Annotated in this window: 48 protein-coding genes, 1 tRNA gene and 1 pseudogene (1 of these 50 running past the window's edge); 24 read left to right on the plus strand and 26 right to left on the minus strand. The window is 73.3% G+C overall.

Going from position 1 to position 56,636, the window contains the following annotated elements; translation table 11 throughout:
• Nucleotides 1–147: 147 nt before the first annotated feature.
• The 8 genes from pyrE to AB0J08_RS19990 all read right to left on the minus strand — a co-directional run bounded on the left by pyrE (nt 148) and on the right by AB0J08_RS19990 (nt 10,694).
• Nucleotides 148–684, minus strand: coding sequence for an orotate phosphoribosyltransferase (gene pyrE, locus AB0J08_RS19955; protein ID WP_360635507.1), 537 nt, complete (start codon nt 682–684; stop codon nt 148–150).
• 115 nt (nt 685–799) lie between these two features.
• Nucleotides 800–1,924: an SRPBCC domain-containing protein gene (locus tag AB0J08_RS19960; protein WP_360635510.1), complete on the minus strand. Its 1,125-nt coding sequence runs from the start codon at nt 1,922–1,924 to the stop codon at nt 800–802.
• A gap of 217 nt (nt 1,925–2,141) precedes the next feature.
• Nucleotides 2,142–3,662 carry a polyamine aminopropyltransferase gene (locus tag AB0J08_RS19965; RefSeq protein ID WP_360635743.1) on the minus strand — a complete coding sequence of 507 codons (1,521 nt, stop codon included), beginning with the start codon at nt 3,660–3,662 and terminating at the stop codon, nt 2,142–2,144.
• Between the two features lie 256 nt (nt 3,663–3,918).
• Nucleotides 3,919–4,446, minus strand: coding sequence for a DUF2617 family protein (locus AB0J08_RS19970; protein WP_360635513.1), 528 nt, complete (start codon nt 4,444–4,446; stop codon nt 3,919–3,921).
• A gap of 474 nt (nt 4,447–4,920) precedes the next feature.
• On the minus strand, nt 4,921–6,081 hold the full coding sequence (locus AB0J08_RS19975; RefSeq protein ID WP_360635516.1) for a pyridoxal phosphate-dependent aminotransferase: 1,161 nt from the start codon (nt 6,079–6,081) through the stop codon (nt 4,921–4,923).
• Between the two features lie 125 nt (nt 6,082–6,206).
• Nucleotides 6,207–6,770 (minus strand): YbjN domain-containing protein, encoded by a 564-nt coding sequence (locus AB0J08_RS19980; protein ID WP_360635519.1) that lies wholly within the window; start codon nt 6,768–6,770, stop codon nt 6,207–6,209.
• A 229-nt stretch (nt 6,771–6,999) separates the two neighbouring features.
• Entirely contained in the window at nt 7,000–9,606 is a 2,607-nt protein-coding gene (gene clpB / locus AB0J08_RS19985) for an ATP-dependent chaperone ClpB (RefSeq protein ID WP_360635522.1), read from the minus strand.
• Nucleotides 9,607–9,701: 95 nt separating this feature from the next.
• Nucleotides 9,702–10,694: a LysR family transcriptional regulator gene (locus AB0J08_RS19990; RefSeq protein WP_360635525.1), complete on the minus strand. Its 993-nt coding sequence runs from the start codon at nt 10,692–10,694 to the stop codon at nt 9,702–9,704.
• 70 nt (nt 10,695–10,764) lie between these two features.
• Here AB0J08_RS19990 and AB0J08_RS19995 point away from each other — a divergent pair, with 70 nt between their 5' ends.
• The 3 genes from AB0J08_RS19995 (at nt 10,765) to AB0J08_RS20005 (ending at nt 14,505) form a co-directional block, all read left to right on the plus strand.
• Nucleotides 10,765–11,865 (plus strand): TDT family transporter, encoded by a 1,101-nt coding sequence (locus tag AB0J08_RS19995; RefSeq protein ID WP_360635528.1) that lies wholly within the window; start codon nt 10,765–10,767, stop codon nt 11,863–11,865.
• A 692-nt stretch (nt 11,866–12,557) separates the two neighbouring features.
• Nucleotides 12,558–13,547 carry a LuxR C-terminal-related transcriptional regulator gene (locus tag AB0J08_RS20000; RefSeq protein ID WP_360635531.1) on the plus strand — a complete coding sequence of 330 codons (990 nt, stop codon included), beginning with the start codon at nt 12,558–12,560 and terminating at the stop codon, nt 13,545–13,547.
• Nucleotides 13,540–14,505 (plus strand): LuxR C-terminal-related transcriptional regulator, encoded by a 966-nt coding sequence (locus AB0J08_RS20005; protein WP_360635534.1) that lies wholly within the window; start codon nt 13,540–13,542, stop codon nt 14,503–14,505. The genes AB0J08_RS20000 and AB0J08_RS20005 overlap by 8 nt, the downstream gene beginning before the upstream one ends.
• A 139-nt stretch (nt 14,506–14,644) precedes the next feature.
• Here the strand turns inward: AB0J08_RS20005 and AB0J08_RS20010 are convergent, their stop codons facing one another.
• From AB0J08_RS20010 to dnaK, 6 genes are all read right to left on the minus strand, one after another.
• Nucleotides 14,645–15,271 carry a hypothetical protein gene (locus AB0J08_RS20010; protein WP_360635537.1) on the minus strand — a complete coding sequence of 209 codons (627 nt, stop codon included), beginning with the start codon at nt 15,269–15,271 and terminating at the stop codon, nt 14,645–14,647.
• Nucleotides 15,272–15,858: 587 nt separating this feature from the next.
• On the minus strand, nt 15,859–16,848 hold the full coding sequence (locus AB0J08_RS20015; protein WP_360635540.1) for a helix-turn-helix domain-containing protein: 990 nt from the start codon (nt 16,846–16,848) through the stop codon (nt 15,859–15,861).
• A gap of 211 nt (nt 16,849–17,059) precedes the next feature.
• A complete protein-coding gene (locus AB0J08_RS20020; protein WP_360635542.1) occupies nt 17,060–17,566 on the minus strand; it encodes a helix-turn-helix domain-containing protein in 507 nt (168 codons plus the stop codon).
• A gap of 7 nt (nt 17,567–17,573) precedes the next feature.
• Nucleotides 17,574–18,728, minus strand: a complete 1,155-nt coding sequence (dnaJ, locus tag AB0J08_RS20025; RefSeq protein WP_360635545.1) for a molecular chaperone DnaJ — start codon at nt 18,726–18,728, stop codon at nt 17,574–17,576.
• Between the two features lie 301 nt (nt 18,729–19,029).
• Entirely contained in the window at nt 19,030–19,650 is a 621-nt protein-coding gene (gene grpE / locus AB0J08_RS20030) for a nucleotide exchange factor GrpE (RefSeq protein WP_360635548.1), read from the minus strand.
• Nucleotides 19,647–21,485 (minus strand): molecular chaperone DnaK, encoded by a 1,839-nt coding sequence (dnaK, locus tag AB0J08_RS20035; RefSeq protein WP_360635551.1) that lies wholly within the window; start codon nt 21,483–21,485, stop codon nt 19,647–19,649. Before dnaK ends, grpE begins: the two co-directional genes overlap by 4 nt.
• 294 nt (nt 21,486–21,779) lie before the next feature.
• Here dnaK and AB0J08_RS20040 point away from each other — a divergent pair, with 294 nt between their 5' ends.
• From AB0J08_RS20040 to AB0J08_RS20055, 4 genes and pseudogenes are all read left to right on the plus strand, one after another.
• Complete coding sequence (locus tag AB0J08_RS20040) at nt 21,780–23,996, plus strand: (Fe-S)-binding protein (protein WP_360635554.1); 2,217 nt, start codon at nt 21,780–21,782, stop codon at nt 23,994–23,996.
• Between the two features lie 361 nt (nt 23,997–24,357).
• A pseudogene (locus AB0J08_RS20045) lies at nt 24,358–25,431 on the plus strand (NDP-sugar synthase); the annotation flags it as partial.
• A gap of 251 nt (nt 25,432–25,682) precedes the next feature.
• Nucleotides 25,683–26,732, plus strand: coding sequence for a Yip1 family protein (locus AB0J08_RS20050; protein ID WP_360635557.1), 1,050 nt, complete (start codon nt 25,683–25,685; stop codon nt 26,730–26,732).
• A 104-nt stretch (nt 26,733–26,836) separates the two neighbouring features.
• Nucleotides 26,837–27,727 (plus strand): metal-dependent hydrolase, encoded by an 891-nt coding sequence (locus tag AB0J08_RS20055; protein WP_360635560.1) that lies wholly within the window; start codon nt 26,837–26,839, stop codon nt 27,725–27,727.
• An 85-nt stretch (nt 27,728–27,812) separates the two neighbouring features.
• Here the strand turns inward: AB0J08_RS20055 and dcd are convergent, their stop codons facing one another.
• Both dcd and AB0J08_RS20065 read right to left on the minus strand, forming a co-directional pair.
• Nucleotides 27,813–28,388 (minus strand): dCTP deaminase, encoded by a 576-nt coding sequence (gene dcd, locus AB0J08_RS20060; RefSeq protein WP_360635563.1) that lies wholly within the window; start codon nt 28,386–28,388, stop codon nt 27,813–27,815.
• Nucleotides 28,389–28,459: 71 nt separating this feature from the next.
• A complete protein-coding gene (locus AB0J08_RS20065; protein WP_329488707.1) occupies nt 28,460–28,681 on the minus strand; it encodes a hypothetical protein in 222 nt (73 codons plus the stop codon).
• Between the two features lie 279 nt (nt 28,682–28,960).
• Between AB0J08_RS20065 and AB0J08_RS20070 the strand changes: the two genes are divergently transcribed.
• Nucleotides 28,961–29,031, plus strand: a tRNA-Gly gene (locus AB0J08_RS20070).
• Between the two features lie 125 nt (nt 29,032–29,156).
• On the opposite strand, the gene AB0J08_RS20075 is transcribed toward AB0J08_RS20070, so the two are convergent.
• Together AB0J08_RS20075 and AB0J08_RS20080 are read right to left on the minus strand one after the other, a co-directional pair.
• On the minus strand, nt 29,157–30,074 hold the full coding sequence (locus AB0J08_RS20075; protein WP_360635566.1) for a haloalkane dehalogenase: 918 nt from the start codon (nt 30,072–30,074) through the stop codon (nt 29,157–29,159).
• Nucleotides 30,075–30,125: 51 nt separating this feature from the next.
• Entirely contained in the window at nt 30,126–30,950 is an 825-nt protein-coding gene (locus AB0J08_RS20080; RefSeq protein WP_360635569.1) for an NAD(P)H-binding protein, read from the minus strand.
• A 95-nt stretch (nt 30,951–31,045) separates the two neighbouring features.
• Here AB0J08_RS20080 and AB0J08_RS20085 point away from each other — a divergent pair, with 95 nt between their 5' ends.
• The gene (locus AB0J08_RS20085) at nt 31,046–31,657 is read left to right on the plus strand and encodes a TetR/AcrR family transcriptional regulator (protein ID WP_360635572.1); all 612 of its coding nucleotides are present in this window, start codon (nt 31,046–31,048) and stop codon (nt 31,655–31,657) included.
• A 175-nt stretch (nt 31,658–31,832) separates the two neighbouring features.
• Nucleotides 31,833–33,959 (plus strand): histidine kinase, encoded by a 2,127-nt coding sequence (locus AB0J08_RS20090; RefSeq protein WP_360635574.1) that lies wholly within the window; start codon nt 31,833–31,835, stop codon nt 33,957–33,959.
• Between the two features lie 32 nt (nt 33,960–33,991).
• Here the strand turns inward: AB0J08_RS20090 and AB0J08_RS20095 are convergent, their stop codons facing one another.
• Nucleotides 33,992–34,600, minus strand: coding sequence for a response regulator transcription factor (locus tag AB0J08_RS20095; RefSeq protein WP_360635577.1), 609 nt, complete (start codon nt 34,598–34,600; stop codon nt 33,992–33,994).
• A gap of 85 nt (nt 34,601–34,685) precedes the next feature.
• Here AB0J08_RS20095 and AB0J08_RS20100 point away from each other — a divergent pair, with 85 nt between their 5' ends.
• Both AB0J08_RS20100 and AB0J08_RS20105 read left to right on the plus strand, forming a co-directional pair.
• Complete coding sequence (locus tag AB0J08_RS20100) at nt 34,686–35,420, plus strand: ABC transporter ATP-binding protein (protein WP_360635580.1); 735 nt, start codon at nt 34,686–34,688, stop codon at nt 35,418–35,420.
• Entirely contained in the window at nt 35,417–37,897 is a 2,481-nt protein-coding gene (locus AB0J08_RS20105) for an FtsX-like permease family protein (protein ID WP_360635583.1), read from the plus strand. Before AB0J08_RS20100 ends, AB0J08_RS20105 begins: the two co-directional genes overlap by 4 nt.
• 164 nt (nt 37,898–38,061) lie before the next feature.
• Here AB0J08_RS20105 and AB0J08_RS20110 read toward each other — a convergent pair whose 3' ends face one another.
• The 3 genes from AB0J08_RS20110 to AB0J08_RS20120 all read right to left on the minus strand — a co-directional run bounded on the left by AB0J08_RS20110 (nt 38,062) and on the right by AB0J08_RS20120 (nt 41,132).
• Nucleotides 38,062–39,186 (minus strand): nucleotide disphospho-sugar-binding domain-containing protein, encoded by a 1,125-nt coding sequence (locus tag AB0J08_RS20110; protein ID WP_360635586.1) that lies wholly within the window; start codon nt 39,184–39,186, stop codon nt 38,062–38,064.
• A gap of 238 nt (nt 39,187–39,424) precedes the next feature.
• Complete coding sequence (locus tag AB0J08_RS20115; RefSeq protein ID WP_360635588.1) at nt 39,425–40,204, minus strand: alpha/beta hydrolase; 780 nt, start codon at nt 40,202–40,204, stop codon at nt 39,425–39,427.
• 262 nt (nt 40,205–40,466) lie between these two features.
• Complete coding sequence (locus tag AB0J08_RS20120) at nt 40,467–41,132, minus strand: TetR/AcrR family transcriptional regulator (RefSeq protein WP_360635591.1); 666 nt, start codon at nt 41,130–41,132, stop codon at nt 40,467–40,469.
• Between the two features lie 214 nt (nt 41,133–41,346).
• Between AB0J08_RS20120 and AB0J08_RS20125 the strand changes: the two genes are divergently transcribed.
• A complete protein-coding gene (locus AB0J08_RS20125; RefSeq protein WP_360635594.1) occupies nt 41,347–41,919 on the plus strand; it encodes a hypothetical protein in 573 nt (190 codons plus the stop codon).
• A 550-nt stretch (nt 41,920–42,469) separates the two neighbouring features.
• Here the strand turns inward: AB0J08_RS20125 and AB0J08_RS20130 are convergent.
• Both AB0J08_RS20130 and AB0J08_RS20135 read right to left on the minus strand, forming a co-directional pair.
• Complete coding sequence (locus AB0J08_RS20130) at nt 42,470–43,114, minus strand: response regulator transcription factor (protein WP_360635598.1); 645 nt, start codon at nt 43,112–43,114, stop codon at nt 42,470–42,472.
• A complete protein-coding gene (locus AB0J08_RS20135) occupies nt 43,111–44,313 on the minus strand; it encodes a sensor histidine kinase (RefSeq protein ID WP_360635746.1) in 1,203 nt (400 codons plus the stop codon). The genes AB0J08_RS20130 and AB0J08_RS20135 overlap by 4 nt, the downstream gene beginning before the upstream one ends.
• Before the next feature lie 399 nt (nt 44,314–44,712).
• Here AB0J08_RS20135 and AB0J08_RS20140 point away from each other — a divergent pair, with 399 nt between their 5' ends.
• The 8 genes from AB0J08_RS20140 to AB0J08_RS20175 all read left to right on the plus strand — a co-directional run bounded on the left by AB0J08_RS20140 (nt 44,713) and on the right by AB0J08_RS20175 (nt 51,378).
• The gene (locus AB0J08_RS20140; protein WP_360635601.1) at nt 44,713–45,273 is read left to right on the plus strand and encodes a heme-binding protein; all 561 of its coding nucleotides are present in this window, start codon (nt 44,713–44,715) and stop codon (nt 45,271–45,273) included.
• Between the two features lie 227 nt (nt 45,274–45,500).
• Nucleotides 45,501–45,917: a PPOX class F420-dependent oxidoreductase gene (locus tag AB0J08_RS20145; protein ID WP_360635749.1), complete on the plus strand. Its 417-nt coding sequence runs from the start codon at nt 45,501–45,503 to the stop codon at nt 45,915–45,917.
• Nucleotides 45,918–45,960: 43 nt separating this feature from the next.
• A complete protein-coding gene (locus AB0J08_RS20150) occupies nt 45,961–46,374 on the plus strand; it encodes a hypothetical protein (RefSeq protein WP_360635604.1) in 414 nt (137 codons plus the stop codon).
• Between the two features lie 251 nt (nt 46,375–46,625).
• Nucleotides 46,626–47,501, plus strand: a complete 876-nt coding sequence (locus AB0J08_RS20155) for an NAD(P)-dependent oxidoreductase (RefSeq protein WP_360635607.1) — start codon at nt 46,626–46,628, stop codon at nt 47,499–47,501.
• A 38-nt stretch (nt 47,502–47,539) separates the two neighbouring features.
• Nucleotides 47,540–47,692: a hypothetical protein gene (locus AB0J08_RS20160; protein ID WP_360635610.1), complete on the plus strand. Its 153-nt coding sequence runs from the start codon at nt 47,540–47,542 to the stop codon at nt 47,690–47,692.
• Between the two features lie 115 nt (nt 47,693–47,807).
• On the plus strand, nt 47,808–48,386 hold the full coding sequence (locus tag AB0J08_RS20165) for an NAD(P)H-dependent oxidoreductase (RefSeq protein ID WP_360635613.1): 579 nt from the start codon (nt 47,808–47,810) through the stop codon (nt 48,384–48,386).
• 375 nt (nt 48,387–48,761) lie between these two features.
• Nucleotides 48,762–49,943, plus strand: coding sequence for an LPXTG cell wall anchor domain-containing protein (locus AB0J08_RS20170; RefSeq protein ID WP_360635616.1), 1,182 nt, complete (start codon nt 48,762–48,764; stop codon nt 49,941–49,943).
• A 280-nt stretch (nt 49,944–50,223) separates the two neighbouring features.
• Complete coding sequence (locus AB0J08_RS20175; protein ID WP_360635751.1) at nt 50,224–51,378, plus strand: hypothetical protein; 1,155 nt, start codon at nt 50,224–50,226, stop codon at nt 51,376–51,378.
• A 17-nt stretch (nt 51,379–51,395) separates the two neighbouring features.
• On the opposite strand, the gene AB0J08_RS20180 is transcribed toward AB0J08_RS20175, so the two are convergent.
• Nucleotides 51,396–52,154, minus strand: coding sequence for an aquaporin (locus tag AB0J08_RS20180; RefSeq protein ID WP_360635619.1), 759 nt, complete (start codon nt 52,152–52,154; stop codon nt 51,396–51,398).
• 336 nt (nt 52,155–52,490) lie between these two features.
• Between AB0J08_RS20180 and AB0J08_RS20185 the strand changes: the two genes are divergently transcribed.
• Complete coding sequence (locus AB0J08_RS20185) at nt 52,491–53,267, plus strand: MerR family transcriptional regulator (protein WP_360635622.1); 777 nt, start codon at nt 52,491–52,493, stop codon at nt 53,265–53,267.
• 25 nt (nt 53,268–53,292) lie between these two features.
• Here the strand turns inward: AB0J08_RS20185 and AB0J08_RS20190 are convergent, their stop codons facing one another.
• Nucleotides 53,293–54,330 (minus strand): helix-turn-helix domain-containing protein, encoded by a 1,038-nt coding sequence (locus AB0J08_RS20190; RefSeq protein WP_360635625.1) that lies wholly within the window; start codon nt 54,328–54,330, stop codon nt 53,293–53,295.
• 244 nt (nt 54,331–54,574) lie between these two features.
• Between AB0J08_RS20190 and AB0J08_RS20195 the strand changes: the two genes are divergently transcribed.
• A complete protein-coding gene (locus AB0J08_RS20195) occupies nt 54,575–55,267 on the plus strand; it encodes a SigE family RNA polymerase sigma factor (protein WP_360635628.1) in 693 nt (230 codons plus the stop codon).
• On the plus strand, nt 55,264–56,636 hold the 5' portion of the coding sequence (locus tag AB0J08_RS20200; protein WP_360635631.1) for a hypothetical protein. 58 nt of this gene lie beyond the right edge of the window; the window shows 1,373 of its 1,431 coding nt (coding positions 1–1,373); it begins with the start codon at nt 55,264–55,266; its stop codon lies off the right edge, out of view. Before AB0J08_RS20195 ends, AB0J08_RS20200 begins: the two co-directional genes overlap by 4 nt.

The following is a 56,636-nucleotide window of genomic DNA, read 5'->3' on the forward strand; positions in this document are numbered from 1 at the left end:
GGGAGGAGGGGCCGGTGCGGTCACGGCCGGGCCGGTCAGGAGGACATGGCAGCGAGCGTGCCAAGCCGGGTGTGATCTGCGCAACATTGTTTCACGTGAAACAGGACCCGGCCCCGGCCGTTCTGCGCCTCTACCGGCCCGAGCGGGTCAGAGGCCCAGGTCGTCCAGGTCGTACGCGGTCACGTACGGCAGGCCCGTCGCCTCGACCGCGGCGGCGCCACCGCGCTCGACGATCACCGCCACGCCGACGACCTCGGCGCCCGCCTCGCGCAGCGCCTCGACGGCGGTCAGCACCGAGCCGCCGGTGGTGGAGGTGTCCTCGACGGCCAGCACCCGGCGGCCCTTGACCTCCGGGCCCTCGATCCGGCGCTGCAGGCCGTGCGCCTTGCCCGCCTTGCGGACCACGAAGGCGTCCAGCTCGCGGCCGCGTGCGGCGGCGGCGTGCAGCATCGCGGCGGCCACCGGGTCGGCGCCGAGGGTCAGACCGCCGACGGCGTCGTACTCCAGGTGGGCGGTCGCGTCCAGCATCACCCGGCCGACCAGCGGTGCGGCCTGGCCGTCCAGCGTGATCCGGCGCAGGTCGACGTAGTAGTCGGCCTCCTTGCCGGAGGAAAGGGTGACCTTGCCGTGCACGACGGCCTTGTCCTTGATCTGTGCCAGCAGGGCGTCGCGGTCGTTGCTCATGAGCGTTCAGTCTAGGGCCTGTCGTCCAAGTGCCGTCGTCAGCCCGAGGTGCGTGCCCGAGCGACGCCGGGAAGACGGCACTTGGACGACAGGCCCTCCGGGCCTGGTGGTTGCCCTAGCGTCGACGCAGGGCCCTGGCCAGGACCACCGCGCCGCCGATCAGTGCCACGCCGCCGCCGATCATCCACGGCACCGCGCTGCGGCCGCCCGGTCCCGGCACCACGATGCCGCCCGCCTCGCCGCCCCAGCGGGACGCCGCCCGGGCCCGCGCGCTGCGGGCCGGCAGGGCGGGGGCGTAGGGGCCGCGCGGCGGGGCGTGGTCGACCTCCTCGGCGGAGCGGCCGACGATGCTGCGACGGACCGGGCCGCTGAGCACCGGCTCCTGCTCGTAGCCGAAGGGCAGGTCGGCGGGGAGTTCGGTACCGGCTCCGTCCCCGGCCTCGGCGGCGGGGCCGTCCACGTCGGCGGCCTCCTCGCGGTCGTCCTCATCGTGGGCTCCGCCGGTGGGGAGGCCGAAGCGCTCGGCGTCGGCGTCGGAGAAGGCGATCAGGTCGGAGAGGTCGTCGTCGAGGTCGTCGCCGGGGCTGTCCTGGTGGTCGTCCAGGAAGAGCACGGTGGCGGTGGGCTCCTCGGCGTCCTCGTCCTCCTCGGTGTCCTCGTCCGCCTCGGTGTCGGCCTCCTCGGCGGTGTCCGCCTCGGCGTCGGCCGCCGGAGCCTCCTCCGCCACGGCCTCCACTCCTGCGTCCGCCTCGCTCGTGGCCTCCACCCCGGGCTCCATCTCGGCCTTCACGTCCGCGTCCGGGGAGGCGAGGACGGCGGCGAACCGGTCGAGCAGGCGGCGGCCGGCGGTGGCGAGGGTCTCCCCGTCGAACTCGGTGAGCCGGCCGGTGGCGCTCAGATCGCCGGTGAAGCGGATCACCGCGGTACCGGCCCCGGCGCCGTCCGTGGTGCTGACCCGGAGGGTGGCGGTGGCCTCGCCGCTGCCGCGCACCTCCTCGCCCTCGGCAAACACGGTGAGGACGCCCTCGCGCCCCTCGATCAGTGACAGCACGCCCTTGTAGGTGATGGTGGAGGTGCCGATCCGCAGCTTCAGCCGCCCGCCGATCTCGTCGGCGGGTCCGCTGCCGACGGCGGCCGGCTCGGTGCTCAGCCCGGGCACGCAACGGGCCAGCAGAGCCGGATCCTGCAGGGCCTGCCGGACCAGCTCGGCCGGCATCGGGACGACAACCTCATGCTCCATGTCACGGAGCCTACCGACCGAACCGCCGGTGGTCCCCGTGGTGGCCCCTACCTGCCGCCCGGACGTCTCCGAGCGGGTGCACCCGGGCCCGCCGCCGACCGCTTGTGACCCCCGCCCGCCCGCTTCTGTCCGCTCCGGGCCCGGCCCGCCGGTCGGCCCCACCGGGCAGCGTTCGGCCGGGCAGGGCTCGGTGGAGCAGCGCTCGGCCGGGCAGGCGTCAGTGCGGCCCGAGCAGGGTCAGCGCCGCCGGCGGGCGGGCCGGGCGCAGGGCGGTGAGGCGGGCGGCGGCGGCCCGCAGGGTGTCCGTGGTGAGCGCGCGGGGCGGTGGAGCGTCCGGGGCGAGGGTGAGCGGGGGCTGGGCGGCCGCGGCGAGCAGGAAGGCCTGGCTGTCCTGCGTTCCGGGCCGGCAGCTCGCGGCGGGGCCGCCCTGGACGGCGTACGGGACGGTCCGCAGCCCGGCCGCCCGCAGGCCGGACTCGACCTGCCAGAGGGCGTTCGGCTCGTCGCCCGCCCGGACGGCGAGCCGCCCGCCGGGCGCGAGCAGCCGGGTGGCGAGGCCGTAGAACTCCTGGGAGTGGAACTTCACCGTTCCGCTGTCGGCGGGGCTGGGCAGGTCGGCGAGCACCACGTCGAAGGCCCCCTCGCCCGGGCGCACGCCGCGGAGCCACTCCAGTGGGTCGGCGGGCGCGGTCCGGACCCGGGAGTCGTCCAGGGAACGGCCGGAGAGCGCGGTCAGGCCGGGGTCGGTGCGGGCCAGCCGGGTGAGGGCCGGGTCGGCGTCGACGACCAGGACCGAGCGGACTCCGCCGTGCCGCAGGACCTCGCGCAGGGCGAGGCCGTCGCCGCCGCCGAGCAGCAGCACCCGGGCGTCCGGTCCGGCGGCCATCGCGGGGTGGACCAGCGCCTCGTTGCCCCGGTACTCGTCCGGCCCGCAGACCGCGAGCCGCCCGTCCAGGTAGAGCCGGAGCGGGCCCTCGGCGGGGCCGGTGAGCACGATCTCCTGGTACCGGCTGTGGGTGGCGAAACGGACCTGCCCGCCGTACAGGGCTTGCCGGGCGGCGCGCTCGATCGCGCCGGACCAGGCGGCGGCCGCGGCGAGCAGGGCCAGGACGAGGGCGCAGCCGCCCCAGAGCAGCAGCCGGGTGCGTGGCGCGGGCTCCTCGCGGAACAGCCAGAGCACCACGGCGGCCCCGGCGACGGCGTTGACGGCGCCGGTGACCAGGGCGCCGGTGCCCGGTCCGAAGAGCGGCAGGATCAGGAACGGGAAGGCGAGGCCGCCGATCAGCGCGCCCACGTAGTCGGCGGCGAAGAGGTCGGCCGCGGCCCGCCCGGCGTCCTCCCGGCGGATCCGCTGGACGAGCGTCATCAGCAGCGGGATCTCGGCGCCGATGAGGACGCCGATCAGGCAGGTCAGCCCGATCATCGCGGCCTGGTACCGGCCGATCCAGGCCCAGCAGGAGTACAGCGCGAGGACGGAGAGGCCGCCGGTGAGCGCGAGCGCGCACTCGACCAGGGCGAAGGCGGTGGCCGGGCGGCGGGTGAACCGCTTGGCGAGCAGTGATCCCAGGCCCATCGCGAACACCATGACGGAGAGCACGACGGAGGTCTGGGTGACCGAGTCCCCGAGCAGATAGCTGCCGAGCGCGACGAGTTCGAGCTCGTAGACGAGGCCGCAGGCCGCGCAGACGAACGCGGCCAGCAGCACGGCGAGCCGGGCGAGCGCGGGGTGGGCGCGCAGCCGGGACCTGCGGTGGGTGGGCAGGGGGGTCAGGCTCCGCCCGAGCCGGGGTGGGCTGCCGTCGTCGAGGTCGAGTCCCGGCTGTGCGGGTGGACCGGCCGGATGGTTGATCACGAACAAACGCTAGGCGACGTTCGGTACGGATGGCTGCGTCCATTCGACGGACAGTGCGATACGACAGGTTGACGAATCGTTCCTGCGTGCGAATGAAGGCCAACGTATGGACCTATGACGCCATCGGGACCTGCGGCGGCGGTCACCGGGACACCACCAGCGAGGACCGCGTACAGACCAGCTGGCCCTCCTGCGGATAGGCGTGCCAGGTGCGCCAGAGCAGCCGGTCCGCGCCGCCCTGGGTGACCAGCGCGGTGAAGGCGCTCGGATCGCCGGGGAAGACGCCGGCCAGGCCGCGCGGATGGCCCTCGACCAGGGCCAGCAACTCCTGCGCGCGGGCGGCGAAGTAGTGCGGCGGCAGCGCCTCGATCCGGGCCGCGAACTCGTACTCCCAGCCGTCCACCTGCTTGGCCACCCGGGCCGGCAGCGGGGTCCGGCGGCCGGGCAGGCAGGCGACGGTCTCCAGGCATCTGCCCGGCCCCGCGGCGATCACCACCTGGTGCGAGGCGCCCAGCAGTCGCAGCTGGAGGGTGCCGGACGGACCGGGGTGACCGGAGCCGGCGAGTCTCAGGTCGCGGACCGCGAGAGCGGGCAGCGGATCGCCGCCCAGGCACCAGGCCAGGTCACCCGCGCGGGTGTCCGTGTAGGAGGTCTGCAGTGTGGTGAGCATGCTCGGCTCCGCGTTTCAGCTCCGTGCGCGCCCGCCGTGCAGCAGCGAGTAGGCCTAGGCAAGGGCGAGGCTGTTCGAGGCTGTGCGGTCCAGGGCGCGGCCGACCGTGGAAGGAAGGATTCCGGCTGGAGATTCAGCAGCAGAGAAGCATGAATACGCCGGGTCCGTCGGTGATTTACCCAACTTTGTCAAGCATTCACCGTTTCGAGCACCCCGGCTTCCCTGCTCTGATCGAGCCGGTGTGCGACTTTGCACAGCGCGCGCTCCTTACCCCGGTGTGTGTGCCGTGCACGCTGGTCGCGCGCTACTCACACGGCTCGCGCGCCCCGGTCCTCCCCGCGCCGGGCGCGCAGGGCTCGCCAAGGACCGGGGCGCGCCGAGTGGGCCACGGCGACTTCCCGGCTGGCGGCAAAAGGCCGCCCCGATAGGCTAATTGACTATTCGTCATGACGTGCGAGGGGTTCCACCCGATGGTCAGAGCCGACCGAGTCGGGTGACCGCCTCCTCCAGAACCTCGATCTGCTTGCAGAAGGTGAAGCGGACGAGCGGACGACCGGCCTCGGTGTCGTCGTAGAAGACGGCGTTGGGGATCGCCACCACGCCGCACCGCGCGGGCAGGGCGCGGCAGAACTCGATGCCGTCCTTCTCACCCAGCGGGGTGATGTCGGTGGTGATGAAGTAGGTCCCCTCCGGCCGGAACACCCGGAAGCCCGCCGCACTCAGTCCGTCGGCGAGCAGGTCCCGCTTGCGCAGCAGATCGGCGCGGAAGTCGTCGAAGTAGTCGTCGGGCAGCCGCAGGGCGTCGGCGACGGCGTACTGGAAGGGCCCGGCGCTGACGTAGGTCAGGTACTGCTTAGCGGTGCGGACGGCGGCGACGAGCGGCGCGGAGGCGGTCACCCAGCCGACCTTCCAGCCGGTGAAGGAGAAGGTCTTGCCGGCCGAGGAGATCGAGACGGTGCGCTCGCGCATGCCGGGGAGGGCGGCGATCGGGTGGTGGGCGCCGCTGAACACCAGGTGTTCGTAGACCTCGTCGGTGACCACCAGCAGGTCGTGCTCGACGGCGATCGCGGCGATCGCGGCGAGCTCTGCCGGGGAGAGGACCAGGCCGGTGGGGTTGTGCGGGGAGTTGAGCAGCAGCAGGCGGGTGCGCGGGGTGACCAGCGAGCGCAGCCGGTCCAGGTCGGGGCGGAAGTCCGGGGCGCGCAGGGTGAGCGGGACGCGGACGGCTCCGGCCATCGCGATGCAGGCGGCGTAGGAGTCGTAGAAGGGTTCGAGCGCGATCACCTCGTCGCCCGGTTCGAGCAGGGCGAGCAGGGCGGCGGCGATCGCCTCGGTCGCGCCGGCGGTGACGAGCACCTCGGTGTCCGGGTCGTAGGCGATGCCGCGGAAGCGCTGCTGGTGCTCGGCGACGGCCTGCCGCAGCTCGGGGATGCCGGGGCCTGGCGGGTACTGGTTGCCCCGTCCCGCCAGCACGGCGTCGGCGGCGGCCCGGGCCACCGAGGCGGGCCCGTCGGTGTCGGGGAACCCCTGGCCGAGGTTGATCGAACCGGTGGCGGTGGCGAGGGCGGACATCTCGGCGAAGATCGTCGTGCCCATTCCGGCCAGCCGTCGGTTCAGTAGCGGCCTCGTACCCATTGCGGCTCCTCACACCTCGTCGTCGGCCCCATCCTCGGGGCAGCGGGTGGCCGGGGACAAGAACGGCCCGCCGCCGGGGGTGCCGGGGGCGGGCCGTGCCGCGGAGCGGAGCCGGGGCGTGAGGATCAGGCCTCGTTGGTGCCCTCGGGGGTCTCGCCCTCGCCGTCCTCGCCCTCGATCTCCTTCTGCAGGCCGAGGCGCTCGACGATCCACTGCTCGAAGCCGACGGCGGCCTGGGTCCAGTTGGCGGTGGTGGTGACGAAGTAGTCCAGGTTCACGCCGGTGCCGATGATCATCTGGGCCTCGCCGATCAGGCGGACCACGCCGTCCTCGTGCGTGTGGGTGTAGACCTTGGGCCAGAGGGTGTCGCGGTTCCACTCGTCGATCAGGTCGAGGATCTCGGCCTTGTCCTCGAGCGGGTAGGCGCGGTCGTAGAACGCGCGGACCGCGAAGAGTTCCTTCTGCTCGCCGCGGAACATGTAGTAGACGCGGAAGCCCTCCCAGGGGGCGGTGAGGTCGCCCTCCTCGTCCACGACGTGCTTGAGCTGCATCTGGTCCAGCAGCTGCGTCACCAGAGCCTGGTCCGGGACGACGATCGGCGGGGGGCCGGCCGGCTGACCGCCCTGGCCACCGGGCTGTCCGCCCTGCGGCACGCCGAACGACGGGATGGACGACGGGTCGATGCTCATGGGGGTCCTCTTCCTCAGTGCACGTGGTGGCCGGCAATGAGAGGCCGCCCTTTCCACATCCCATCCTGCCTCATCCGGGCCCTCCCTCACAGGGGCGCCCGGGCGGTGGGGCGGGCACCTGTCGATCTTGTCGGAGGCCCGGCCCGGGGCCGTGGACACCGAGGGTGAGCACGGCCCGGGCCGCCCCCCGGGGAGAGGGGGGCGGCCCGGGCCGGGAGGCTCCGCAGCGCTACTTCTCCAGCGGGCCGCGGGACCGGACGGTGAGGCGGTCGCCCTCCTCGGCCCGCTCGACCAGCACGGTGTCGCCGTCGTGCACCTGGCCGGAGAGGATGGCCCGGGCCAGCTGGTCGCCGATCGCGGACTGCACCAGCCGGCGCAGCGGCCGGGCGCCGTACGCCGGGTCGTAGCCGGTGAGCGCCAGCCAGTCCCGGGCGGCCGCGTCGACCTGGAGGGTGAGCCGGCGCTCGCCGAGGCGCGCGGCCAACCGGGCCACCTGGAGGTCGACGATCCGGCTCAGCTCGGCGGTGCCCAGCGGGTCGAAGACCACGATGTCGTCGAGGCGGTTGAGGAACTCCGGCTTGAACGCGGCCCGCACCGAGTCCAGCACCAGCTGCTTCTTCCGCTCCTCCGGGGTGACCGGGTCGACCAGGAACTGACTCCCCAGGTTGGAGGTGAGGATCAGGATCGCGTTGCGGAAGTCGACCGTGCGCCCCTGGCCGTCGGTGAGCCGGCCGTCGTCCAGCACCTGGAGCAGCACGTCGAAGACCTCGGGGTGGGCCTTCTCCACCTCGTCCAGCAGCACCACGCTGTAGGGGCGGCGGCGGACCGCCTCGGTGAGCTGCCCGCCCTCCTCGTAGCCGATGTACCCGGGCGGGGCGCCGACCAGGCGGGAGACGGAGTGCTTCTCGCCGTACTCGCTCATGTCGATCCGGACCATCGCCCGCTCGTCGTCGAAGAGGAAGTCGGCCAGGGCCTTGGCGAGTTCGGTCTTGCCCACGCCGGTGGGGCCGAGGAACAGGAAGGAGCCGGTCGGGCGGTCCGGGTCGGCGATGCCGGAGCGGGTGCGCCGCACCGCGTCCGAGACGGCCTGGACGGCCTCGGCCTGGCCGATCAGGCGTCGGCCCAACTCGTCTTCCATGCGCAGGAGTTTGGAGCTCTCGCCCTCCAGCAGCCGGCCGGCCGGGATACCCGTCCAGGAGGCGACCACATCGGCGACGTCGTCCGGGCCGACCTCCTCCTTGACCATCGAGGCGGAGGTGTCCTCGTCGGCGGCGCGCTCCTGCGCCTCGGCCAGCTCGTGCTCGGCGGCCGGGATCTCGGCGTACATCAGCTTGGAGGCGCGCTCGAAGTCGCCGTCCCGCTGGGCGCGTTCGAGCGCGCCCTGCAAGTCGTCCAGCCGCTCCTTCAGCTCGCCGACCCGGTTGAGGCTCTTCTTCTCCTGTTCCCACCGGGCCGTGAGGACGCTCAACTGCTCGTTCTTGTCGGCGAGATCGCGCCGGAGCCGGGTCAGCCGGTCGACCGAGGCCGGGTCGGACTCCTTCTCCAGGGCGAGCTCCTCCATTCGCAACCGGTCGACGGCGCGCTGGAGTTCGTCGATCTCGACGGGGGAGGAGTCGATCTCCATCCGGAGCCGGGAGGCCGCCTCGTCGACCAGGTCGATCGCCTTGTCGGGCAGGAAGCGCGAGGTGATGTAGCGGTTGGACAGGGTGGCGGCGGCGACCAGGGCGGCGTCCGAGATCTGCACCTTGTGGTGCGCCTCGTACCGGCCCTTGAGGCCGCGCAGGATGGCGATCGAGTCCTCCACGCTGGGCTCGCCGACCAGCACCTGCTGGAAGCGGCGCTCCAGGGCCGGGTCCTTCTCGATCCGCTCGCGGTACTCGTCCAGGGTGGTCGCGCCGACCATCCGCAGCTCGCCGCGGGCCAGCATCGGCTTGAGCATGTTGCCGGCGTCCATCGCGGAGTCGCCGCCGGCGCCCGCGCCGACCATGGTGTGCAGCTCGTCGATGAAGGTGACGACCTGGCCGTCGCTCTGCTTGATGTCGTTCAGCACGGCCTTCAGCCGCTCCTCGAACTCGCCCCGGTACTTGGCACCGGCGACCATCGCGCCGAGGTCCAGCGCGACCAGCCGCTTGCCGCGCAGCGACTCGGGCACGTCGCCGGCCACGATGCGCTGGGCCAGGCCCTCGACCACGGCGGTCTTGCCGACGCCGGGCTCGCCGATCAGCACCGGGTTGTTCTTGGTGCGCCGGGAGAGCACCTGGACGACCCGGCGGATCTCCTGGTCACGCCCGATGACGGGATCGAGCTTGCCGTCCCGGGCGGCCTGGGTGAGGTCGGTGCCGTACTTCTCCAGCGCCTTGTAGGTGCCCTCCGGGTCGGGGGAGGTGACCCGCCCGCTGCCGCGGACGTCCTTGAAGGCGGCGAGCAGGGCCTTCGCGGTGGCCCCCTGCTGGGCGAGCAGCTCGGCGACCGCGCCGCCCTCGGCGGCCAGGCCGACCATCAGGTGCTCGGTGGAGACGTACTGGTCGTCCAGGTCGTCGGCGCGCTTGCCGGCCTCGGTGAGCACGGCCAGCGTGTCGCGGGCCAGCTGGGGTGCGGCGACGGTGGAGCCCATCGCGCGCGGCAGCCCGGTCAGCTGTCGGTGGGCCTCGGTGTCGATCCGGGAGGCGTCCGCGCCGACCGCCTTCAGCAGCGGCCCGGCGATGCCCTCGGGCTGCTCCAGCAGGGCGATCAGGATGTGCACCGGCTTGACGTCCGGGTTCCCCGCGGCGCCGGCCTGCCGGATCGCGGCAGACAGGGCGTCCTGCGTCTTGGTGGTGAACTTGCTGGCGTCCACTGCTGGGGTGTCCCTCCTCGCTGGTGGTGAACTGGGTGGCGCGCTCGGCGGCGCACCTGCTGACTACAGCATGCACTAAGTTGAGTCTATTCCGCTCAACTTTCGGATGAATGCTTGGGGTGGCCCGCGACGGTGTACCGGTCGAGGCGCGGGGCGAGCTGCCAGCCGGTGCGGGCGGACGGGCCGCTCCGGCGGGTCAGCACCAGCAGTTCCCGGGCCGGCCCGCCCGGCCGGTGCCCGGCCGGCCAGACCGCGCGCAGCGGACGCCGCAGGTCCAGCCCCTCGGCCAGCGGCACGGCCACCAGCCGCCGGGTCGCCAGTTCCTCCGTCACCGCCAGCTCGCTCAGGCAGACCGGTCCGGCCCCGGTCATCGCCGCCGCCTTCAGCGCGGTCGACGAGGCCAGCTCCAGCCGCGGCTTCGCCGCACCGCCGTACGGCGCCAGCGCCATCTCCAGGACCTCCCGGGTGCCCGATCCGGGCTCGCGCAGCACCAGCGGGGTGGCGGCCAGTTCGGGGCCGGTCAGCGGGGCGCGGCGGCGCGCCCAGGGATGGGCGGGCGCCACCACGACCACCAGCCGGTCGGCGGCCACCACCGCGCCGGCCAGCCCCGGCGGGGTGGACGGCCCCTCGACGAAGCCGAGGTCGGCCTCGCCGGCCAGCACGTGCCCGGCGACGTCCGAGGAGTTGGCCGTCCGCAGCGTCACGGCCGTGCCCGGGCTGGTCTCGTGCAGCGCCAGCAGCCAGCCCGGCATCAGGTACTCGGCGACGGTCAGGCTGGCCACCACCACCAGTCGGGCGTCCCGCCGCTCGCGCAGCGCGTCGATCCCGGCGTCCAGCGCCTGCGCTGCCTCCACCACGTGCCGGGCCCACTCGACCACGAGCAGCCCGGCCTTGGTGGGCCGGGAGCCGCGCGGGGAGCGTTCCAGCAGCGGTACGCCGATCTGCCGCTCCATGCCCTTGATCCGGGCGCTGGCGGTCGGCTGGCTCACGCCCAGTTCGGCCGCCGCCCGCCCGACGCTGCCCAGCCGTGCCACCGTGAGCAGCAGTTCCAGTGCGCGGAGCTCGGGGACGTGCGGAGAGAGAGCCATAGACTCAGGCTATGTCCTCATAGGGCGCCGGGCGCTACCGGCCGCCGGCGGTGGACGGCACGGTGGTGTGATGGCCATCCTCACCGGCGTCCGTCCGCTCACCCGCACCGCCCGCCTCGACCTCGCCCAGCTCGGCCCCAACTGGTACGCGGTGGTGATGGGCACCGCGATCGTCGGCAACGGCGCGGCCGCGCTGCCCGTCCGGCTGCCGGGGCTGATCGGGTTCGGCGAGCTGATGTGGGCGCTCGGGGCGGTCGCGCTGCTGGTGCTCGGCGCCGCCCGGCTGGTCCACCTCACCCGGTACCGCGACGCCGCCCGTGCCCACCTGCTGGACAACCCGGCCACCGCGGTCTTCTACGGCTGCCCGCCGATCGCCATGCTCGCGGTCGGCCTCGGCACGATCACCCTCGGCTCGCGGGTGATCGGCACCGGCCCCGCCGTCGTGCTGGACGCGGCGCTGTGGAGCGTCGGCACCCTGTACGCGCTGGCGGTCGCGGCCGGCATCCCGTACCTCATGATCACCCGGCACACCGTCACCCCGCTGGAGGCCAACCCGACCTGGCTGCTGCCGGTGGTCGCCCCGCTGGTCGCCTCCGCCACCGGCCCCGCGCTCGTCCCGCACCTGCCGTCCGGCACCGCGCAGCAGAGTCTGCTGTACGGCTGCTGCGCGCTGTTCGGGGTCGGGCTGCTGGCCATTTTGGCGCTGCTGCCGGTGGTGCTCACCGGGCTCGTGCACAGCAAGCTGCCGGCCCTGGCGCTCACCCCGTCGCTCTTCCTGGTGCTCGGCCCGCTCGGTCAGTCCACCACGGCCGTCCACCAGCTCGCCGACGCCGCCCGCCCGGTGGCGCCCGGGATCGCTCCGGTCGCGCTCGCGCTCGCCGAGCTCTACGGGGTCGCGGTGCTCGGGGTGGCGATGCTCTGGCTGGTCATCGCCGTCGCCGCGAACCTGCGCGCCCGCCGGGCCGGGATGCCCTTCGCGATGACCTGGTGGGCGTACACCTTCCCGATCGGGACCTGTGTCACCGGTGCCTCCGCGCTCGCCCGGCACACGGGTTTCGCCGGGTTCACCGGCCTCGCGGCCGGGCTCTTCGTCCTGCTGGCCGCCGCCTGGGCGGTCGCGGCCGGCGGTACCGCCGCCGGGCTGGCCGGCGGGCGGCTGCTGGCCCGGTGAGGAGCGGACCGGTCTCCGTCACGGTGGGGGCGCCGTCGGTCACGTTGAGTGGCGATGAGCGCCATCGGAGAATCGTGGAGAAGATGCGTGGAGTCCGGGGAGAGTGTGTGGTGGTGCGCCACGGATCCGGAGTGCGACCCTCCGTCACCGACTGAACGGACGGTCGCTCCCCGGGCCGCCGCCGCGCTGACCTCGCCTTTCCTGCGGGTCGGCGTGATCCGCCGACGCGCCTCGCCCGGCCCTCGGTGCAGGTTCCTGCAATTGCGAAAACATGCACTCGGGCGGCACTTGTTCACCGGCCGTCACGCTGTGATGGTGGAGACACGCCAAGGCCGTCCGGGCAATCGCAGCCCGCTGGTGGTGACTTGCTCTTCAATACTGGATGCGAGAGGTACGTCCGTACCTGCATGTCGGGGGGAAGAGCGCCGGCCGGGGCACCATGTGTGGTGATGGTCCCCGGGACCGGAGCCGGCGAGGCGTTGCTGCTCCGCCTCGCCGGAAGCGCCCTGGGATTGGCGTGCTACCGGCGACCCCCGGACGCCCGGCGTGCGACGGCACCCGGGACCCGGGGGTCCGCCGGCCCGCAGTACCGTGACCTGTGCGGCGCACGGTACGTGGGACCACGATCGACACGCGTGCGGACAAACGCGGCACAGACAGATCCGAGACCCATCCGGCAGGGAGCGTTCGAGGTGACGGCGGATCCGACGGCCGCCCCCGGCACCACCGCGCCGGGTGGGGAGCCCGACGAGGCGGCACGGCGGCTCTACCTGGCCGTGCTCGCCGACGGCGGCCGCGTCCCGGCCGCCGACGTCGCGGAGGCCGACCGGGACGCCCTGCGCCGCCTGGTCGACATCGGCCTGCTGATGCCCAACCCCATGGACGCCTGCTACACCGCCGTCAGCCCGCGCTCGGTCAGCGACCGGCTCGGCGCCGAACTGCGCAGCGAGGCCACCCGGCTGCTGGTCCGCGCCGAGAACCTCCCCGGCGCCCTGGACGGCCTCACCCGCGCGTACGACGCCATGCCCCGCCCGCCCGAGCGCTCCGGCGGCGCCGTCTACATCGAGGGCCACGTCCACATCCGCCAGCGCATCTCCCAGCTGGTCGCCGACTGCCGGACCGAGGTCCTCACCGCCCAGCCCGGCCACCGCCCGGCCGACGCCCTGAAGATCGCGCTCCTCCAGGACGTCGGCCTGCTGCAGCGCGGCTGCTCGCTGCGCACCGTCTACCAGCCGGTCGCGGTCTCCGACCCGGCCGCGCTCGCCTACGCGGAGGAGGTCACCCGGAACGGCTCGCAGATCCGGATCCTGGACGAGCCGTTCCAGCGGATGTTCGTCTTCGACCGCTCGGTCGCGGTGATCTCCGCCAACGAGGACCACAGCACCGCCGCGTTCATCTCCGACCCGGCCGCGATCGCCTTCCTGGTCGGCGCCTTCGAACGCGACTGGGCCCGCGCCGACACCGCCGACTGGACCGGCACCCACGCCCGGGGCGCCGTCCGGGACGCCCCCGACCGGGTCGGCAGGCTGCTCGCCAAGGGCCTCACCCAGCGCACCGTCGCCACCCGGCTGGGCCTGAGCGAGCGCACCGTCGCCGCCCACATCTCCCGGCTGCGCGAGCGCTACGGCGCGCAGACCCTCTTCCAGCTCGGCTGGCTGATGCGGGGCGGCCAGGATGACTGAGACCGGCGTCCCGCTGCCGGACGCCGACGCCCGCGAGCTGTACCGGACCATCCTGCGCGAGGGCGGCCGGCTGCGGATCGATGAGGTGCGCGCGGAGGACGCCCCGGCGATCCGCCAGCTGACCGCCGTCGGGCTGCTCACGCTGCGCCACGCGGACGGCGTGTACCGCGCGGTGAACCCGCGTTCGGTCGGTGAGCGGATCGGCGTCGGCCTCCGGGAGGAGGGGGCGCGCCTGCTGGCCCGGGCGGCACTCGTGCCGGAACTGCTCGACGACCTGACCCAGGCCTACGACGCCGCACCCGGCCGGTACGACCGCACCGGCGGCGTCCGGCGGATCACCGGGATGGAGCACATCCGCCACCTGGTCTCGCAGCTCGCCGACGAGCACCGCCGGGAGGCCTGGGCGGCCCAGCCCGGCGGGGCCCGGCCGCCCGCCCACATGAAGGACTCCCTGGAGCACACCCGCCGCTACCTCGAACGCGGCGGCACCATGCGCACCATCTACGAGGCGAGCGCCCGCCTCGACGCGCCGACCGTCGACTACGCGGCGACCTCGGCCCGCCTCGGCAGCCCGATCCGCACCCTGGCCGCCCCGTTCAAACGCGTGCTGATCTTCGACCGCAGGGTGGCGGTCATCCCGGCGGCCCCGGACAACACCAGCGCGGCCCTGGTGGAGGACTCCGCGATGGTCGCCTTCCTGGTGGACGCGTTCGAACAGCAGTGGCGGCAGGCGGAGGGGGTGAACTGGTCGGCGCTGGCCGCCGGCGCCGCCGAGCCGGCGATGCACGACCAGATCGGCCGGCTGTTGTCGCAGGGGTTGACGCAGCGGGCGATCGCGAGCCGGCTGGGGCTGAGCGAGCGGACGGTGGCCGGTCACATCTCGCGGCTGCGGGAGCTGTACGACGCGGAGACGCTGTTCCAGCTCGGCTGGCAGATGCGGGGCGGCCGTCATGGCTGAACGCCCGACCGGGCCCGACCTGCTCACCGCCGCGCTGTCCGGCGGCGCGGCCCGCGAACTCCACCCGTCGATCCCGGACACGGGCGGCCGGATCCGGGTGGCGGAGGCCGGACGGGGGAGTCCGACGAGTGGGCCGGGGTCAGCCGGTCGCCGCGCCGGTCGGCCAGTAGCCGGTCGGTCCGACCACCGGGGGCTGCTGCCGGGGGACGCTGAACTGGTCGCCGGGAGCGGTCCAGAAGCCCTCGCGCAGCGAAAGTGCCATGCCGGCCCAGTCGAGGGCGGTCTCCACGGTGTGGTGGAGGGCCTCCTGCGACCAGGTGTCGTCGAAGACCAGCGGCAGCACCGGGGCGACCTGCTCGATGGTGGCGATCAGCGGGTTGTGCGTGATCGCCTCGTCCACCAGCAGGACGATCGGCTTGCGCAGCGCCGACGCCCAGCCCAGCTCCAGGCTCACACCGGCGGAGAGCGGCGCGCCGACGTAGGCGAAGACCAGGTCGGCGGACTGCAGCGCCCGGAAGTCCGACGGCACCCGGGGCTCGGGGGCCCGGCCGGCGACGGTCCATGCGTCACTGTGGTGGGCGCTGTACACGGCGGCACCGCTGCGCAGGAGCGTGGTGCGAAGTGTCGTCAGCCGCGTCCGGCTGGCCAGGGTCACCACGCTGTCGGCCGGTCCGGTCAACCGCATCAGCGGCGCGGCCAGGAACACGCGTGCACGCCGGCCCTCGGGGGCCTGGCTGTCGTGGTGACGCAGGTAGGGCTCGGTCATGTCGACTCCGGGGGAAGGCCGACCGGATTGGGGGACGGTGCCGGCAGGCGTTGAGAGTAGTTGCTGCTTCAGGTGGATCCAGTGCCCTGTGGTGATGAAGAATTGACCGTACAGCAACAGGTTTTTGACCTGCTGCTGGACCATCGGGGGCGAACTGATCGTCTATCAGTGCTCACGGTCGCGTCCAGGTTTCTGCCCTGTCATCTGGCTGCCTGGCAGGGAGATGACGCCGCCGGGGGACAACGGGGAGGTGACACCACAACTCGGCGTGCGGCATCATGTGGACTCCAGTGCTATTAGTTCAGCTTGAGCAACTTTCGGAAAGGGGTGGGCTGGTGTCCCGTATGTCCAGGCTTGTGCGCAAGGTCGTGCTTCCGATTGCCATCGCAGCTGGGGCGTTGGTCGGTGTCTGCGTCATGTCAAGCAGTGCGCAGTCGCAGGCGGACGCAGGTGTCGACGATTCCCGCACCCAGGCCGCGGTTTACCTCGTTGCGAATGACATGAACTGGGGCTGACCGCTCCCTGTCATAGCCGACGTTCGAGTGCCGAAAGGCTCCACGGCGGGCGCCCGCCGTCCTCGGTGTCGCTCACTCGGGTCTGTGCTGCGCGGCCCGGCCGAGCATGTAGCCCAGTTGGAACAGGGAATCGACGTTGTAGTCCTCCCGCATCTCGGCTATGTGCCGCGCCAGCGTGCGCTCACTGATGCCGAGTCTGCGTGCGATGACCCGATGGTTCGTACCGGAAAGAAGCAGGTCGATGATCGTCTGTCGCAGCCGGGAGACCACCTGTTGCGGGACGGTCGTGTCGCCGTCGAACTCCAGCGCCCGGCCCCAGTTCCGCTCGAATACCTCTTCCACGAGATATTTGATGACCGCCGGATCGTGGATGAAAGCGGCGAGGTCGTCATCGCCCACCGGAATTACCGCAAGGCGCCGGTCGACAATGATGAGACGGGCGTAGGGCTCGTCCAGGGTGCGAAACTGATAACCCTCCTTCGCCAGCCGTGAGACGTATTCCCGGGTGGGCTGGTGGTATCGGGTGCTGGCGTTGTAGATCGTGCGCATCGAAGCGCCCTGCTGCAGGCTCTTGAGGTCGCGTTCCATTCCCGCGGCGAGCAGCTCGGGCGGGCGCGGGCCGCCCGGCTGCATGGCGAGACCCTCGGTCATACCGGTGGCCATGCATTGCTGGAGGCGTTGATTGATGAGCGCCTTGCCCTGGACGTATTCGATGGGGCCGCCCGCCTGATCGGGGCTGTGGAAGGCGTCGGCCAATTCACTGAGGTCGGCCGGCAGGGCGACGGCCCGGGCCAGGAGATCGAGGGCCTGGCGCTGCCAGGCGGAGCTCAGGCTGAAGGAGAGCTGCGCCGGGTCGACGGCGATGAGCGAGCCGGGTTCGTCACTGTCGGGAATGAGGAGACCGAGGTCCATGAGCTCGCGGAGCGCGGCGCTCTCGCCCGGGCCGGCGTCGATCGCCAGCCGGCCGTTGCCGTGGACGGTCCGGAGATAGAGCGAGCGGGCATCCGCAGACAGTATTCGTGATCCGCCAACTGCGGAACCGGGCTGCTCTCGCCCACTCATCTTCGGCTCCCTGTCGTCGACCGGACAAGTAGTCAACGTTCTAAAGTCGGTTGTACCAGGCATCCTAGGTTGCGATCGCGGCCAGGAGGACTGTCACCGACAGCCCTGCCCGCCAGGGGCACGCTCCGGTCCAGCACTCTCTCACAGACAAGCGAGCCGCCGGCACCCCCCGATCAGGAGGGAGCCGGCGGCGGGTGGCATGGTGGCCGGGTTACCGCTTGGGACGCCAGACGACCAGCGCGCTGGACTGGGTCGGCGGCTGGTACGGGACGAGATCCCGCCGGTAGGAGGCGTGGACGGCGGCCTCGCGCTGCCGGAGTGCGGAGGCGGCACCTTCGAGCGAGTCGACCAGCTCGGCGATCCGGGACTGGAGCGCGGTGACCTGGTTCTCCAGTTCGATGATCCGCTTGATGCCGGCCAGGTTGATGCCCTCGTCCTGGGAGAGCCGTTGCACCTCGCGCAGCTGCTGGATGTCACGGCTGGAGTAGCGCCGGCCCCGGCCCGCGGTGCGGTCGGGACAGACCAGGCCGAGGCGGTCGTACTGGCGCAGCGTCTGCGGGTGCAGGCCGGAGAGCTCGGCGGCGACCGAGATCACGTAGACCGGGGTGTCCTCGGTGAGGACGTACTGCGGAGGCGCCGCCGTGCGGCGGGCGCGCGGGGCGCCGCCGGGCAGGCCTTCGCCGATGCCGGGGCCGATCGGGCCGCTGTCGGGGGTCATCTGGTCGTCACGCTCCCTTCGCCGCCTTGAAGAGGGCGGCTCGCGGGTCGTCGGAGGCGGTGGCCTCGCGGTACTGCTCCAGGGCCGTCAGCGCGTCGCCGGTGACGTGCTGCGGCACCACGACCTCCATGGTGACCAGGAGGTCGCCCCGGGTGCCGTCCTTGCGGGTGGCGCCCTTGCCGCGGGCCCGCAGGGTGAGGCCGTTGGCGCTGCCCGGGGGCAGCTTGAGCTTCACCGAGGGGCCGTTGAGCGTCGGTACCTCGATGGTCCCGCCCAGAGCGGCTTCGGGGAAGGTCACCGGCACGGTCACGGTCAGGTTGTCGGCCTTGCGCCCGAAGACGGGGTGCGGGTCGACGTGCACCGTGACGTAGAGGTCACCGGACTGGCCGCCGCGCTCGCCCTGGGCGCCCTTGCCCTTGAGCCGGATGCGCTGGGCGTCCTGGACCCCGGCCGGGATCCGGACCTGCATGGTGCGGGCCGAGCTGGCCCGGCCGCTGCCGTGGCAGTCGGGGCACGGGTCGTCGACGATCATGCCGCGGCCACGGCAGTCCCGGCACGGCTCGGAGAGCGCGAAGGCGCCCTGGCCGCGGCTGACCGTTCCGGCGCCGACGCAGGTCGGGCAGACCCGCGGCGTGGTGCCGGCCTTGGCGCCGGTGCCGCTGCAGGTACGACAGGCGGCCTGGCTGGTCATCCGCAGCGGGACGGTCGCGCCGTCCACCGCCTCCTCGAAGGAGAGCGTCACCTCGGTCTCGACGTCGGCGCCGCGCCGCGGCTGGGCCTGCCGGCCGCCCCGGTTGAAGAGGCCGCCGAAGACGTCGCCGAGCCCGCCGCCACCGGCGGGGCCGCCCTGGCTGCCGGTGAAGAGGTCGCCGAAGTCGAAGCTGTAGTTGCCGCCGCCGGGCCCGCCGGAGCGGAAGCCGCCGTTGGCGAAGAGCGTGCGCGCCTCGTCGTACTCCTTGCGGCGCTTGTCGTCCGACAGGACGTCATAGGCCTCGGAGATGTCCTTGAAGCGATCCTCCGCCTTGGTGTCGCCCTTGTTCGCATCGGGGTGGAACTCGCGCGCCAGCTTGCGGTACGTCTTCTTGATCTCGGTGGCGGAGGCGTCCTTGGGCACGCCGAGGACCTTGTAGTAGTCCTTCTCCACGTAGTCCTTGCCACTCATGCGTCATCCTCGCTTCGCTCGGCAGCCGCTTCGCGGAACACGCACCCCTGATCGATTCGCTCGCTCATGCGCCCGCCTCGCTTCGCCCGGCAGCCGCTTCGCGGAACGCACGCCCCTGGTCGATTCGCTCGCTCATGGCTGCCGCCACCTCCCGGAGTCAACAGGTAGGGATCCGACGCGGGCGGGTCCGCCCGATCCGGATCCACCGGACACCCCGTCGCGGGGACCCGGGTCAACGGATACGGCGCTGCGGAGCCGGCCGCCGTACTGGCCGGCGTACGACTCCGCAGCGCACGGGTTGTCAGCTCTCCGAGCCACCGTCGGCCTTGTCGGCGTCCGCAGCCTTGTCGGCGTCCGGCGCGGCGGTGGTCTGAGTGCCCGGCTGGGGCTCCGCGACCGCCACCATCGCCGGGCGGATGATCCGCTCGCCGATCCGGTAGCCGGGCTGGAGGATCTGGACGCAGGTGTCCTCGGTGACGTCCGAGGAGTAGCTGTGCATCAGCGCCTCGTGCATGGTCGGGTCGAAGGGCTCGCCCTCCTTGCCGAACTGCTGCAGGCCCAGCTTGGCCACGACCGTCTCCAGCGACTCGGCGACGGACTTGAAGCCGCCCGTCACCTCGCCGTGCTCGCGGGCCCGGCCGATGTCGTCCAGCACCGGGATCAGGGACTCCAGGATGTTGGAGACCGCGATCTCGCGGACCGTCAGACGGTCCCGCTCGACCCGCTTGCGGTAGTTCTGGTACTCGGCCTGGAGGCGCTGGAGGTCGGCGGTCCGCTCGGCGAGCTCGCGCTTGGCGGCAGCCGCGTCACCCGCGCCCCCGGTGGTGTCACCGGCTGCGGCGGCCTCCTCGGCCGCCTCGATCACGGCCTCCTCGGCGGCGGAGTCGTCGCCGGGCTCAGCACCCTGCGGCTTCTCCGTCATGCCGCACCGCCCTTGGGCTTCTCGTCGTCCACGATCTCGGCGTCGACGACGTCGTCGTCCTTGGCACCGGCGGCGTCACCGGCCGGGGCGGCGGAGGCGGCGTCGGCGTTGGCGTAGAGCGCCTGGCCGAGCTTCTGGGCGGTGGTGGAGACCTTCTCGGAGGCCTCGCGGATGGCCGCGATGTCCTCGCCCTTCAGGGCCTCCTTGAGCTCGCCGATGGCGGCCTCGACCTCGGTCTTGACGTCGGCCGGGAGCTTGTCCGCGTTGTCCGCGATGAACTTCTCGGTCGAGTAGACGAGCTGCTCGGCCTGGTTGCGGGTCTCGACCGACTCGCGGCGCTTGTGGTCCTCCTCCGCGTACTGCTCGGCCTCGCGCATCATGCGCTCGATGTCGTCCTTCGGCAGCGCGGAGCCGCCGGTGACGGTCATCTTCTGCTCCTTGCCGGTGCCGAGGTCCTTCGCGCCGACGTGCATGATGCCGTTGGCGTCGATGTCGAAGGTGACCTCGATCTGGGGCAGGCCGCGGGGGGCCGGCGGGAGACCGGTCAGCTCGAACATGCCGAGCTTCTTGTTGTACGCGGCGATCTCGCGCTCGCCCTGGTAGACCTGGATCTGCACGGACGGCTGGTTGTCCTCGGCCGTGGTGAAGATCTCCGAGCGCTTGGTCGGGATCGTGGTGTTGCGCTCGATCAGCTTGGTCATGATGCCGCCCTTGGTCTCGATGCCGAGGGACAGCGGGGTGACGTCGAGCAGCAGGACGTCCTTGACCTCGCCCTTGAGGACACCGGCCTGGAGCGCGGCGCCGATCGCGACGACCTCGTCCGGGTTGACGCCCTTGTTGGCGTCCTTGCCGCCGGTCAGCTCGCGGACGAGCTCGGCGACGGCGGGCATCCGGGTCGAGCCGCCGACCAGGACCACGTGGTCGATCTCGGACAGCGCGATGCCGGCGTCCTTGATGACGTTGTGGAACGGGACCTTGCAGCGCTCCAGCAGGTCGGCGGTGAGCTGCTGGAACTGGGCGCGGGTGAGCTTCTCGTCCAGGTGCAGCGGGCCCTCGGCGGAGGCCGTGATGTAGGGCAGGTTGATCGAGGTCTCGGAGGACGAGGACAGCTCGATCTTCGCCTTCTCGGCGGCCTCGCGCAGGCGCTGGAGGGCCATCTTGTCCTTGGACAGGTCGACGCCGTGGCCGGCCTGGAAGACCTTCACCAGGTGGTCGACGACCTTCTGGTCCCAGTCGTCACCACCGAGGTGGTTGTCACCGTTGGTGGCCTTCACCTCGACGACGCCGTCGCCGATCTCCAGCAGGGACACGTCGAAGGTGCCGCCGCCGAGGTCGAAGACGAGAATGGTCTGGTCGTCCTTGTCCAGGCCGTAGGCCAGGGCGGCCGCGGTGGGCTCGTTGACGATGCGCAGGACGTTGAGGCCCGCGATCTCACCGGCCTCCTTGGTGGCCTGGCGCTCGGAGTCGGAGAAGTACGCCGGGACGGTGATGACGGCGTCGGTGACCGTCTCGCCCAGGTAGGCCTCGGCGTCCCGCTTCAGCTTCTGCAGCACGAAGGCGCTGATCTGCTGGGGGTTGAAGTCCTTGCCGTCCAGGTTGATCTTCCACCCGGTGCCCATGTGGCGCTTGACCGAGCGGATGGTCCGGTCGACGTTCGTGACCGCCTGGCGCTTGGCTACCTCGCCGACCAGCACTTCGCCGTTCTTGGCGAAGGCGACGACGGACGGCGTGGTCCGCGCACCCTCGGCGTTCGTGATGACGGTGGGCTCGCCACCCTCAAGGACGCTGACGACCGAGTTCGTCGTACCGAGGTCGATGCCGACCGCGCGTGCCATCGTTGGTACCTCCACGGAAGAGTTGAGCTTTACGGGCTCAAGGATGCACGACCGGAGGGAGGGCGTCAACAGCTATGAGTCGCTGGCGCTCAACTTTGCTGAGCCGCAAACTGCGGCGACCCGCCCGGGGGCGTGGTGAGTACGCACTCACGTGACTGCCGCCATACCTTGAGCATCTTCTGGAGAAGTGTCGGCGAGCGGTAATGTCCGGGCCGTCGGCCCGGACATTACCGGCGAGTACACTCACCCGCGTAGGACATGCTCACCAGGGAAGCCGCAGGAGACGGAGAGCCGATGCAGCTAGCAGCGATCGTCATCTCGCTGGTCACGTTTGTGATCGGCACCGCGCTCGCCGCCCGTGCGGCGATGTACATCTTCAAGGTGGTGAGGACCGGGCAGTCGGACCCCACCAGATTCGGCGAGCCCGCCCAACGGGCCAAGACCGTGGCGGTCGAGTTCGTCGGCCACACCCGGATGAACCGCTGGGGCATCGTCGGGATCGCGCACTGGTTCGTGGCGGTGGGCTTCTTCACGCTCGGCCTCACCCTGCTGACCGCCTTCTTCCAGCTGTTCGACGCGGAGTTCGTCCTGCCGGTGCTCGGCGGCTGGCTGCCGTACGAGCTCTTCACCGAGCTGGTCGGCACCCTGACCACCCTGGGCATCGCGACCCTGATCGTGATCCGGCTGCTCAGCCTGCCCTCGCGGTCCGGCCGCAAGTCCCGGTTCGCCGGCTCGATCGCCTGGCAGGCCTTCTACGTCGAGTACACGATCCTCGGCATCGGCCTCTGCATCATGATCCTGCGCGGCCTGGAGGGCGCGCTGGAGGGCGTCGGCTCGTACGAGGCGACGTACCTGATCTCCTACCCGCTGGTGCTGGCCTTCAAGGGCCTGTCGCACGGCGTGCTGGAGAACCTGATCTACCTCTTCGCGATGCTGAAGATCTGCATCTCCTTCGCCTGGGCGATCACCATCGGCATCAACCCCTCGATGGGTGTGGCCTGGCACCGCTTCCTCGCCTTCTTCAACATCTACTTCAAGCGCGAGGAGGACGGCGGCACCGCGCTCGGCGCCCTGCGGCCGATGACCAGCGGCGGCGCGCCGATCGACTTCGAGGACCCGGCGGACGACGCCGTCTTCGGCGTCTCCCAGGTCGAGCACTTCTCCTGGAAGGGCATCCTCGACTTCTCCACCTGCACCGAGTGCGGCCGCTGCCAGTCGCAGTGCCCCGCCTGGAACACCGGCAAGCCGCTCTCGCCCAAGCTGCTGATCATGAGCCTGCGCGAGCACGCCTTCGCCAAGGCGCCGTACCTGCTCGCGGGCGGCGGCAAGGACACCGAGGGCAACGAGACCGCCACCCCCGAGCAGCTGGCCGGCGTGCCCGCCGAGGCGCTCGCCGAGGCCGAGCGCCCGCTGATCGGCACCGCCGAGGAGGGCGGGGTCATCGACCCCGACGTGCTCTGGTCCTGCACCACCTGCGGCGCCTGCGTCGAGCAGTGCCCGGTGGACATCGAGCACATCGACCACATCGTCGACATGCGCCGCTACCAGGTGATGATCGAGAGCTCCTTCCCGACCGAGGCCGGGACGATGCTCAAGAACCTGGAGAACAAGGGCAACCCGTGGGGCATGGCCACCAAGGCCCGCCTGGACTGGGTCAAGGAGCTGAAGAAGGAGACCGGCATCGAGGTGCCGGTGATCGGTGAGGACATCGACCCCGCCGAGGTCGAGTACCTCTACTGGGTCGGCTGCGCCGGCGCCCTGGAGGACCGCGCCAAGAAGACCACCAAGGCCTTCGCGGAGCTGCTGCACACCGCCGGCGTGCAGTTCGCGATCCTCGGCAAGGAGGAGTCCTGCACCGGTGACTCCGCCCGCCGCCTGGGCAACGAGTTCCTCTTCCAGATGCTCGGCGCGCAGAACGTCGAGACCCTGAACGCGGCGCTGGAGGACGCTCCCAAGAAGCGGATCGTCGCCACCTGCCCGCACTGCTTCAACACCATCGCCAACGAGTACCCGCAGCTGGGCGGCCACTTCGAGGTCATCCACCACACCCAGCTGCTGCAGCACCTGATCGACGAGGGCAAGCTCGTCCCGGTGAACCCGGTCGAGGGCCTGATCACCTACCACGACCCCTGCTACCTGGGCCGGCACAACAAGGTCTACAGCCCGCCGCGCGAGATCATGGACAAGGTCCCGGGGCTGCGCCAGCAGGAGATGCACCGTCACAAGGAGCGCGGCTTCTGCTGCGGCGCCGGCGGCGCGCGGATGTGGATGGAGGAGCGCATCGGCAAGCGGATCAACACCGAGCGCGTGGACGAGGCGCTGTCGCTCAACCCGGACATCGTCTCCACCGCCTGCCCGTTCTGCCTGGTGATGCTCTCCGACTCGGTCAACGGCAAGAAGAACGAGGGCGCGGCCAAGGAGCACCTGAAGGTCGTCGACGTCGCGCAGCTGCTGCTCGACTCGGTGAAGGCGGCGCCGCCGGCCGAGACGGCGGAGACCGTCGACGCCTGACCGGCACCGTCGGCCCGGTCGGGCCCCGACCGCCCGGCTGTTCGACAGTTCTGCTACAACTGCCCGGCCCGGTGGATGCCACGAGCGCCCGCCGGGCCGGGCTTTTCACCTGGCTTCCACCCGCCTACCACCGGGCTTTCCGCCGGACTTCGCGCCGCGTTCTCCGGGCCGCCGCGCACCGGCCGGGACGCCGACCGGCGGACCGCCCGGCAGCGCCCGGGTCGGAAGGAAATACAGTAGGCGCCGGACCGGCCCTGTGCCGGTCGACCCGTTCCGGCCCTCCGGGCGGGTGTCAGACCACTGACGGAGGTATCGGCCCGCCGGGCCGGGCCGCAGCGATCACAAGGGAACAGCGCAGACCATGACCGAGGCGATCATGCTGGTCGGTGGTAAGGGCACGCGACTGCGTCCGCTGACCACCCACACCCCCAAGCCCATGCTGCCCGTGGCGGGCGTCCCGTTCATCGCGCACCAGCTGGCCCGTGCGGCCGCGGCCGGGGTGACCCGCGTGGTGCTCGCCACCTCCTACCTGGCGGAGGTCTTCGAGGACCACTTCCAGGACGGGACCCCGTACGGCATCGAGCTGGTGTACCTGACCGAGCGGGAGCCGCTCGGCACCGGCGGCGCCATCCGCAACGCCGCCTCCGGGCTGACCTGCGGCCCCGACGAGCCGGTCCTGGTCTTCAACGGGGACATCCTCTCCGGCGTCGACATCGCCGCCCTGCGCGACGGCCACGTGGCCGCCGGGGCGGACGTCACCCTGCACCTCACCCGGGTCGAGGACCCGCGCGCCTTCGGGCTCGTCCCGACCGACGAGGCCGGTCGGGTGCTGGAGTTCCTGGAGAAGCCGGAGACGCCCGAGCAGATCGTCACCGACCAGATCAACGCCGGCTGCTACGTCTTCACCCGCTCGGTGATCGACCGCATCCCGGCCGGCCGGGAGGTCTCCGTCGAGCGCGAGACCTTCCCCGAGCTGCTGGCCACCGGCGCGCTGCTGCGCGGCGTGGTGGACACCTCGTACTGGCTGGACCTCGGCACGCCGGCGGCCTTCGTCCGGGGCTCGGCCGACCTGGTCCTCGGCAAGGTCGACTCCCCGGCCGTCCCCGGCCCCACCGGTGACGCCCTGCTGCTGCCCGGCGCGACCGTCCACCCCGGCGCCGTGCTGAGCGGCGGGACCGTGGTCTCCGAGGGCGCGGTGGTCGAGGCCGGCGCGATCGTCGAGGGCAGCGTGATCCTGCCCGGCGCGTCGATCGGCCCGGACACCCTGGTCAAGGACTCGATCGTGGGCGCGTACGCGACCGTCGGCGACCGCACGGCGCTGGACGGCGCGGTGATCGGCGACGGCGCGATCGTCGAGTCGGACAACGAGCTGCCGAACGGCATCCGGGTCGCCTGCGGCACGCTGCTGCCGGTCGGCGCGGTCCGCATCTCGGCCGGCCCGGGCGGCTGCCCGGCCGGTGCCACGGCGGCCGCGGCGGTGCACGCGCCGGCCGTGACCGCGCAGCGGTAGCGAGCGCGCAGCGGTGGTGACGCCGGGGCGCCGCGGCGCCCCGGCGGCCGGCGGGGACGCCCGGGCCGGCGGCGGCCGGGGCGGCCGGGGCGCCCTGTCGTCACAGGCTCGCTGCAAACCGGCCCCGGCTCGGTGCCCGACCGACGCGGAGTCGGCCGGACGGGTACCTTCGGAGCGTGGCTGGTAATCGATACGACAGCGGTCAGGGCGCCGACCCCCGCGGCGGGTGGTCGGCTCCTCCCCCCTCGGCGGGGGCGCCCGGGGGGTACGGGCAGCAGGACGGTCCGGAGTACTTCACGGCTCCGCACCGGGGGACGGCTCCGCACCAGGGGGCGCCGGGCGGCGCTCCCGCCGGTGGTCACGGTGGCGCCCCCGCGGGCGGTCCCGGCGCTCCCGGGGGTCCCGGCGGGTACGACCCGTACGCCGCCGACCAGCCCGGCCACACCCGCGCCTTCCCGACCGGCACCGACCCGTACGCGGGCGAGCCGTACCCGCAGCAGGGGTACCCGGCGGAGTACGGGCAGCAGCCGTACCCGCAGGGCGGCTACGACCAGGGCTACCAGCAGGGCTACGGCCAGGGTTACGGCTACGGCCAGGAGCCGGGCTACGGGCAGGACGGCCACCACGAGGACAACGTCGCGGTGTACCGCGCCGGCGGCCAGGCCGCCCCGCACGCCACCGGCCCGCGCCCGCACTGGCGCGAGCTGCTGACCGGGATCTTCCGCAGCCCGACCGCGACCTTCGACCGCGTCCGCGACCACCAGGTCTGGCTGCCCGCGCTGACCGTCTCGCTGCTCTACGGCGCGCTGGCCGTGCTCGGCATCGGCCTGACCCGCGACGACGTGGTCAACTCGACCTTCACCAGCGCGCTCACCGCCATGGTCGTCGCCGCGATCGGCTTCACCCTGGCCGGCGCCACCCTCGGCGCGGTGACGTACGCGCTGGCCCGCCAGTTCGGCGGGGACGGCCCGTGGAAGTCGACGGTCGGCCTGGCGGTGCTGATCGGCTGGACGACGGACGCGCCCCGGCTGCTGCTGGCGCTGGTGCTGCCGTCCGACAACATCGTCGTCCAGGTCGTCGGCTGGGCCACCTGGCTGCTCTGCGCCGTGCTGCTGACCACGATGGTCCGCCGGGTGCACGACCTGCCGTGGGGCAAGGCCGCCGGCGCCGCCGCGCTCCAGCTCCTGGCGCTGCTGGTGCTGATCAAGCTGCCCACCCTGGGCTGAGCGAACCGAGGGCCGCCCGTCGGCGGCCCGGGGGAGAATGGTCGACGGGCCCCGCCTGCGGGGCCCGTTCCGCTTCCACCACCCTCACGCGCACGGAGCCAGGCATGACCCTCCCCACCACCCACGTCAGCTTCCCGGCCGGGGCGGTGACCGGCGAGTCCCCGGTGCTCGCGGTGCACCCGCTGGACGGCGGCCGCTACGCGGTCGTCACCGAGGCGACGCCGTTCCACCCGCTCGACCACACCTGGCCCGACCAGCCGGCCGACCTCGGCACCCTCACCGTGGACGGCACCGAACTGGCCGTCGTCGACTGCCTGACCGGAGCGGTGGGCCCGGACGGGGGCGCGCCGCTGGTCGGCGCCGACATCCCGGTCCGCCGCGGCGACGAGGAGTGGTCCTGGCTGGTCCTGCACGTGGTCGAGGGGGACCCGGGCGACCTCGCCGGCAAGGCCGCGACCCTCGCCGTCGACGCCGGCCGGCGCGCCGCGCTGTGCGCCTCGCACAGCGGCTGCCACCTGCTCGCCCTCGCCCTGAACGCGGCCCTCGCCCCGCGCTGGCGCAAGGACCCGGGCCGCTCGGACGCCTTCGGCAACCCCGACTTCGACAGCCTCGCGATGGCCACCTCCGTGATGGACACCGAGGCGAGCACCGACACCTACCGGCTCGGCAAGTCGCTCCGCAAGAAGGGCTTCACCGCCGAGGCCACCGAGGACCTCCCGGCCCTCGCCGACGCCCTGCCCGCCCTCACCGAGGCGGTCAACCGGCAGCTGGCCGCCTGGGTCGCCGCCGACGCCCCGGTCCGCATCGACGTCCCCGGTCCCGAGCTCACCGCCCGCCGCCAGTGGCACTGCGAGCTGCCCGAGGGCCCCGCGCGGATCTCCTGCGGTGGCACCCACCTGCACCACCTGGGCGAGCTGGCCGGGCTCCGCACCGAGCTGCGGCTCTCCGAGGACGGCAGCGAACTCGTCGCCGTCACCCGCCCCGAGCGCGCCTGAGCACCGCTGACAACGCCGCGGGCGGCCACCCCCTCGTCCAGGGGTGGCCGCCCGCCGTGCGTGCCGCGTGCTGCGTCTTCTCTGCTCAGACCTCGGTGCGGTGGAAGTTCAGGAACGAACGGGACGGCGTCGGGCCGCGCTGGCCCTGGTAGCGCGAGCCGTACCGCGCCGAGCCGTACGGGTGCTCGGACGGCGAGGAGAGCCGGAACAGGCAGAGCTGCCCGATCTTCATCCCCGGGTAGAGCTTGATCGGCAGCGTCGCGACGTTCGACAGCTCCAGCGTGACGTGACCGCTGAAGCCGGGGTCGATGAAGCCGGCCGTGGAGTGCGTCAGCAGGCCGAGCCGGCCCAGGCTGGACTTGCCCTCCAGCCGCGAGGCGACGTCGTCCGGCAGCGTGATGACCTCGTAGGTCGACGCCAGCACGAACTCGCCCGGGTGCAGGATGAACGCGTCGTCGCCCTCCGGCTCGACCAGCCGGGTCAGGTCCGGCTGCTCCTCGGAGGGGTCGATGTGCGGATACCGGTGGTTCTCGAACACCCGGAAGAAGCGGTCAAGTCGCACATCGATACTGGAAGGCTGGATCATCGCAGGGTCGAACGGGTCGATCATGACCCGGCCCTTGTCGATCTCGGCCCGAATGTCCTTGTCAGAGAGCAGCACGCTCCGAGGTTACGTGCACGACGGGGCCCCGGACGAATCGCCCGGGGCCCGTTCCTTCCTCGTGCCGGTCGTCAGGCCAGGAACTCCGCGGCCTCCAGCCGCATCGCCCGGGCCAGTTGCGGCGCGGACAGCTCCCGTACGTCGGCCAGCACCGAACTGCGCATCCGTCCGCACTGCGGACAGCGGATCAGCCGCCCGGGCCCCAACCGGCCCGGCCCGAGGTTCTGCATCGGGAACGTGGTGGTGCTGAACAGGTGCCCCTCGGCACAACGAACGACGGCGCGCTGCTCCATCGGTCCCCTTCCCATCCTTACCCCGGTACTCACCCGTACTCATCGCACCCCGAACGGCGGAGCCCTCGGGACAGCGTCACATTAGGGGATGTTCCGGACATTCCACAGCATGGCTCGCCGCCCCGAAACCCACCCGCCGGAGCACTCTCACGCGGCCCACACAGTACGCCTCCACCCCCGCCCCGGGCGGCTCCGCCACGACCCCGGGCCACCTGTGCAACGGGCGTCACGAATGGGGTACAGTGAGGGCAGATCGAGCGGTCTCTGACGGCTCATCAGGCGGGCGTAGTTTAATGGTAGAACATGAGCTTCCCAAGCTTATAGCGCGAGTTCGATTCTCGTCGCCCGCTCAGAGAGAAAGCCCCAGGTCAACGGCCTGGGGCTTTCTTGTTGTCTGGGCCGATGGTGAGCTGATCGCCCAGGGGCCGGGCCTGAGCGGGCTCCGGTGGACGGTTGCCGCTCCTCCCAGTGGGCGTCAATGTCCTTGTGACTGCGGCAGATCGACAGGCGGGATCGGTGGGCGGGTGCTACGGCGGCGAAGGGCGAAGCGGTCGGCCCAGGCCGAGACGGCCGTGGCGATGAGGAGCGGCTGGTCCTCCGGGGTGTGGTGGCCGGCGACGGCCGGTGAGTGCTCGATCTCCAGGGCGGCGATGTTCGCCGCGCACCACGCGATGATGTCCTCGTGCATCATCGCCCCCGGTCCGGGGTCGAAGGTGAGCAGCAGTTTGGGTACCTGCGGGCTGGTCGCCAGCCACCGGTCGTAGGCCTCGATCCTGGCCACCACCTCGGCGGGCTCGCCGCCCAGCGGCATCGAGCGCGGCCACTGCAGCAGCGGCTGCCGGCTCTCCCGGGTCGGGTACGGCGCGCGGTAGACGTCGAGGACGCGTTCGGTGAGCGCCGTGGCGCTGGTGCCGGGCAGGCCCTGCTCGATGAAGGCGTTGTCGTCGAGGATCATCGACTCGCCCACGCCGTCGGTCTTGATCGCCCGGAACAGCTCCCGCCCGCCCTCGGGGAACTCCTCCCAGCTCATCGGCTTCACGATGGTCTCGGTGAAGGCGATGCCGCGCACCCGGGCCGGGTGGCGCGCGGCCCAGTCGAAGGCGAGGGCGCCACCCCAGTCGTGCCCGACCAGGATCACGTCCCGCAGGTCGAGCGCGTCGAACCAGGCGTCCAGGTAGCGGGCGTGGTCGGCGAAGGTGTAGTCGATCGCGGGTTTGCCCGACTCGCCCATGCCGATGAGGTCGGGGGCCAGCAGCCGCCCGGCGCCGACGGCCGGCGTGACCTCGCGCCACAGGTAGGACGAGGTCGGGTTGCCGTGCAGGAAGACGATCGGCACGCCGGCGCCGGACTCCCGGTGGTGCATGGTCGAGTCGAGGACGTGTCGAACGGGCATGTCCGTCCCTCTGTCTTGGGTCGAGCCGGGTGGGGTGATCGGCCGCCGTACTCAGCGGAAGGCCGGGGCGTTGCGTTCGGCCCAGCTGTCGAAGCCGGCCGGCGCCCGGCCCAGGACGCGCTCGACGTCGGGGCTCACCTGCTGCTCGTCCTCGGTCGGCCCGCCCAGGATGGCCAGGGTGCCCTCGACGACGGGCAGCGGCATGAACCGCGCCATCTGCTCGTACGCCTGCGCGCGGGTCTGCTCGGTGAAGTGCACGGGCTCACCCAGCGCCGCCGCGATCGCCGCCGCGCGCTCGCGCGGGGTGGTCGCGGCGGGCCCGGTCAGGGTGTACGTGGCGCCCAAGTGGGCGTGCTGGTCCCGCAGGACGGCGGCGGCGACCGCGGCCACGTCCTCGGGGTCGACGAAGGGCAGGCCGACGTCGGCGAACGGCGCTTCGGCGGCCCGCCGGGTGCGGATCGACTCGGCCCAGGCGAAGGTGTTGGTCGTCATCCCGCCCGAGCGCAGGACGGTCCAGTCGAGCCCGGACGTCCGCACGGCCGCCTCGAACAGGGCCGGGTGCCGGTACGCCTGCGGTCGGGTCCCCGCGCCCTGCGAGGAGAGCAGCACCACCTGGCTGACACCGGCGGCCCGCGCTGCCGCCAGGACGCCGTCCGGGTCCTCGCCGGCCACCAGCAGGAACAGTGCCCGCGCGCCGTCGAAGGCGTCCCGCAGTCCGGTCGGCTCGGCCAGGTCGGCGGCCACCGCCCGCACCCCCGGCGGCACGTCGGCGTCGGTGATGTGCCGCGCCACGGCCGTCACCGGAAGCTGCGCCTCGGTGAGCATGCGCACCAGCGCCCGCCCGACATTCCCGGTCGCACCCGTCACAACGATCACGTCGATCTCCTCGGCTGTCTGAGTTAGTTGACTGACTTACTCCGTCGAGAGTGACGCTAGCACGGCGGGGCGGTGGGCTGTCTATAGTCAGTGGGGTGACTGACTCACTGGATTCCCGGCCGCCTCGCGCGGCAGCCGCCGGCAAGCGGCAGCGCCTGACGGCCGCCACCGCCCGGGTCCTGCACGAGCAGGGCGTGGAGCGCACGACCATCGCCGACATCGCCCGCGCCGCCGACGTCCCGGCGGGCAACGTGTACTACTACTTCAAGACCAAGGACGAACTGGTCGAAGCCGCGCTCGCCGAGCACTCCGGATACCTGGCGGCCCTGACCCACCGGCTCGACCAACTCCCCGACCCGCGCGAACGCCTCAAGAGCCTGGTCGCCACGTGGGTCGGTCAGCGCGACACCGTGGCCCGCTACGGCTGCCCCACCGGCACCCTGGCCGTCGAGCTCGACAAGCGGGCCGAGGGCGGGCTCGACCTGGCGGCCGGGCAGGTCATCCGTCAGCTGCTGGACTGGGTGGAGCAGCAGTACCGCGGGCTGGGCGTGGCCGACCCCGAGGGGCACGCGCTGGCACTCGTCGGCGCCTACCAGGGCATGTCGCTGCTCGCCAACGCGCTGCGCGACCCGGAGATCATGACCCGCGAGGGAGCCCGGCTCGCGCGCGAGCTCGACAGCCTCTCCCCACCGCCGGCGCAGCGGTAGGAGCGGTCGGCGGCGGTCGCCAGTGGCCGGCGCGGGTCCGGTTCCCGCCGCCCGCGCCGGGCCGGAGAACGCCGTCCGCCGGGCTGATTCCCCGCCCGGGGCCGGCGGCCCCGGGCCGTGGTGGCCGGGCCCGAAGGGCGTTCCTCCTTGATCGTCCTCCGCGTACCATGCCCGGGTGGAGGGGGCACCGGGCAAGGACGTCGCGTCGCGGCTGTCGCACGCGTTGGTCGTCGCGGCCGCCGTCGCCGTGGTCTCGGTGCACCTGCTGAAGGGGCTGGCGCGCGTCCCGGCGGAGCCGGGGGCCGGCCTTGCGGTCGTGGCAGCCTGCCTCGCACTGGTGGTGGTGCAGCTTCGCCACAGCACGCCGGCGCTGCGGCGACTCGCCCCGGTGGTGCCACCGGTGGCCTGGACGGCGGTCGAACTGGCCGTCGGCGGTCTCGCGGTCGTGCCGCTCGGGGTCTCGATCGGTCTGCTCTGCCTCCCGGCCGCCTCGCTGCTGCTCGAACGCCGGTGGATCCCGCTGCTGTTGTTCGGCGGCTCCGCGGCGCTGATCGAGCTGACGCGGTCGGGCAGCGTGCGGGACACCGTCGACATGACGCTCATCGTGGCGATCGGCGGCATCATGCTGTACGCCGTCACCACGCTGGCGCTGTTCGCGACGCGGGCGCACGCCGCGCGGCTCACGCTGGCGGCCTCCGCCGTGACCGCCGAACGGCTGCGGATCGCGGCCGGCCTGGAGACCGACCTCTCCGAGGGGCTGGCGGAGGTCCGCGGCCTGGCACTGCGGGGCGACCCGACGGTCCTGGACGACCTCCTCGCCGCGGCCCGCCGGACCCTGGCGGCGACCCGGGCCACGGCGGCCGAGTTGCGCAGCCTCTCGCTGGCTCCCGAGGCGGCCAGTGCCAGGGCCCTGCTGACGTCCGCGGGCATCGCCGCCGACCTCCGGATCGGGCACTCGGAGCCGCTCGGACCGGCCGGGACGGTCCTGGCGACGGTGCTGCGCGAGGCCGTCACCGCGGTGGTGCGGGTCGGTGACGCGCGGCGGTGCGAGATCGTCACCGGCGAGCGGACCGGGCAGGTGGTGCTGCGGGTGGTCAGCGACGGTGTGCCGACGGCCGCGCTCGGCGCCGACGTCCTCGACGGCCTCGCCGACCGGGTCCACGCGGTCGGCGGGCGGCTGACGGCCGGTCTGGAACCGGACGGCCGGTTCGCCGTCGAGGCGGCGGTGGCGGCCACCCCCGCGCCGGCGGCGGCCGCCGATCCGCCCGAGCTGCGGACCGTGCTCGGCCTGTACTTCCTCGTCCTGGGCACCTTCTGCGTCAAGGCCGTGCTGCTCGTGCCGGTGCCCCTGCTCGGCCTCGGCGTGCCGGCCCTCCTGGTCTTCTGCGGGCTCCAGATCCGCTTCGCGACCCAGGAGTCGCCGCGCCACGCCCGCCTCGTCCTGCTCGCCTCGGCGGCTGTCGCCCTCGTGCCGCTGCCCTGGTTCGGGCGGAACTGGATCGGCGCGGTCGGCATCCTCGCCGGCGCGCTGCTGATCGCCCTGCCGTCGCGGACCGGCCTGGCGCTCGCCGCCGCGGCGGCGGTGGCCGGCGGCGTGATCACCGGCGGCGGCGCGGCACCCGCGCTGCTCGCCGCGGTCGACGTCCTGATCACCTGCGTGGTCGTCCACGGGGTGCTGCGCCTGGTCCGCCTGGTGCGGGAGCTGCAACGGGCGGGGGCGGGCCTGGCCCGTGCCGCGGTGGTGACCGAGCGTCTGCGCGCCGCCCGCGACCTGCACGACCTGCTCGGCCACGGACTGACCGCGATCCTGCTCAAGGCCGAACTCGCCCGGCGCCTGGCGGCCACCGACCCCGGCCGCGGCCGGGCCGAGCTACGGGACATCGTGCGGCTGGCCGAGCGCGGGGAGGGTGAGCTTCGGACGGTGGTCGGCGGCGGCCCCCGGCTGTTGTTCGAGGCTGAACTGGCTTCGGCAAAGGCGGTGTTGGAGACGGCCGCGATCAAGGTCGAGGTCGACGACGTACCGGTGCCGGCGGCGGCGGGGGCCGTGCTGAGCGTGGTGCTCCGGGAGGCCGTCACCAACATCCTGCGGCACAGCCGCGCCCGCCATGCGCGCATCGCCACCTCGGCGGGTGAGGACTGGGTGCGGCTGGAGGTGGAGAACGACGGGGTGCCGGACGGGGTCCGCTCGCCCGGCTCCGGGATCGGCGGCCTGGCCGTCCGGCTCACCGCCATCGGCGGGACCGTGACGGCCGGCCCGGACGACGGCTGGTACCTGCTGCGGGCCGAGGTGCCGGCGGGCTGAGGCCCCGCGGGCCACCGGAGCACCGCCGGTGGCTACAGCCAGCCCGCCTCGCGCGCGATGCGCACCGCGTCCGTCCGGTTCCGGGCGTTGAGCTTGCCGACGACCGCGGTCAGCACGTTGCGGACGGTCCCCGTCGACAGGTGCAGCCGCGCCGCGATCTCCGGCGGCTCGGCGCCTTCGGCCAGCTCCCGCAGCACGCCGTTCTCACGCGGCGTCAGCGGGTTGTCCGCGAGGTCCCAGGCCGCGACGGCGAGCCCCCGGTCCAGTACCCGGCCACCGCCGGCCACCTGCCGAATCGCCGCCACCAGCTCCTCGGGCGGCGCGGTCTTCAGCAGGAAGCCGTCGACCTTCGCCTCCAGGGCCCGGCGGAGCAGCCCGGGCCGTCCGTTCGAAGTGAGCATCAGGGTCCGGCAGTTCGGCAGCTTCTCCTTCAGCGCCGCGGCCGCCTGGAGGCCGTCGGTACGCCCGGGCATCTCGATGTCGAGCACCGCCACGTCGGGTACGGCGACCATGGCGCGCGGCACCACGTCGTCGGCCGAGCCGGCCTGGGCGACGACCTCCAGGTCGGGCTCCAGCTCCAGCAGCGCCACCAGCGCGCTGCGCACCACGTGTTGGTCCTCCGCCAGCAGGAGTCTGATCATGCGACGACCCTACCCGTGACGATGTCACGGTTGGCTCGTGATCCGTTCCCTGTCCCGGGAGTTCGCGGCTCGGCAGGCTGAAAGCATGAGCGAAGCGATCAGTTTGGAAGCCGTGAGCAAGGTCTACGGCAAGGGGCGGGGCGCCGTCGCCGCACTGCGCGAGGTGACGGTGCGGCTGCCCAAGGGCGGCTTCACCGCGGTGATGGGCCCGTCCGGTTCGGGCAAGAGCACCTTCCTGCACTGCGCGGCCGGGCTGGACCGCCCGACCTCCGGGACCGTCCGCCTGGGGGACACCGACCTGTCGCGGCTCAGTGAGACCAAGCTGACCGAACTGCGCCGGGAGCGTGCGGGGTTCGTGTTCCAGTCCTTCAACCTCATCCCGTCGCTGACCGTCGAGCGGAACATCCTGCTGCCGCTGCGCCTGGCGGGCCGCCGGGCCGACAGCGCGCGGCTGGCCGAACTCGTCGGGCGGGTGGGGCTGCAGGAGCGGACCGGACACCGCCCGGGGCAGCTGTCCGGCGGCCAACAGCAGCGCGTCGCCATCGCCCGGGCCCTGATCTCGGACCCGGAGGTGCTCTTCGCCGACGAGCCGACCGGCGCGCTGGACACCATGACCGCCCGCGAGGTCCTGACCCTGCTCCGGCAGACCGTCGACGAGTTCGGCCAGACCGTCGTCATGGTCACCCACGACCCGGTCGCCGCGTCCTACGCCGACGACGTGCTGTTCCTGGCCGACGGCCGGGTCGCCGACACGATGTCCGCGCCGACCGCCGCCAAGGTCGCCGACCGCATGATCCGCCTGGGAGCGTGGAACCGATGATGCTCAGCTTCGCCTTCGCCACCCTCCGGTACCGCAAGGCCGGCTTCGCCGGTGCCTTCGTCGCCCTGTTCTGCGCCGCCGCGCTGGTCTGCGGCTGCGGGACGCTGCTGGCCACGGGACTGCTCGGCGGCGTCCAGCCCGAGCGGTACGCGGCCGCGCCGATCGTGGTCGCCGGGGACCAGTACGTCCACCACGTCGAGAACAAGGGCAAGGGCAAGGTCAAGGAGAAGGCCAAGCCGATCGCCGACCACGCCTGGGTCCCGGCCGCACTCGCCGAGCGCATCGAGGCGCTGCCATCGGTGCGGGCCGTCAGCACCGAGGTGACCTTCCCGGTGCTGCTGCCCGGTGGCCCCACGAGCGAGTCCTGGGGCCACGGATGGGAGTCCGCGCCGCTGGCCGGCGTGACGCTGGCCTCCGGGAGCGCGCCGTCGGCCGCCGACGAGGTCGTGCTGGACGCGGCCACGGCCGCCCGGGCCCACCTGTCCGTCGGCTCCACCGCGCAGGCCCGCACCGCCACGGGGACGCTGACCGTCCGCGTCGTCGGCGTCACCGCCCAGGGCTTCGCCGGCCAGACCGCGGTGTTCTTCGCCCCCGAGCGGGCCCGGCAGCTCGCCGGCCACGACGGCCTGTTCAGCGCGATCGGCGTGTTCCCGGCCGCGCCCTCGGCCGCCGCCGATGTCGAGGCCCTGCTCCGGAGCGCCCCGGCCACCCCGACGACCCCCGCCGCCGTCGTCCGTACCGGCGACGACCGCGGACCGGTGGAGTTCCCCGACGCCGCCAACGCCCAGGTGCGGCTGGTCAGCATGGGCGCCGTCCTGGCCGGCACCTCCCTGCTCGTCGCCCTGCTGGTCGTCGTCGGCACCTTCGGCCTGTCGATCCAGCAGCGCCAGCGCGAGATCGCGGTGCTGCGCGCCGTCGCCGCGACCGGCCGGCAGGTGCGGAAGATGATCGGCGGCGAGGCGCTCGCCGTGGGCCTGGCCGCCGGAGTCCTCGGCGCCGCCGCAGGCCTGCCGCTGGGCGGCTGGCTCCGCGACCGGTTCGTCGCGCTGGACGTGATCCCGGCGAACCTCCCCGTCGTCCTCTCCCCGTTCCCCGTGATCGCCGCCGCCGGCGCCACCCTGCTGGCCGGCTGGGGCGCCGCCCGGATCTCGGCGCGGCGGGCCACCGCCATCAAGCCGGTGGAGGCCCTCGGCGAGGCGGAGCTCAAGCCACCGCGTCTGGGCTGGGCCCGGATCGCCCTCGGCGTCCTCGCCACCGTCGGCGCCGTCGTCCTCACCGCCCTGCTCACCGTGCTGCACTCGGACCAGGCCTCCACCCCGGTCTGCTTCATCGCCGTCCTGCTGTGGTGCACGGCGCTGTCCCTGCTCGGTCCGCCGGTCGTCCGGGCCGGTGTCGCGGTGCTGGGCCTGCCGCTGCGGGCGTCCCGGGTCGGCGGCTACCTCGCCGCCCACAACCTGCGGGCCGCGGTGCACCGGCTGGCCTCGGTCGTCACCCCGCTGACCCTGCTGGTCGCGATGGCCTGCACCATCCTCTTCACCCAGACCACCGTCGACCACGCCTCGGGTGCGCAGCGCGACCTCGGGAGCGTCGCCGACTTCGTGGTCGGGCCGGGGGTGCCCTCCGCCGCCGCCGCGTCGGTCGCCGCCGTCCCCGGCGTGCGGACCGTGACCCGGGTGCTGCACACCCAGGTCCGCGACGGCCTGACCAGGCGCGGCGTGCAGGCGGTCACGCCCGAGCGGCTGACCGACACCCTCGACCTGGGCGTGACCGCGGGCGACATCACCGCGCTGGCGGACGGTACGGCGGCGGCCGCGGACGGGCTGGGCTACCGGCTCGGCCAGCGGATCCGGCTCACCCTCGCCGACGGCACTCCGGCCGAGGTCACCGTCGTCGCCCTGTACGCCCGCGGCCTGGGCTTCGGTGACCTGACCCTCGCGCACGACCTGGTCGCGGCGCACGTCGACGTCCCCCTCGACGACCATCTGCTCGTCCGGGGCGAGGGTGTCACCCGGCAGGCGCTGGCCGCCGCGCTGCGGGCCGAGCCGGGCATCGGCGTCCTGGACCGTGCCGCCGCGCAGTCCGCGGGCAACCGGACGAGCGCCCAGATCGGTTACGTCACCCTCGGCCTGATCATCGCCTTCGTCGCCATCGCCGTCCTCAACACCCTGGCGATGAGCATCACCGACCGCCGCCAGGAGTTCACCGCCCTGCGGCTGATCGGCACCACCCGCCGCCAGGTCCGCCGGATGCTCGGCTGGGAGACCGCGACCTCCGTCGCGATCGCCACGGTCCTCGGCCTCGGCATCGCGTTCGCGGTGCTCAGCACCTATGCCCAGGGCATCACCCGGGGCACCGCCTCGGTCGCCGTGCCGATCGGCCAGCTCGCGCTCGTCCTCGCCGGCGGTGCCGCGCTCGCCGCCGTGGGCACCTGGCTGCCGGCCCGCGCCGCGCTGCGCAGCCGGGAGCGGGCGGCCTGAGCGGACGAGCCGAACGGGTGGCCTGAACGGGCGGCCTGAGTGGGCGGTCTGAGTGGGCGAGCCGAACGGGCGCCCGGCACGCGAAAGCCGCAGGTCATCCGACCTGCGGCTTCGGTGTTCCCAGGGTCGGCCCGGGGAAACGGATCGGCGTGGGCCGGCGCGGGTCAGCGCGGGCCGGTGGCGAGGGCCTCGATGGCCGGGACGAGGGCGGCGGGGGTGGGGAGGGCCTCGTTGTCGGCCCGCAGGCGGGCTGCCGCGTCGCGGAGCGCCGGGTCGGTGACGAGGCGGGTGAGCAGCGGGGTGTCCACGTCGTCGGAGGCCGAGCGGAGGGCGGCGCCGGTGGCGGTGAGGATGTCGGCGACGGCGAAGTTGTCGGCGCCCTGGGGGAGGAGGAGCTGGGGCAGGCCGGCCTGCAGGGCGGTGAGCGTGCTGCCGGAGCCACCGTGGTGGATCGCCGCGTCGCAGACCCGCAGCAGCTCCGCCAGCGGGACCCACGGCAGCGGCCGGACGTTGGCCGGGAGGGTGCCGAGCTGGGTGAGGTCGGCGCCGCCGACGGCGAGCAGGAACTCGGCGTCGACCGAGGCGGCCGACTCGATCAGGCGGGTGATCGCGTGGACGCCGTCCATGTCGGCGACCACGGTGCCCAGGGTGACGGCGACCCGCGGCCGGGTGCCCCGGCGCAGCAGGTCGCCGGGGACGACGCCGCCGCCGTTGTAGGGGAGGTAGCGCATCCGCAGGCCGCCCCCGTCGCCGCCGAGCGAGGCCGGGACGATGTCCAGCGGGGTGGTGTCGGCCGGGCCGGCCACGCCGTGCGCCTCGTAGACGTCGGTGAAGTGGGTGGCCAGCCGGGCGGTCAGGTCGAGGCCGGAGGTGAAGCCGAAGTTCTGGAGCGCCGCCGGGATCTTGAGCTTGGCGGCGACCAGCTGGGCGGAGGCCAGGCAGGAGTCGTGGATCAGCAGGTCGGGCTCCCACGCGTCGGCGACGGCGAGCAGGTCGTCCACGGTGGGGCGGGAGGCGTGGGCGAAGGCGAGGGCGGCCAGGTCGAGGATCTCGTCCTGGTCCAGGTCCGGCCTGGAGTACCGCGTGTCGCCGGTGGCCTCCGCGAACGCCTCCCGCAGTGGCCGGCCGTCGCCGATCTCGGTGATCGGGAAGCCGGCCGCCCGGAGCTGGTCCATGGGCTTCGGGCTGGCGAACAGGATCTCGTGCCCGGCGGCACGCAGGGCCTGCGCGGTCGGCACCATCGGGAACAGGTGGCTGGGCGCGGCCGGGCCGGTGAAGAGTATGCGCACGATCGTCTCCTGGTCGTTCTTCGAGCGGTTCGGGAGTGGCTGGTGCGGGCGGGGCCCGCCTTCTCCGTGAACTGACGACCGGTCAATTCCTGTTCCCGGCGGGATCGATAATCGGACGTTCTGTCGCGGGTCTTGTGGACGCGGGAGGAATGTGCTCCGGCCTCCGTCCCGGCGGCGGTGCGGATCGGACGCCGGGGCGGTGGTGGCGGCCGGGGTGACGGGGCGGGTCACCGTCCCGTCAGGCGGCCGTGAGGAAGGTGCGGACCGTCGCGGTGAAGGCCTCGGGCTGCTCGACGACCACGACGTGGCCGGCGTCGAACTCGGCGTACTCGCTGCCGGCGATGGCCGCGTGCAGACGGCGGGCGTTCTCCACCGGGATGGTGGCGTCCTGGGTGCAGCCGATCACCAGGGTCGGGGCCTGGACGCGGGGGAGCAGCTCCGTGACGTCGAGGTTCAGGTTGAGGCCGATGTGGCGCAGTGTGCCGGGGGTCGGCCGCATGAACCCGGCGTTGGCCTCGACGCCCGCGCGCCCGATCCCGTTGAGGAAGCCGCGGCTGAACGCGGTGAGGGTGGCGTAGCGGCCGAAGGCGGCGGTGTCGCCGGCGATGGCGAGCCAGACGGTCATCATGTTGCGCAGGTACTCGTCGTCCGCGTTGATCCAGCCCGCGGCGGCGACCAGGCGGCGCACCTGTTCCGGTCGGCGGGCCGCGGCGGCGGTGGCGACGACCGCGCCGAGCGAGAAGCCGACCACGTCGGCCGGGCCGCGGCCGGCGTCCTCGATGACGGCGTTGACCTGTGCGGCGAGGGTCTCGACGGTCAGCTCGCCGCCGTCGTCCTCGGCGCTCTCGCTGCCGGACAGCTCGGGGAGCAGGACGGTGTAGCGGTCGGTGAAGCCGTCCAGCAGGTGGTCCCACATGGCGGAGCCGGGGCCGGTGCCGTGGACGAGGACGAGGGTCTCGGGGCCCTCGCCGACGACGCGGTAGGGGATGCGGGCGGTGTCGACGGTGACGGTGGGCATGGCTGGGTCCCTTCGGTGGGTCGGGTGCGGATCGCTGTCCGGTCGGGGCGGAGGCTCCTTACGACAAAAAGTAAACTACACGGTGTAGGTAAAGTGAGCAACTACACCGTGCAGTGCACCTTGGGGCCCGCGAAGGCGCCCGGGTCTGCGGCGGGAGGGTGTGGGGCCCGGGCGTCCAGCTGCTCGGGGGCTTCGTGCGGTGGCCGGGTGTGCGGCGAGGGCCGGCCCCGGAGTCGGGGCCGGCCCTCGCGGAGCGGTCGGATCAGCTGCCGTAGAGGCGCAGGAAGGCGCGGACTCCGGCGGTGATGCCGGGCAGCAGCTCGGCCTCGGGGACGTGGATCGCGCCGAAGAAGGTGCGGTCGGCGGCGCCGCTGAAGGTGAGCAGGGTGAACTGGGTGGCGGCGAGCTCCGCGTCCTCGATCCGCAGCAGTCCCAGCCCGGCGAGGCGGCCGAAGTGGGCGGTGAGGTCGCGCTGGGAGGCGAGCGGGCCGGCGTCCAGCCAGGCGGCGAGCACCTCGGGCGGGATGTTGCCGGCTTCGGCGCGGATCGTGCGGCCGAGTGCGTAGTGGTCGCCCGCGGCGAGGACGGCCCGGACGCGGTCGACCGCGAAGGCGGTGAGGTCGGCCTCCAGGTCGACGATCTTGTGCAGGTGCCGGTCGGCCAACCGGGCGATGACCTCGGTCAGTTCGCCGGCCGTCTCCAGGGCGACGGACAGGAACAGCTTCTCCTTGTCGCCGAAGTGGTTGTAGATGGTGCGCTTGGAGACCCCGGCCTCGGCGGCGATCGTGTCCACGCTGGCCCGGGTGTAGCCCTCGCGGCCGAAGACCGTGCTCGCCGCGCGGGCGATGGCCTGGCGCTTCTCCGGCATCCGGCGCGAGCCCGCGGCGGCCGCCGCGCTCCCCGGCGTTCCTGGCGTCCCTGCGGTCATCGGGGTCTCTCCTTCGCGGCGTCAATTGCACTACTCGGTGCAGTTTACTCTTGGGGTGTGTGCGGTGCGTGCGGCCTGCCGCGCCACCGTGGCGCGCGACGCGGGGCGTGGAACTGTGGCGCTCCGGCGTGCCGTCCACGCAGTGACGGAATCCCTTCCCGGGTTGAACGCCGGGAGAAGTGCGGAGGGCCCGGTGCAGTCTGGTGGAGCCGAAGTGAACGTCGACATCCCGGTCGGGCCCCCGTGGCCGGAGCCGGCCGGATCCCCCGCGCCGCCTGCGCGGGCGGCGGTGGACCAGGCCGTCGCCGCCGAGCGCTGCGAACACCTGCTGCGGGAGACGCTGGACGCCGTCCGGCCGGCGCTGTCCTGGCGGCACGCGGTGCCCTGCGCGGGGGCGCGCCTGCAGGCGCCCGGCTCGGGCCCGGCCGACGGTGGCGTCCAGTGGTACGTCGGTCGCGGCCGGGACATCGTCACCATCATCTCGGCCGCCCGCCGGCGGGAGCTGCCGGCCATGGTGGAGGCCGGGTGGCGGCGCCACGGCTGGACCATCACCTCGGTGAACGCCTGTCGCGACCTGCCCGGAGTCGCCGCGACCACGCCGGACGGCTACCGGCTCGCGCTGGAGTTCGGGGCGCTGGGGGAGGCCCGGCTGACGGCGACCTCGCCGGGAGTGGCCCGCTCCGAGCGGGCGGGCACTGCTCGCGGCGGGCCCGAAGGCTCGTGCGCCGGGGGTGGGACGAGGCCGCTGCCGGAGGTCTGCTGTCCGTTCTGGAGCGCGATGGTCTGACGCGGGCGGCGCGGGCGGTGGCGCCGCGTCGAGGTGAGGCGTTGAGGAGGCGCGGAGCGAGTCCCCCCGGACTCGCTCCGCGCCTTCCCAGCACACGGCATCGGCGCGCCGTACCCCCCGACTCCCCGGTCCCTCGCCGCCCCCCTGGCAATCACCCTCCGGCGAGGGTGGGTCGCACAGACCTCGGCGAGGCCCCACCACCGGGGGCGTCGTTGATCTCCACGCTAACAAACCGAGTGGTTGGTTTGTCAATAGCGAGATCCACGAAATATCCACATTCCCGAGGTGGGCCTCCGGGTGCGTGTCCCCGAGTGAGGGGGCATCATCGATCGGATGCCGGGGCGCGCTGTTCCTGCAAGGGTGCTCCGTAAACGTACTGATCGACCGTCGAAGGGCCCCGAGAGGAGGGCGGGGCAGTGCGGACGAGAGCTTGAGGCCCGGCCGGCCTCACCCGTTCGGCTGAACGTCCGACCGGCGCCGGGGTGTCCCCCGAGCCCGGAAGCAGACACTCCGGGGGAGGGTCCGACACGGAGCGGTATCGGACCGGCGCTCAGCGCAGCAGACGGCGCTCCTTGGCCACGGCCACCGCGCCGGCCCGGGTGTCGACGCCCAACTTGTCGTAGATCCGGCCCAGATGGGTCTTCACCGTGGCCTCGCTGATGAACAGCGCCCGGGCGATCTCCCGGTTGCCCAGCCCCTGCGCGAGTTGGGCGAGGATCTCCTGCTCACGCTCGGTCAGTTGCGGTACGGGGGCGCGCATCTGCGCCATCACCCGCGAGGCGACCGGCGGCGACAACACCGTCCGGCCGCGCGCGGCCGCGTGCACCGCCGCGAACAGCTCCTCCGGCCGCTCGGCCTTCAGCAGGTAGCCGGTGGCGCCCGCACCGATCGCCCTGGTGATGTCGGCGTCGGTGTCGTAGGTGGTGAGCACCAGGACATGCGGTGCGCCGGGCACGGCGGTGATCCGCCGGGTGGCCTCGACACCGTCGATGCCCTCGCCGAGCTGGAGGTCCATCAGCACGACCTGCGGCGCCAGCCGGGCGGCCAGCTCGACCGCCTCCTCGCCGTCGCTCGCCTCGCCGACCACCGCGATGTCACCGGCGCTGGCCAGCAGCGCCAGCAGGCCGGCCCGGACGACGGCGTGGTCGTCGCAGACCAGCAGCCGGACCGGAGGCGTCGCGGGGGCAGTGCTCATCGGGGCTCCAAGGGGGCTCGGCGGGGCTCCAGCGGGATCGCGGCGGAGACGACGGTGCCCTCGCCGGGGGAGCTCTCGACGGTCAGGGTGCCACCGAGCTGCCGCAGCCGGGCCCGCATCGCGGGCAGGCCGTGACCGCGTCCGCCACCGCCGCCGGCGGCGCCCGGCGGGCCGGGGCGCGCGCCGCCGGGCCCGCCCGGGTGGAACCCCCGGCCGTCGTCGGCGATGTCCAGCACGGCCTGGTCGCCGAGGAAGGAGAGGGTCAGCGCGGCGGCCGAGGCCCCGGCGTGCTCCCGGACGTTGGCCAGCGCGCCCTGGGCGATCCGCAGCAGCGCCGACTGCGCGGCGGCGGGCAGCGGCACCGGGGCGCCGTCCAGGTGGAAGCGGACCGGCAGCCCGCTCTCGGCGGACTCCCGCTCGGCGAGCGAGCGCAGCGCCTGGTCGAGGGTGCGGTCGTCGGCGAGTTCGGCGGGCGCGAGGTCGTGGACGAAGCGGCGGGCCTCGGCGAGGTTGCGGGCCGCCACCTCGGCGGCGGTGCGGACATGGGCACGGGCCGTCGTCGGGTCGGCCTCCCAGGTGCGGTCGGCGGCCTGAAGCAGCATCTGCTGGCTGGAGAGCCCCTGCGCGAGGGTGTCGTGGATCTCCATGGCCAGCCGCTCACGCTCGGCCAGGGTGCCCTCCCGCCGCTCGGTGGCGGCGAGTTCGCGCCGGGTGCGGACGAGGTCCGCGATCAGCGCCCGCTGCCGCTCGGCCTGCCGTTCCATGTACAGGAAGACGGCGGTGGCCAGCGCCGCCACGGCGGGTGGCAGCAGCACCAGGTTGGCGTCCACCCCGCCCGGCAGCCGGACCTCGCCGATCACCACCAGCAGGGTGAGCGCGGCCACCAGGGGGATCGCCGCCCGGGCGGGCAGGGTGCGCAGGGCGGTGTAGACCAGCGGGACGGCGCACCAGGCGAAGCTCGGCGCCACCAGCACCAGCACCACCCAGAGCGCGACCACCAGGGCCAGCGGCCAGAGCCTGCGCCGGCGCCCGGGGGCGGGCGGCCGGCGGTGTGCCAGCCAGGAGCCGACCGGCTGGGTGACGGCCAGGGCGAGGCCGAGGCCGATCACCCAGGGGATGCGGGGGTTGCCGGGGTGGTGGCCGAGGTAGCGGCTGAGCGCGGTGGCGAGCAGCAGCAGGAAGGCGGAGTCGAGCAGCACGGCCAGCCGGCCGGCGTCCGGGTCGTCGGCGGCGAGGGGGCCGGCGTCCGGGTCGGCGGGGGCGGCGGCGGTGGCCGGCTCGCCGCCGACGGGACGGTCCTGCTCCACGGGCGGCTCCTTCCACTCTGCCGTCGACACTTTTTGCCTACCGCGGCTGTCGACACTCCTGGCCTACCCGCGCTGACCTGCGTCGATCCCTCGATGGTGACCCGTCCGACCGGGTCGCGCATCAGCCGATCGGTTGACGGGGCCGTCCTCCATCATGCGCGCCGGCAGCCGCCGGACCGTCGATGTGCCCGGGGGGTCGGCGGCCGGAGGATCGGTACCGAAGCCGTCGAGCCCGACCTGGCCCCCTGATCCCGGCCGCGGCCCCCGACCGATCCGACGAGGAGCTTGACCATGAAGAAGACCTCCGTGCGCACCCGGGTGCTGACCGGTACCGTCGCCGCCGCCGCGCTGGCCGCCGCCACCGTCGGCGCCGTCTCGGCCAGTGCCGACACCACCGGGACCCCGGCCGTCGCCGCCGCGGTGCAGGCCGACACCCAGAACAAGAACCTCACCCAGACGACCGGTCTGACCATCGAGGCCGCGACGAAGGCCGCCCAGGCCACGCTGGACGCGGCCACCAAGGCCGGCCAGCACGTCTCGGTCGCGGTGGTGGACCGCGACGGCATCACCCGGGTGCTGCTCAAGGGCGACGGCGCCGGCCCGCAGTCGCCGGTGTCCGCCGAGCGCAAGGCGTTCACGGCCGTCTCCTGGAACGCGCCGACCTCCGAACTGGCCAAGCGCCTGGCGCAGGCACCCAACCTCACGGACATCCCGGGCACGCTGTTCCTGGCCGGCGGCGCCCCGGTGCAGGCCAAGGGCGCACCGGTCGCGGCGATCGGCGTCGCGGGCGCGCCCAGCGGCGACCTGGACGAGCAGTTCGCCCAGGCGGGTGTCGCGGCGCTCGGCAACTAGGGCCCGGCGCTCGGCGACCAGGGCCCGGCGGGCGGAGCGCGCCCGGCACGGCGGCCGGTGCACCGGAGCGGACCCCCGACCGCTCCGGTGCACCGGCTTTCGCGTGCCGGATGGTTCGCGTGTCCGGTGGTGCCCGCGGCGGGGTGGTGTCCCGCGACCGGCCCACCGGGTCTCCGGGATCCGCTGCGCCGGAGCGCCGCAGCGGCCAGGATGAACGCATGCCCCACATGACCGAGGCCGAATGGCGTGCGTTCCTCGCCGCCGGCACCCGTACCGCGAAGATCGCCACCACCCGGGCGGACGGCCGGCCGCACGTCGCGCCGGTCTGGTTCCTGCTGGAGGGCGACGAGATCCTGTTCAACACCGGCGCCGGCACCGTCAAGGGCTGCACCCTGGCCCGGGACGGCCGGGTGATGATCTGCGTGGACGACGAGCGGCCGCCGTTCTCCTACGTCCTCGTCCAGGGCACCGCCCGGCTCGGCGACGATCTGGCCGAGGTGCGTGCCTGGGCCACCCGGATCGCCGCCCGGTACATGGGCGAGGAACTCGCCGAGCAGTACGGCGCCCGCAACGGCGTCCCCGGCGAGCTGCTCGTACGGGTGAAGATCGAGAAGGTCAGTGCAGAACACGGGGTGGCCCATTGAAAAGCCTGTGCCGCTGTCAGTGGGGCGTGGCAGGCTTCCCGCTATGACGGCGTGGACCCTCAACGACATCGAACGTGCGATCCGCTCCTCCTGGGGTGTCGACACCTGTGCGCCCGAGGATCTGGCCCACTGGCGTCCGGACAATCCCGCCCGCGGTCAGTGCGGGGTGACGGCGATGGTCCTGCACGACCTGCTCGGCGGCGAGCTCATGATGGGCGAGGTGCACGTCGGCGGCGTCCGGACGGACCTGCACTGGTGGAACCGGTTCGCGACCGGCTTCGAGATCGACCTCACCCGCGAGCAGTTCGGCCCGGACGAGCGGGTCGGCCCCGGGCGGCCGGTCGCCCGCCCGCAGCGTCCGGGGCGGCTCCAGGCCCAGTACGAGCTGCTGCGCCACCGGGTCGTCGCCGAGCTGGAGTCGGGCCGGGCCCGGCTGCCGGAGCGCGCGTGCGCCTGATCGAGGCGGAGCCGGTGGGCTGACGTACAGTCGGGAACGGGTGGGCCGCGGCCGGACGGCTCACCCGTCCGGTCCATCTGTTCCGGCCCACCTGACTTGGTTCACCTGATTCGGCCCACCTGACTCGGCTCGTCCGTTCCGGCACGCCGGCACCGGTCCGGCGGCTTTCGGCCGGCCGTCCGTCGCCGGGTCCGTCGGTCGGTCCGGCCGGTCGGCTCGCCGAACGACGACGGGAGTGTGCGATGGCCGCGATGACGGTCGGATTCGTGGGGCTCGGCGCGATGGGGCAGGGCATGGCCGCCAGCCTGTTGCGGGCCGGTCACTCCGTCCGGGTCTGGAACCGCTCGCCCGAGCCGGTGGCCGCGCTGGTCGCCCAGGGCGCGCAGGCCGCCGACGGACCGGCCGACGCGTTCGCCGCCGAGGCGGTGGTCTCCATGCTCGCCGACGACGCCGCGGTCGAGCGGCTGCTGCTCGACCCCGCCCTGCTGGCCGGAGCCCGGGCCACCGTGCACGTCAACATGGCGACGGTCTCGGTGGCGCTCGCGGAGCGGGCCGAGGCCCTGCACGCCGAGCACGGCATCGGCTACGTCGCCGCGCCCGTCCTCGGCCGGCCCCCGGTGGCGGCGGCCGGCGAGCTGAACATCCTGGCCGCCGGCGCCCCGAAGGCGCTCGCCCGGGTCGAGCCGCTGCTCGCCGCGATGGGGCGGCGGACGTGGCACTTCGGCGCGAGCCCGAGCCAGGCCAACACCGCCAAGATCAGCGCCAACTTCCTGCTGGCCTGCGCGATCGAGTCGATGGCCGAGGCGTGCAGCCTGGCCGAGGCCAACGGCGTCCGCCCGACCGACCTGGTCGAGATGCTCACGAGCACGCTCTTCCCCGGGCCGGTCTACTCCGGCTACGGGGCGATGGTCGCCGAGCGCCGGTACGAGCCGGCCGGCTTCAAACTGCCGCTGGGTCTCAAGGACGTCGACCTCGCGCTCACCGCCGGTGCCGCGGCCCGTGTGCCGCTCCCTTTCGGCAGCGTGCTGCGGGACGCCTTCCTCGACGCGCTCGCGCACGGCGACGGCGAGAAGGACTGGGCGGCCGTCGCGGCCGTCGCCCGCCGCCGGGCCGGCCTGCCGGCGTAGCGGCCGGCCCGCCGGGGCCCGGCCCGGCGGTGCCGCCGGTGGCCTGGATCCCCGGCCACCATGCCGTCTCCCGCAGGGTCGCCCACCGGCTCGGACCGACCGACCAGGGCCTGCGCCGCGACCCGATCCAGGGCGACCTGCCGCACCTCTACGCGGACCGACCGCTGCCGCCCGCCGGGTCGCCGCCGTAGCGCCGGGACCCGCGTACCCGTGCGGCGGCGCCGGGTCGCTGCCGTAGCGCCCGGCGGAGCCCTCGGAGCGCTGTCGTAGGCTCGGGGTTCTGTCACAGTCCGCACGGGGGTCCTGATGTCCGAGCACGCCGCCGGCGCCGCAGCGCCGCGTTCGTTCCTCTTCCTGAACGCCAGTTCACGCAGCGACGGCAACTCGGAGCAGCTGGCCCGGCTGGCCGCCGAGGCGAGTCTTCCGGCCGGCGCCGAGCAGCGGTGGCTGCGGCTGAGCGAGCACCCGCTGCCCCCGTTCGAGGACCGCCGGCACAGCGACGACGGTGGCTTCCGCGCGCCGTCCGGCCACGAACGCACCCTGCTGGACGCCACGCTGGCCGCGACCGACCTGGTCTTCGTGGCGCCGGTGTACTGGTACTCGCTGCCGACCAGCGCCAAGCTCTACCTCGACCACTGGTCCGCCTGGCTGCGGGTGCCCGGGGCGGACTTCCGCGCCAGGCTGTCCGGCGGCACCATCTGGGCCGTCACGGCCCTGGCCACCGAGCCGGACAAGGCGGACCCGCTGATCGCCACCCTGCGGCTCTGCGCCGACTACATGGGCATGCGCTGGGGCGGCGCGCTGCTCGGCAACGGCACCCGCCCGGGCGACGTGCTGAACGACGAGCGGGCGCTGGTCGCCGCCAAGTCCTTCTTCGCGGGCTGACCCGGACCGACCGGGCTGAGCCGGGCCGTCCCGGCTCAGCCCGGTCGGCCGCCAAGGGGGCCATGGCCCGGCCCTCCTGGCGGCGATTTTCCGCCACCGCAGGGCTGTCGGCGGCAGCGTTCCGGCCGTGTACCGGTCACCCTGGGGTCATCTGACGGTTGGCCACAAAAGCCTTATGAAGTGACGGAGTTGGGCCAACCGGACAGTATCCGGTCAGGGTGGTGCACGAAGGGTGGCACCCGCCTTCCGGAGTGGCTGGATCTTTCGGTAGTCTCCGTCGGACTTTCAGCTTCGTGGGGGACCGCTGTTCGGACAGCCCCGTCCTTCCGCGCTCCCGGGCCGCGCCCGGACTCTCTCGTGAGGTTCTCCTTGTCCATGTCCATACGTCGCAGTTTCGCCCTTGCCGGCGCCGCCGCCCTCGCCTCCTCGATGGTGCTGGCCGGTGCCCAGGGCGCCGTCGCCGTCGGCACCACCGGCTCCCCGTCCGCCGCTGCGGCGCCGCAGGCCGACAAGGCCTCGCGCCAGAGCCTGGACCTTTCCGTGCGCGGGGTGCCGGACACCTTCGTCGCCGGTGGCGACGCCCGCGAGTTCACCTTCCGGATCGACAACTCCACCCGGCACGACTTCGTCTTCATCCCGCTGCTCAAGTTCAAGAACCGCGCGGGCAGCCTGGAGGCCGGTGACCTCAAGGTCGAGTACCAGCTGCCCGGTGGCGGCTGGCTGCCCGGTTCGGTCGCACCCGGTGGCGGGGACTCCGACGACGACGCGGTGCTCATCCTGCTGGGCGGCGTCGACTCCGACGACGCGCTGCTCGGCGTGAACCGGGGCAAGGACGTCTCCATCAAGGTCCGCGCCTCGTTCACCAAGGACGCCCCGCTCGGCAAGGCCGGCGTGGTGCCGGTGGTCTTCTCCGAGCAGCTCGACGACCAGACCCACGAGCCCGTCGGCAACGGCCACTTCAGCTGCGACGGCATCACCGGCGCCGGCTTCACCATCAAGGCCGGGAGCAAGCCGAGCCCGACCGCCAGCCCGAGCACCGGCAAGCCGAGCCCCACGGTGAAGCCGACCGGCAGCCCGTCGGCCAGCCAGTCGCCGAGCCACTCGCCGTCGGCGACCGCGACCACCACGGCCACGGCGACCGCCACCGCGACGCCCACGCCCACCGTCACCCCCACGTCGTCGGCGACGGCCACCCCGACGCCGTCCGCCACGGCGACCGCCTCGGCGTCGGCCAGCCCCTCGGCGTCCGCCACCGCGTCGTCCTCCGCGACCGCGCAGCCGACCGGTTCGACGCCCTCCGTCCCGCCGACCGGCGGTACCGGTGTGCAGGAGCCGATCGACTTCCCGGTGACCGTGCCGACCGTGACGCCGCCGAAGCTCACCCCGGCCGCCGTCACCAAGGCCAAGGGCGCGGCCGACACCGCCGACAAGGCGCTGGCGCAGACCGGTGGCGGTGACGACACCACCCTCATCGCCGTCGCCGGTGGCGTCGTCCTCGCGGCCGGTGCCGGCACCCTCGTGGTGCTCCGCCGCCGCAAGTCCGCCCAGCAGGGCTGACACCGGCCTCGCTGAGCCCCGGCTCCGCTGATCCTCCGGCCTCGCTGATCCGCCGGCTCCGCTGAGCCCCGGCCGTGCCGGGTTTCGGGGGCCCCGGCCGCCGACCGCGCCCCTCGGATGTCCCTCCACCGGACACCCGAGGGGCGCGGTCGCTTCCGTCAGGTCGCATAGGATGACCGGCCGAAGGGGGCTCGGCGTCGGGAGAGGTACAGGGGTGCGGGGAGCACGGTCGGCACGGTCCACCACCGACTACGAGGCCGCCACCGGGCGGATAGCCGGTCTGCCGGTGCGCAGACACCACGTCCTGCTGGTCGGCTGGACGGTTCTCTGGTTCCTGCTGGTCGAGCCCAGCGGCGGCTTCTCCTGGCACTACCTGCGCCAGGGCGAGGAACTGCTCTTCAGCGGCCAGGCCGACGGCGGACTCTCGCTCTACGCCCACCACCCCGAGCTGCAGATCGGCCCGGTCAGCCTGGCCGTCGCCCGCCTCTTCAGCCCGTTCCCCGCGCACACCGGCCAGGTGGTGGCCGAGGCGGCGATGTCCGGCCTCGGCCTGGTGATGCTCGTCCTGGTCGGCCGCACCGCCGCCTGGTACTACCTGGGCACCGGCACCAACCACCGCCGGCTGCAGCAGCGACTGCTGGTCGCCGGGCTGGCGTTCATCCCGATGTGGGTGGAGGTCTCGGTCCGCTTCGCGCACCTGGACGATGTGCTGGCGCTCTTCTTCACCACCCTCGCCGCCCACGCGCTCAGCCGGGGCCGGGCCCTCCAGGTCGGCGTCTACCTGGCGCTGGCGGTGGACTCCAAGCCCTGGGCGCTGGCCTTCGCCCCGCTGATCCTCGCGCTGCCCCGGCCCGCCTGGCTGCGCACCGCGCTCTGGTTCGTCGCCCTGGTGGCCGTCGCCTGGCTGCCGTTCTACCTGGGCAACCTGGACACGGTGGCGGCCGCCAAGTTCACCATTCCCAACCAGCCGGCCTCCGCGCTGCGCTGGTTCGGGGTGACCGACCCGACCACCCCGTGGTGGGACCGGCCGCTGCAGTTCGGCCTGGGCCTGGCGCTGGGCAGCATCGCGGTGTGGCGCGGCAGGTGGCCGGCCGTCGTGCTGCTGGGAGCGGATGCCCGGATCCTGTTCGACCCCAGCGTCTACACCTACTACACCGCGTCGATCCTGCTCGGCACCCTGCTGTGGGACGCGGTCGGCCAGAAGCGGCTGGTGCCGTGGTGGAGCTGGATCGCCCTGGCCGCGCTCTACGGCGGCACGCTGCTGATCCCGTCCGACTCGGCGCGCGGCTTCGTCCGGCTGGCCTTCGTGGTGCTGTCGGCCGCGTACGTGCTGCTCTGGCCCACCCGGCAGGACCGCCGTCCGCGCTCCGGGAAGGACGGCGGCGGCCGGGCCGCCCGGCGCCGCGAGCGGGCGCTGGTGGGGGCCGCGGGCTGAGCGGCGGTGCGGTCGGCTCAGCCGGCCGTGGTCGCCGGGCCGGGGAGCAGATCGCGCGCGTCGTCCGGTACGGAGCCGGGCCGGGCGGGCCCGGAGCGGCCGAACAACGCCCCCGCCAGGGCCAGACCGGCCGCCGCCCCGGCCAGTTGGGCGAGCACGAAGCCGGGGACGGAGCCGGGCGCGATCCCGGTGTAGCTGTCGGTCAGGGCCCGCCCGAGGGTGACCGCCGGGTTGGCGAAGCCGCCGGAGGAGGTGGCCCAGCAGGCCGCGCCGACCCAGAGACCGACGGCCGCCGGTACCAGCCGGCCGCGTCCGCTGCCGGTCAGAGCGGCGACCACCAGCAGCAGCGTCCCGGTGGCCACCGCCTCGCCGAGCCAGAGCGTGCCGCCGTCCCGGCCGTGCCCGGAGGGCTCGACGAACGGCCGCCCGAACATCGCGTTGGCCAGGCTCGTCCCGGCGAGCGCGCCGACCACCTGCGCGGCGGCGTACCCGCCGAGTTCCGGCAGGGTGGGCCCGCTGCCGTCGCGCCGGCCGGTCCACCACGCGCCGACCGTCACCAGCGGGTTGAAGTGCCCGCCGGAGACCGGGCCGAACAGCTCGATCAGGACGGCCAGGGCCAGCGCGGAGGCGCCGACGTTGGCCAGGAACCGGACCCCGCCGTCCTGGCTGAGCGCGGCGGCCTGGATGCCCGAGCCGACCACGACGGCGGCCAGCGCGGCCGTGCCGACCGCCTCCGCGGCCAGCCGTCGTACCAGGGGCGCGGTGGTGGTGGTCATGGCGCCATGGTCGCGGCTGCCGTCCGGCCCCGGCAATAGGCGGCTTCGTCCAAGCCGGGGCCCGTCCGGGGCCGTCCGCTCGGAGACTCGCACGGGGCTGACAGCCCCTGAGGCGGATGGTGCGGGCCGGACGGGGCCGGTGCACGCCGGACGGGGCCGGCGATACGCGGCCCGGGGCACCCGGCCCCGCGAAACTGGGCTTGACCCTCACGCAACGGGAGGCGGGAGAGTCGTGGTCAGCGAGAAGGGAGCAACCCGCATGAGCGAGGACAGCGAGCGATTCAGAAAGAGGTGCGCGTCTCGCGAAGCGACCGCCGAGCGCAGCGAGGTGGGCGCATGAGCGGCGGCTACACGGTCGGGGCGGTGGCGAAGATCGCCAAGGTCACCGTCCGCACCCTGCACCACTACGACGAGATCGGACTGCTCGCCCCCGAGGGGCGAACCCCGGCCGGCTACCGCCGGTACCAGGACGCCGACCTCGACCGGCTGCAGCGGATCCTGTTCTACCGCGAACTCGGGTTCTCCCTTGAAGAGATCGCGGCCATCCTGGACGACGACTCGGTCAGCCCGAGCGAGCACCTGCGGCGCCAGCACAAGCTGCTGACCGACCGCATCAGCCACCTCCAGGAACTGGCCGCGGCCGTCGAACACGCCATGGAGGCACAGAAGATGGGCATTCAGCTGACCCCGGAAGAGAAGTTCGAGGTCTTCGGCGAGTCCTACCAGGAGGACTGGGAGACCGAGGCCGAGCAGCGCTGGGGCGACACCGAGGCCTGGGCGCAGTCCCAGCGCCGTACCGGCGGCTACAGCAAGGACGACTGGCAGCGGATCAAGGCCGAGACGGACGCGCTCAACGCCCGCCTGGTCGAGGCCTTCACCGCCGGCGAACCGGCCGACGGCGGCCCGGCCATGGACCTCGCCGAGGTCCACCGCCAGCACATCTGCGAGAACTTCTATGACTGCACCTTCGAGATCCACCGCGGCATCGCCGGGATGTACGTCGCCGACCCGCGGTTCACCGCCACCTACGAGCAGCTCGCCCCGGGTCTGGCCCAGTGGCTGCACGACGCGATGCTCGCCAACGCGGCGTTGCGCACCGGCGAGCAGGGGTAGCGCCCGGCCCCCCGCGGCGGGGGAGTCAGGCCACGCCGCGACCGAAGCTGCGCCGGTAGGCGGTCGGCGAGGTCCGCATCACCCGGCCGAAGTGATGGCGGAAGGTCGCGGCACTCTCGAAGCCGACGGCGGTGGCGATCTCCTCCACCGAGCCGTCCGGGGATTCGAGCAGCGGCAGGCTGGCCGCGATGCGCTGGGTGATCACCCAGCGCATCGGGCTGGTGCCGTTGCGGGCGGTGAAGTGCCGCAGGTAGGAGCGGTCGGACATCTGGGCGGCCCGGGCCAGCAGGGAGATCGTCAGCGGGGCGGACAGGTGGTCCATCGCCCACTGCATGGAGCGGGCGATGCCGTCGTCCTCCTCCTCGACCGGCCGGACGGCCGCCTCGATGAACTGCGCCTGCCCGCCGTCCCGGTGCGGCGGCACCACGAAGCGGCGGGCGACGCTGTTGGCCACCTTGGCGCCGTGGTCCCGGCGGACCAGGTGGAGGCAGAGGTCGATCCCGGCCGCGCTGCCCGCGCTGGTCAGGACGGAGCCGCTGTCCACGTACAGCACGTCCGGGTTGACCTTCACCGACGGGTGGCGCTGCTGGAGCAGCTCGGCGTACCGCCAGTGGGTGGTGGCCTCGCGGCCGTCCAGCAGGCCGGCGGCGGCCAGTGCGAAGGCGCCGGAGCAGATCGAGACGATCCGGGCGCCGCGCTCGTGCGCCGTGCGCAGCGCGGCGACCAGCCCGGGCGAGACCACGCCGCTGAAGGCGTTCGGCACCCCGGGGATCACCACGGTGTCGGCGGCGGCGAGGTCGTCCAGGCCGTGATGGGCGGTCAGGGAGAAGCCGCCGACGGACCGCAGCGCGGTGTCCGGCCGGTCGGCGCAGACCTTCAGCCCGTACCAGGGGGTGGCCAGCAGCCCGCTCAGTTCGGGCCGCGCCAGCCCGAACACCTCCACCACCACCCCGAGTTCGAACGGTGTCATGCCGTCGAAGGCGTACACCGCGACATCGTGCACCGGCTCCGGCCGCCGCCCGATCGCGACGGCCACCGGGCCGGTGGTCTGCTGGTCGGCCATGAGGTCCCCTCGGACTGGACGGCGGGTGGCGGGATGTCGGTGAGTGTAGCTCTCCCGGCCAGGCCGGAATCTTCCGGAAAGTCACCTGCAACCTCCGCCCTCCCCGCACGTCCATTCCTGCAGGGGGGCGGAGACTGCCGGCAGTTGCGGCAATGGCAGGATTCCCGCCGGTCACAAACTTGATCATGGTGTCATGACGGTCCGGTCCACGCCGGGCGCCGTCCCGGGGGAAAGCAGAGCGCGGATGTCCATGGCCATCGGGCCGATCGCGGGACGCGGGAGGAGCGGTGGCTTCTTCCGCTCCGGGCTGACCGGGCTGTTTTTCGGTGCGCAGGAGGCGAGCGGGGCACCCGCCCGCCAGGACGCTTCGTCGGGGTCCGAGCAGGAGGCGGTGCAGCGCCGGTCGGGCTTTCGGCTGCTGCGCGGTGGGCGCCGGACCGAGGTGGAGGAACGGCCCACCCTGACCGACCTCTACCACGCGCACCGGCTGGGCCTGGTGCGGATGGCGGTCCTGCTGGTCGACCACCAGGACCTCGCCGAGGACGTCGTCCAGGAGGCTTTCACCCAGCTCTACCAGCGGCAGGGCGAGCAGCTGGACGACCTGGACAACGCCCTCGGGTACCTGCGCACCAGCGTGCTGAACGGTGCCCGGTCGATGCTGCGCCGCCGCAAGACCGCCCGTGAGTACGTTCCCCCGCACGAGGCCGACGCGCCGTCGGCCGAGGACCACGCCGTGCTCAACGACGAGCACCGGCGCGTCCTGGTCGCCCTTCAGGAACTGACCTCCCGCCAGCGTGAGGTGCTGGTGCTGCGCTACTGGTCGGACATGTCCGAAGCACAGATAGCCGAGACCCTGGGGCTCTCCCGGGGCGCCGTGAAGTCCACCGCCAGCCGGGCCTTGGACGCCTTGGAAAAGCATCTGGAGAAGGTTCGATGACCGACAAGCTTCCCCGCCGGACCGGCGGAGACGGTGACGGGCCGGACGACACCCCGATGGAACGGCTGCTCCGCGAGGCGATGAGCGCCCGGGCGACGCAGATCACCGCACACGACCTGCGCCCGGCCGCACCGCCGAACCGGCGGGTGCGCCGGCTGAAGCCGGTCCACCTTGCCGCCGTGCCGCTGTTCGGCCTGGCCGCCGCGATGGCGTTCGGCGTGCTCGGCTTCCGCGGTGACACGGTGGCCGAGCAGCGCGACCCGGCCCCGGCGGCCACCGTCACGGCCACCGCGAGCCCGAGCCCGACCGCGAGCCCGACTGCGGAGCCGGCCCCCTCCGAGAGCCCGGCGGCCGCCATCACCGAGGCCTCCGCACCGGCGGCCGACCCCACGGGCACCGGCGAGCCGGTCGCTCCGGCCGCCGGTCGGACTTCGTCCTCCGCCCCGAGCGCCACGTCGAGCACCACCGCCCCGGCGCCGTCGACGCCGTACACCCTCCACGGCGTGAAACTGAAGATCCCCGACGGCTGGCGGCCCGTCGAGGAGGGCCCCCAGGCTATTCGGCTCTGCCTGCTGAGCCCGGGGGCTCCGGACGGCGCGACCTTCAAGGACTGCGACCCGTACGGTGTGGAGGTGACGGCGTACGACGCCGAGCCCATGACCTGGCCGGCGCTGGAAGATCTCGACTCCTCCGGCGGCTGGGGCCACCAGCCCTACTGTCCGGTGTGGGGCAACCCGCACGAAGTGGACGGCCAGCTGAAGAGCGTCGGCCCGGCGAAGACCACGCCCACCGTGGCCGGCCGCCCCGCGCGCAAGTCGCAGTGGCAGGTCACCTGCAACGGGAAGGACTCCTTCACGGCCCAGATGTGGGCCCTGCCCAAGGACCAGGTGTTCGTGTCGGCGATCGGTCTCACGTCCGATTACCAGGCCGGACTGCAGGCGATCGTCAACAGCCTGGACGTCAGTGGCCACATCTCGCCGTACGCGAACGACGTGAGCATCTCGGCCACCGGCGTCACCGCGGGCCAGAAAGTGCCGAACGACGGCACCCCGGTCGAGTTCTCGGTCACCTTCAAGAACACCAGCAAGACGAGCTACACCTCGACGAAGGCCGTGCTGTACGCGGGTCCTTACGCGGGTTCGCCGCTCCCCGCGACGGCGGAGACCTCCATCCTGGATCGCCGGCAGGAGGGCGCCTGGTACCCGATGGTTCTCTCGAGGCTCAACAGATTCTCCGGCCTGGAGAGCGGCTATCCGGTCTCCGTCGCCCCGGGGCAGAGCGTGACGGTGAACTACCGGCTGACGCTGACCACCGGGTACGGGCCGGGGGCCCTTCCGTTGGTCATGGCACTGGAGTCGTCGGACGGCAA

The organism is Kitasatospora sp. NPDC050463 (genome assembly GCF_040655255.1).
Lineage (GTDB): Bacteria > Actinomycetota > Actinomycetes > Streptomycetales > Streptomycetaceae > Kitasatospora.

Coding starts and splice junctions, on each gene's coding strand:
- pyrE (WP_360635507.1), bottom strand. CDS start 684: ATGAGCAACGACCGCGACGCCCTGCTGGCACAGATCAAGGACAAGGCC.
- AB0J08_RS19960 (WP_360635510.1), bottom strand. CDS start 1,924: ATGGAGCATGAGGTTGTCGTCCCGATGCCGGCCGAGCTGGTCCGGCAG.
- AB0J08_RS19970 (WP_360635513.1), bottom strand. CDS start 4,446: ATGCTCACCACACTGCAGACCTCCTACACGGACACCCGCGCGGGTGAC.
- AB0J08_RS19975 (WP_360635516.1), bottom strand. CDS start 6,081: ATGGGTACGAGGCCGCTACTGAACCGACGGCTGGCCGGAATGGGCACG.
- AB0J08_RS19980 (WP_360635519.1), bottom strand. CDS start 6,770: ATGAGCATCGACCCGTCGTCCATCCCGTCGTTCGGCGTGCCGCAGGGC.
- AB0J08_RS19990 (WP_360635525.1), bottom strand. CDS start 10,694: ATGGCTCTCTCTCCGCACGTCCCCGAGCTCCGCGCACTGGAACTGCTG.
- AB0J08_RS19995 (WP_360635528.1), top strand. CDS start 10,765: ATGGCCATCCTCACCGGCGTCCGTCCGCTCACCCGCACCGCCCGCCTC.
- AB0J08_RS20005 (WP_360635534.1), top strand. CDS start 13,540: ATGACTGAGACCGGCGTCCCGCTGCCGGACGCCGACGCCCGCGAGCTG.
- AB0J08_RS20010 (WP_360635537.1), bottom strand. CDS start 15,271: ATGACCGAGCCCTACCTGCGTCACCACGACAGCCAGGCCCCCGAGGGC.
- AB0J08_RS20015 (WP_360635540.1), bottom strand. CDS start 16,848: ATGAGTGGGCGAGAGCAGCCCGGTTCCGCAGTTGGCGGATCACGAATA.
- AB0J08_RS20020 (WP_360635542.1), bottom strand. CDS start 17,566: ATGACCCCCGACAGCGGCCCGATCGGCCCCGGCATCGGCGAAGGCCTG.
- dnaJ (WP_360635545.1), bottom strand. CDS start 18,728: ATGAGTGGCAAGGACTACGTGGAGAAGGACTACTACAAGGTCCTCGGC.
- grpE (WP_360635548.1), bottom strand. CDS start 19,650: ATGACGGAGAAGCCGCAGGGTGCTGAGCCCGGCGACGACTCCGCCGCC.
- dnaK (WP_360635551.1), bottom strand. CDS start 21,485: ATGGCACGCGCGGTCGGCATCGACCTCGGTACGACGAACTCGGTCGTC.
- AB0J08_RS20040 (WP_360635554.1), top strand. CDS start 21,780: ATGCAGCTAGCAGCGATCGTCATCTCGCTGGTCACGTTTGTGATCGGC.
- AB0J08_RS20055 (WP_360635560.1), top strand. CDS start 26,837: ATGACCCTCCCCACCACCCACGTCAGCTTCCCGGCCGGGGCGGTGACC.
- AB0J08_RS20065 (WP_329488707.1), bottom strand. CDS start 28,681: ATGGAGCAGCGCGCCGTCGTTCGTTGTGCCGAGGGGCACCTGTTCAGC.
- AB0J08_RS20075 (WP_360635566.1), bottom strand. CDS start 30,074: ATGCCCGTTCGACACGTCCTCGACTCGACCATGCACCACCGGGAGTCC.
- AB0J08_RS20095 (WP_360635577.1), bottom strand. CDS start 34,600: ATGATCAGACTCCTGCTGGCGGAGGACCAACACGTGGTGCGCAGCGCG.
- AB0J08_RS20100 (WP_360635580.1), top strand. CDS start 34,686: ATGAGCGAAGCGATCAGTTTGGAAGCCGTGAGCAAGGTCTACGGCAAG.
- AB0J08_RS20105 (WP_360635583.1), top strand. CDS start 35,417: ATGATGCTCAGCTTCGCCTTCGCCACCCTCCGGTACCGCAAGGCCGGC.
- AB0J08_RS20115 (WP_360635588.1), bottom strand. CDS start 40,204: ATGCCCACCGTCACCGTCGACACCGCCCGCATCCCCTACCGCGTCGTC.
- AB0J08_RS20120 (WP_360635591.1), bottom strand. CDS start 41,132: ATGACCGCAGGGACGCCAGGAACGCCGGGGAGCGCGGCGGCCGCCGCG.
- AB0J08_RS20130 (WP_360635598.1), bottom strand. CDS start 43,114: ATGAGCACTGCCCCCGCGACGCCTCCGGTCCGGCTGCTGGTCTGCGAC.
- AB0J08_RS20140 (WP_360635601.1), top strand. CDS start 44,713: ATGAAGAAGACCTCCGTGCGCACCCGGGTGCTGACCGGTACCGTCGCC.
- AB0J08_RS20145 (WP_360635749.1), top strand. CDS start 45,501: ATGACCGAGGCCGAATGGCGTGCGTTCCTCGCCGCCGGCACCCGTACC.
- AB0J08_RS20150 (WP_360635604.1), top strand. CDS start 45,961: ATGACGGCGTGGACCCTCAACGACATCGAACGTGCGATCCGCTCCTCC.
- AB0J08_RS20155 (WP_360635607.1), top strand. CDS start 46,626: ATGACGGTCGGATTCGTGGGGCTCGGCGCGATGGGGCAGGGCATGGCC.
- AB0J08_RS20165 (WP_360635613.1), top strand. CDS start 47,808: ATGTCCGAGCACGCCGCCGGCGCCGCAGCGCCGCGTTCGTTCCTCTTC.
- AB0J08_RS20170 (WP_360635616.1), top strand. CDS start 48,762: ATGTCCATACGTCGCAGTTTCGCCCTTGCCGGCGCCGCCGCCCTCGCC.
- AB0J08_RS20180 (WP_360635619.1), bottom strand. CDS start 52,154: ATGACCACCACCACCGCGCCCCTGGTACGACGGCTGGCCGCGGAGGCG.
- AB0J08_RS20185 (WP_360635622.1), top strand. CDS start 52,491: ATGAGCGGCGGCTACACGGTCGGGGCGGTGGCGAAGATCGCCAAGGTC.
- AB0J08_RS20190 (WP_360635625.1), bottom strand. CDS start 54,330: ATGGCCGACCAGCAGACCACCGGCCCGGTGGCCGTCGCGATCGGGCGG.
- AB0J08_RS20195 (WP_360635628.1), top strand. CDS start 54,575: ATGTCCATGGCCATCGGGCCGATCGCGGGACGCGGGAGGAGCGGTGGC.